This is a genomic window from Massilia sp. Soil_C_3, from assembly GCF_057657035.1.
In genome coordinates this window covers 342,979-398,410 of the sequence record NZ_JBDGJG010000004.1, presented here as the reverse complement: position 1 = coordinate 398,410, position 55,432 = coordinate 342,979, and the positions used below count along the sequence as shown (strand labels likewise).

56 protein-coding genes and 3 tRNA genes (2 of these 59 running past the window's edge) are annotated in these 55,432 nt (G+C 64.0%); 30 read left to right on the top strand and 29 right to left on the bottom strand.

Annotation, left to right across the window (positions count from 1 at the left end; genetic code table 11):
* From AC3A6F_RS10000 to AC3A6F_RS09970, 7 genes are all read left to right on the top strand, one after another.
* Positions 1-1,268: the 3' portion of a dipeptidyl-peptidase 3 family protein gene (locus tag AC3A6F_RS10000; RefSeq protein WP_487680232.1), read on the top strand. Its footprint begins 457 nt before the window's first position; the window shows 1,268 of its 1,725 coding nt (coding positions 458-1,725); its start codon lies beyond the left edge, outside the window; the stop codon is at positions 1,266-1,268.
* Positions 1,269-1,373: 105 nt separating this feature from the next.
* Positions 1,374-2,996, top strand: coding sequence for a methyl-accepting chemotaxis protein (locus tag AC3A6F_RS09995; protein ID WP_487680230.1), 1,623 nt, complete (start codon positions 1,374-1,376; stop codon positions 2,994-2,996).
* A 126-nt stretch (positions 2,997-3,122) separates the two neighbouring features.
* Positions 3,123-3,815 carry a hypothetical protein gene (locus AC3A6F_RS09990; protein ID WP_487680229.1) on the top strand — a complete coding sequence of 231 codons (693 nt, stop codon included), beginning with the start codon at positions 3,123-3,125 and terminating at the stop codon, positions 3,813-3,815.
* A 138-nt stretch (positions 3,816-3,953) separates the two neighbouring features.
* Complete coding sequence (locus AC3A6F_RS09985) at positions 3,954-4,358, top strand: cell envelope biogenesis protein TolA (protein WP_320476314.1); 405 nt, start codon at positions 3,954-3,956, stop codon at positions 4,356-4,358.
* Positions 4,359-4,644: 286 nt separating this feature from the next.
* A complete protein-coding gene (locus tag AC3A6F_RS09980) occupies positions 4,645-5,685 on the top strand; it encodes a BON domain-containing protein (RefSeq protein WP_487680227.1) in 1,041 nt (346 codons plus the stop codon).
* Positions 5,686-5,856: 171 nt separating this feature from the next.
* Positions 5,857-6,696: an HDOD domain-containing protein gene (locus tag AC3A6F_RS09975; RefSeq protein ID WP_147937065.1), complete on the top strand. Its 840-nt coding sequence runs from the start codon at positions 5,857-5,859 to the stop codon at positions 6,694-6,696.
* Positions 6,697-6,795: 99 nt separating this feature from the next.
* On the top strand, positions 6,796-7,725 hold the full coding sequence (locus tag AC3A6F_RS09970; RefSeq protein ID WP_487680225.1) for a choice-of-anchor A family protein: 930 nt from the start codon (positions 6,796-6,798) through the stop codon (positions 7,723-7,725).
* A gap of 56 nt (positions 7,726-7,781) precedes the next feature.
* Here the strand turns inward: AC3A6F_RS09970 and AC3A6F_RS09965 are convergent, their stop codons facing one another.
* From AC3A6F_RS09965 to AC3A6F_RS09930, 8 genes are all read right to left on the bottom strand, one after another.
* Positions 7,782-8,960: an MFS transporter gene (locus AC3A6F_RS09965; protein WP_487680223.1), complete on the bottom strand. Its 1,179-nt coding sequence runs from the start codon at positions 8,958-8,960 to the stop codon at positions 7,782-7,784.
* A 134-nt stretch (positions 8,961-9,094) separates the two neighbouring features.
* On the bottom strand, positions 9,095-9,700 hold the full coding sequence (locus AC3A6F_RS09960; RefSeq protein ID WP_487680221.1) for an IMPACT family protein: 606 nt from the start codon (positions 9,698-9,700) through the stop codon (positions 9,095-9,097).
* 61 nt (positions 9,701-9,761) lie between these two features.
* A tRNA-Lys gene (locus AC3A6F_RS09955) sits at positions 9,762-9,837 on the bottom strand.
* 54 nt (positions 9,838-9,891) lie between these two features.
* Positions 9,892-10,533: a hypothetical protein gene (locus AC3A6F_RS09950; RefSeq protein ID WP_487680219.1), complete on the bottom strand. Its 642-nt coding sequence runs from the start codon at positions 10,531-10,533 to the stop codon at positions 9,892-9,894.
* A gap of 319 nt (positions 10,534-10,852) precedes the next feature.
* Positions 10,853-10,928, bottom strand: a tRNA-Lys gene (locus tag AC3A6F_RS09945).
* 73 nt (positions 10,929-11,001) lie between these two features.
* Positions 11,002-12,798, bottom strand: a complete 1,797-nt coding sequence (gene tfpB, locus AC3A6F_RS09940; protein WP_487680218.1) for a type IV pilus assembly ATPase TfpB — start codon at positions 12,796-12,798, stop codon at positions 11,002-11,004.
* 19 nt (positions 12,799-12,817) lie between these two features.
* The gene (locus AC3A6F_RS09935) at positions 12,818-13,600 is read right to left on the bottom strand and encodes a spermine/spermidine synthase domain-containing protein (protein ID WP_487680217.1); all 783 of its coding nucleotides are present in this window, start codon (positions 13,598-13,600) and stop codon (positions 12,818-12,820) included.
* A gap of 126 nt (positions 13,601-13,726) precedes the next feature.
* On the bottom strand, positions 13,727-14,272 hold the full coding sequence (locus AC3A6F_RS09930; protein ID WP_487680216.1) for a glycine zipper 2TM domain-containing protein: 546 nt from the start codon (positions 14,270-14,272) through the stop codon (positions 13,727-13,729).
* 263 nt (positions 14,273-14,535) lie between these two features.
* Here AC3A6F_RS09930 and AC3A6F_RS09925 point away from each other — a divergent pair, with 263 nt between their 5' ends.
* The 5 genes from AC3A6F_RS09925 (at position 14,536) to AC3A6F_RS09905 (ending at position 19,785) form a co-directional block, all read left to right on the top strand.
* Complete coding sequence (locus AC3A6F_RS09925; RefSeq protein ID WP_487680449.1) at positions 14,536-15,063, top strand: barstar family protein; 528 nt, start codon at positions 14,536-14,538, stop codon at positions 15,061-15,063.
* Between the two features lie 63 nt (positions 15,064-15,126).
* Positions 15,127-15,768, top strand: a complete 642-nt coding sequence (gene purN / locus AC3A6F_RS09920) for a phosphoribosylglycinamide formyltransferase (protein WP_487680214.1) — start codon at positions 15,127-15,129, stop codon at positions 15,766-15,768.
* 12 nt (positions 15,769-15,780) lie between these two features.
* Positions 15,781-17,115, top strand: coding sequence for an RsmB/NOP family class I SAM-dependent RNA methyltransferase (locus AC3A6F_RS09915; protein ID WP_487680212.1), 1,335 nt, complete (start codon positions 15,781-15,783; stop codon positions 17,113-17,115).
* Positions 17,116-17,124: 9 nt separating this feature from the next.
* Positions 17,125-18,480, top strand: a complete 1,356-nt coding sequence (locus AC3A6F_RS09910) for a mechanosensitive ion channel family protein (protein WP_487680210.1) — start codon at positions 17,125-17,127, stop codon at positions 18,478-18,480.
* Positions 18,481-18,573: 93 nt separating this feature from the next.
* Positions 18,574-19,785, top strand: a complete 1,212-nt coding sequence (locus AC3A6F_RS09905) for a DesA family fatty acid desaturase (RefSeq protein ID WP_487680209.1) — start codon at positions 18,574-18,576, stop codon at positions 19,783-19,785.
* Positions 19,786-19,855: 70 nt separating this feature from the next.
* Here the strand turns inward: AC3A6F_RS09905 and AC3A6F_RS09900 are convergent, their stop codons facing one another.
* The 5 genes from AC3A6F_RS09900 to AC3A6F_RS09880 all read right to left on the bottom strand — a co-directional run bounded on the left by AC3A6F_RS09900 (position 19,856) and on the right by AC3A6F_RS09880 (position 24,251).
* Positions 19,856-21,430 carry a DUF418 domain-containing protein gene (locus AC3A6F_RS09900; protein ID WP_487680207.1) on the bottom strand — a complete coding sequence of 525 codons (1,575 nt, stop codon included), beginning with the start codon at positions 21,428-21,430 and terminating at the stop codon, positions 19,856-19,858.
* 85 nt (positions 21,431-21,515) lie between these two features.
* Positions 21,516-21,683, bottom strand: coding sequence for a 50S ribosomal protein L33 (gene rpmG, locus AC3A6F_RS09895; RefSeq protein WP_005665735.1), 168 nt, complete (start codon positions 21,681-21,683; stop codon positions 21,516-21,518).
* Positions 21,684-21,696: 13 nt separating this feature from the next.
* Positions 21,697-21,933 (bottom strand): 50S ribosomal protein L28, encoded by a 237-nt coding sequence (rpmB, locus tag AC3A6F_RS09890; RefSeq protein WP_123069134.1) that lies wholly within the window; start codon positions 21,931-21,933, stop codon positions 21,697-21,699.
* 220 nt (positions 21,934-22,153) lie between these two features.
* On the bottom strand, positions 22,154-22,825 hold the full coding sequence (radC, locus tag AC3A6F_RS09885; RefSeq protein ID WP_123069133.1) for a RadC family protein: 672 nt from the start codon (positions 22,823-22,825) through the stop codon (positions 22,154-22,156).
* 166 nt (positions 22,826-22,991) lie between these two features.
* On the bottom strand, positions 22,992-24,251 hold the full coding sequence (locus AC3A6F_RS09880) for a styrene monooxygenase/indole monooxygenase family protein (RefSeq protein WP_487680202.1): 1,260 nt from the start codon (positions 24,249-24,251) through the stop codon (positions 22,992-22,994).
* A 192-nt stretch (positions 24,252-24,443) separates the two neighbouring features.
* Here AC3A6F_RS09880 and AC3A6F_RS09875 point away from each other — a divergent pair, with 192 nt between their 5' ends.
* The 6 genes from AC3A6F_RS09875 (at position 24,444) to AC3A6F_RS09850 (ending at position 29,739) form a co-directional block, all read left to right on the top strand.
* Positions 24,444-24,896, top strand: a complete 453-nt coding sequence (locus AC3A6F_RS09875) for an FKBP-type peptidyl-prolyl cis-trans isomerase (protein ID WP_109348070.1) — start codon at positions 24,444-24,446, stop codon at positions 24,894-24,896.
* A gap of 17 nt (positions 24,897-24,913) precedes the next feature.
* A complete protein-coding gene (ispH, locus tag AC3A6F_RS09870; protein ID WP_487680200.1) occupies positions 24,914-25,873 on the top strand; it encodes a 4-hydroxy-3-methylbut-2-enyl diphosphate reductase in 960 nt (319 codons plus the stop codon).
* Positions 25,874-26,075: 202 nt separating this feature from the next.
* On the top strand, positions 26,076-27,005 hold the full coding sequence (locus AC3A6F_RS09865) for a branched-chain amino acid ABC transporter permease (RefSeq protein WP_487680198.1): 930 nt from the start codon (positions 26,076-26,078) through the stop codon (positions 27,003-27,005).
* Positions 27,006-27,020: 15 nt separating this feature from the next.
* Positions 27,021-28,232 (top strand): ABC transporter permease subunit, encoded by a 1,212-nt coding sequence (locus AC3A6F_RS09860; RefSeq protein ID WP_487680196.1) that lies wholly within the window; start codon positions 27,021-27,023, stop codon positions 28,230-28,232.
* Between the two features lie 14 nt (positions 28,233-28,246).
* Positions 28,247-29,017, top strand: coding sequence for an ABC transporter ATP-binding protein (locus AC3A6F_RS09855; protein WP_487680194.1), 771 nt, complete (start codon positions 28,247-28,249; stop codon positions 29,015-29,017).
* Positions 29,017-29,739 (top strand): ABC transporter ATP-binding protein, encoded by a 723-nt coding sequence (locus AC3A6F_RS09850; RefSeq protein ID WP_487680192.1) that lies wholly within the window; start codon positions 29,017-29,019, stop codon positions 29,737-29,739. The genes AC3A6F_RS09855 and AC3A6F_RS09850 overlap by 1 nt, the downstream gene beginning before the upstream one ends.
* Positions 29,740-29,831: 92 nt before the next feature.
* On the opposite strand, the gene AC3A6F_RS09845 is transcribed toward AC3A6F_RS09850, so the two are convergent.
* A complete protein-coding gene (locus AC3A6F_RS09845; RefSeq protein ID WP_487680190.1) occupies positions 29,832-30,416 on the bottom strand; it encodes a phasin family protein in 585 nt (194 codons plus the stop codon).
* 324 nt (positions 30,417-30,740) lie between these two features.
* Here AC3A6F_RS09845 and AC3A6F_RS09840 point away from each other — a divergent pair, with 324 nt between their 5' ends.
* From AC3A6F_RS09840 to pbpG, 3 genes are all read left to right on the top strand, one after another.
* Complete coding sequence (locus AC3A6F_RS09840) at positions 30,741-31,649, top strand: DMT family transporter (protein WP_487680188.1); 909 nt, start codon at positions 30,741-30,743, stop codon at positions 31,647-31,649.
* The gene (locus tag AC3A6F_RS09835) at positions 31,646-32,344 is read left to right on the top strand and encodes a nitroreductase (RefSeq protein ID WP_487680186.1); all 699 of its coding nucleotides are present in this window, start codon (positions 31,646-31,648) and stop codon (positions 32,342-32,344) included. Before AC3A6F_RS09840 ends, AC3A6F_RS09835 begins: the two co-directional genes overlap by 4 nt.
* Positions 32,345-32,511: 167 nt before the next feature.
* Positions 32,512-33,672, top strand: a complete 1,161-nt coding sequence (gene pbpG, locus AC3A6F_RS09830) for a D-alanyl-D-alanine endopeptidase (protein WP_487680184.1) — start codon at positions 32,512-32,514, stop codon at positions 33,670-33,672.
* Positions 33,673-33,836: 164 nt separating this feature from the next.
* On the opposite strand, the gene AC3A6F_RS09825 is transcribed toward pbpG, so the two are convergent.
* Complete coding sequence (locus AC3A6F_RS09825; protein ID WP_123069122.1) at positions 33,837-34,622, bottom strand: IclR family transcriptional regulator; 786 nt, start codon at positions 34,620-34,622, stop codon at positions 33,837-33,839.
* Between the two features lie 151 nt (positions 34,623-34,773).
* Between AC3A6F_RS09825 and AC3A6F_RS09820 the strand changes: the two genes are divergently transcribed.
* From AC3A6F_RS09820 to AC3A6F_RS09795, 6 genes are all read left to right on the top strand, one after another.
* On the top strand, positions 34,774-35,160 hold the full coding sequence (locus AC3A6F_RS09820) for a diacylglycerol kinase (protein ID WP_487680182.1): 387 nt from the start codon (positions 34,774-34,776) through the stop codon (positions 35,158-35,160).
* Between the two features lie 90 nt (positions 35,161-35,250).
* Complete coding sequence (locus AC3A6F_RS09815; protein ID WP_147936369.1) at positions 35,251-35,889, top strand: peroxiredoxin; 639 nt, start codon at positions 35,251-35,253, stop codon at positions 35,887-35,889.
* A 243-nt stretch (positions 35,890-36,132) separates the two neighbouring features.
* Positions 36,133-37,002 (top strand): sulfate ABC transporter permease subunit CysT, encoded by an 870-nt coding sequence (cysT, locus tag AC3A6F_RS09810; protein ID WP_487680180.1) that lies wholly within the window; start codon positions 36,133-36,135, stop codon positions 37,000-37,002.
* The gene (gene cysW, locus AC3A6F_RS09805; protein WP_487680178.1) at positions 36,999-37,901 is read left to right on the top strand and encodes a sulfate ABC transporter permease subunit CysW; all 903 of its coding nucleotides are present in this window, start codon (positions 36,999-37,001) and stop codon (positions 37,899-37,901) included. Before cysT ends, cysW begins: the two co-directional genes overlap by 4 nt.
* 19 nt (positions 37,902-37,920) lie before the next feature.
* Positions 37,921-38,994 carry a sulfate/molybdate ABC transporter ATP-binding protein gene (locus tag AC3A6F_RS09800; RefSeq protein WP_123069117.1) on the top strand — a complete coding sequence of 358 codons (1,074 nt, stop codon included), beginning with the start codon at positions 37,921-37,923 and terminating at the stop codon, positions 38,992-38,994.
* Positions 38,991-39,920, top strand: coding sequence for a CysB family HTH-type transcriptional regulator (locus AC3A6F_RS09795; RefSeq protein WP_147936372.1), 930 nt, complete (start codon positions 38,991-38,993; stop codon positions 39,918-39,920). The genes AC3A6F_RS09800 and AC3A6F_RS09795 overlap by 4 nt, the downstream gene beginning before the upstream one ends.
* Positions 39,921-39,947: 27 nt before the next feature.
* Here AC3A6F_RS09795 and AC3A6F_RS09790 read toward each other — a convergent pair whose 3' ends face one another.
* The 5 genes from AC3A6F_RS09790 to AC3A6F_RS09770 form a co-directional block, all read right to left on the bottom strand.
* Positions 39,948-40,994 (bottom strand): aldo/keto reductase, encoded by a 1,047-nt coding sequence (locus AC3A6F_RS09790; RefSeq protein ID WP_487680176.1) that lies wholly within the window; start codon positions 40,992-40,994, stop codon positions 39,948-39,950.
* Positions 40,995-40,996: 2 nt separating this feature from the next.
* Positions 40,997-42,055 (bottom strand): quinone-dependent dihydroorotate dehydrogenase, encoded by a 1,059-nt coding sequence (locus tag AC3A6F_RS09785; protein WP_487680174.1) that lies wholly within the window; start codon positions 42,053-42,055, stop codon positions 40,997-40,999.
* 124 nt (positions 42,056-42,179) lie between these two features.
* Positions 42,180-42,908: an arginyltransferase gene (locus AC3A6F_RS09780; protein WP_137172953.1), complete on the bottom strand. Its 729-nt coding sequence runs from the start codon at positions 42,906-42,908 to the stop codon at positions 42,180-42,182.
* Positions 42,909-42,971: 63 nt separating this feature from the next.
* On the bottom strand, positions 42,972-43,790 hold the full coding sequence (gene aat, locus AC3A6F_RS09775) for a leucyl/phenylalanyl-tRNA--protein transferase (protein ID WP_487680172.1): 819 nt from the start codon (positions 43,788-43,790) through the stop codon (positions 42,972-42,974).
* 1 nt (position 43,791) lies between these two features.
* Complete coding sequence (locus AC3A6F_RS09770; protein WP_487680170.1) at positions 43,792-44,373, bottom strand: NUDIX hydrolase; 582 nt, start codon at positions 44,371-44,373, stop codon at positions 43,792-43,794.
* A gap of 184 nt (positions 44,374-44,557) precedes the next feature.
* Here AC3A6F_RS09770 and AC3A6F_RS09765 point away from each other — a divergent pair.
* The 3 genes from AC3A6F_RS09765 (at position 44,558) to AC3A6F_RS09755 (ending at position 46,598) form a co-directional block, all read left to right on the top strand.
* Positions 44,558-44,634: transfer RNA gene (locus tag AC3A6F_RS09765), tRNA-Met, on the top strand.
* Positions 44,635-44,728: 94 nt separating this feature from the next.
* On the top strand, positions 44,729-46,018 hold the full coding sequence (locus AC3A6F_RS09760; protein ID WP_487680168.1) for a hypothetical protein: 1,290 nt from the start codon (positions 44,729-44,731) through the stop codon (positions 46,016-46,018).
* Positions 46,019-46,184: 166 nt separating this feature from the next.
* Positions 46,185-46,598 (top strand): T6SS immunity protein Tdi1 domain-containing protein, encoded by a 414-nt coding sequence (locus AC3A6F_RS09755; RefSeq protein WP_273036507.1) that lies wholly within the window; start codon positions 46,185-46,187, stop codon positions 46,596-46,598.
* Between the two features lie 33 nt (positions 46,599-46,631).
* On the opposite strand, the gene AC3A6F_RS09750 is transcribed toward AC3A6F_RS09755, so the two are convergent.
* The 9 genes from AC3A6F_RS09750 to ileS all read right to left on the bottom strand — a co-directional run.
* Positions 46,632-47,690 (bottom strand): glycosyltransferase family 2 protein, encoded by a 1,059-nt coding sequence (locus AC3A6F_RS09750; RefSeq protein WP_487680166.1) that lies wholly within the window; start codon positions 47,688-47,690, stop codon positions 46,632-46,634.
* A gap of 68 nt (positions 47,691-47,758) precedes the next feature.
* Entirely contained in the window at positions 47,759-48,661 is a 903-nt protein-coding gene (locus AC3A6F_RS09745) for a DNA-3-methyladenine glycosylase family protein (RefSeq protein ID WP_487680164.1), read from the bottom strand.
* The gene (locus AC3A6F_RS09740) at positions 48,658-49,566 is read right to left on the bottom strand and encodes a DMT family transporter (protein WP_487680162.1); all 909 of its coding nucleotides are present in this window, start codon (positions 49,564-49,566) and stop codon (positions 48,658-48,660) included. The genes AC3A6F_RS09745 and AC3A6F_RS09740 overlap by 4 nt, the downstream gene beginning before the upstream one ends.
* Positions 49,567-49,662: 96 nt before the next feature.
* Positions 49,663-50,658, bottom strand: a complete 996-nt coding sequence (locus AC3A6F_RS09735; protein ID WP_487680161.1) for an XdhC family protein — start codon at positions 50,656-50,658, stop codon at positions 49,663-49,665.
* A 112-nt stretch (positions 50,659-50,770) separates the two neighbouring features.
* Positions 50,771-51,865 (bottom strand): M48 family metalloprotease, encoded by a 1,095-nt coding sequence (locus AC3A6F_RS09730; RefSeq protein WP_487680160.1) that lies wholly within the window; start codon positions 51,863-51,865, stop codon positions 50,771-50,773.
* A 12-nt stretch (positions 51,866-51,877) separates the two neighbouring features.
* A complete protein-coding gene (gene dut, locus AC3A6F_RS09725) occupies positions 51,878-52,327 on the bottom strand; it encodes a dUTP diphosphatase (RefSeq protein ID WP_487680159.1) in 450 nt (149 codons plus the stop codon).
* A 19-nt stretch (positions 52,328-52,346) separates the two neighbouring features.
* Positions 52,347-53,567, bottom strand: coding sequence for a bifunctional phosphopantothenoylcysteine decarboxylase/phosphopantothenate--cysteine ligase CoaBC (gene coaBC, locus AC3A6F_RS09720; RefSeq protein ID WP_487680157.1), 1,221 nt, complete (start codon positions 53,565-53,567; stop codon positions 52,347-52,349).
* A 12-nt stretch (positions 53,568-53,579) separates the two neighbouring features.
* A complete protein-coding gene (gene lspA, locus AC3A6F_RS09715; protein WP_487680155.1) occupies positions 53,580-54,110 on the bottom strand; it encodes a signal peptidase II in 531 nt (176 codons plus the stop codon).
* Between the two features lie 81 nt (positions 54,111-54,191).
* Positions 54,192-55,432, bottom strand: partial view of an isoleucine--tRNA ligase gene (gene ileS, locus AC3A6F_RS09710; RefSeq protein WP_487680153.1) — the 3' end only. Its footprint extends 1,645 nt past the window's final position; only the last 1,241 of its 2,886 coding nucleotides appear in the window; its start codon lies beyond the right edge, outside the window — the gene reads right to left on this strand; it ends in the stop codon at positions 54,192-54,194.

Genomic DNA, 55,432 nt, shown 5'->3' with positions numbered 1-55,432 from the left:
TGGAGGGTTGGATGAACGGCCTGGCGCCGGAGCAGAAGAAAGAGGCGCAGTGGTTCTTCACCGTGATCCGCGCGAAGCCGGACGACAAGCTGCACACCGTGAAGTATTCGGACGAATACCGCCCCGAACTGGACAAGCTGGCCAAGCTGCTGCGCGACGCGGCGGCAGCCACCGACAACGCCTCGCTCAAGAAATTCCTGGGCCTGCGCGCCGACGCGTTTCTTTCCAACGACTACCTGGCCTCGGACTTCGCCTGGATGGACCTCGACGCGCCTGTCGACGTGACCATCGGGCCATACGAAACCTATAACGACGAGCTGTTCGGCTACAAGGCCGCCTTCGAGGCCTATGTGAGCATCCGCGATCCGAAGGAAACGGCCAAGCTGGACTTCTTCGGCAAGCACCTGCAGGAACTCGAGGACAACCTGCCGCTCGACAAGCAGTACCGCAATCCGAAGGTCGGCGCCATCGCGCCGATGGTGGTGGTCAATGAGGTGTATGGCGCCGGCGACGGCAATATGGGCGTGCAGACCGCGGCCTACAACCTGCCGAACGACGAGCGCGTGATCCGCGAACGCGGCTCCAAGCGCGTGATGCTCAAGAACGTACAGCAGGCCAAGTTCGCGTCCACGCTCACGCCGATCAGCAAGCAGGTGCTCAAGCCGGCGGACCAGAAGGACCTCGACTTCGATTCCTTCTTCACCCACATCCTGGCGCACGAGATCATGCACGGCCTGGGACCGCATCACACGAAGAAGGACGGCAAGGACTCGACCCCGCGCCAGGACCTGAAGGAAACCTATTCGACCATCGAGGAAGCGAAGGCCGACATCACCGGCCTGTGGGCGCTGCAGTACATGATGGACAAGGGCCTGCTGAAGGACACGCTGGGGCAGGGCGCGGCGGCCGAGCGCAAGCTGTACAACACCTTCCTGGCCTCGAGCTTCCGCACCCTGCACTTCGGCCTGAGTTCGTCGCATGCGCGCGGCATGGCGATCCAGGTCAACTACCTGCTCGACAAGGGCGGCTTTGTCGCCCACGACGACGGCACCTTCTCGGTCGACTTCAGGAAGATCAAAGGGGCCGTGATCGACCTGGACCGCGAATTCCTGACCATCGAAGCCACCGGAGACTATGCGCGCGCCAAGGCGATGATGGACAAGTACGTCGTGATCCGCCCCGAGGTGCGCAAGGCGCTCGACAAGCTGAAGGCGGTGCCGAACGACATCCGTCCGGCCTTCGTGACGGCGGACAGCTTGCTCAAATAAGCGTGCCGTAAGCAAATCGCGCAGCAACGTGCTATAGTCAAATCGTTTCCAATAGGAAATACCTATGGTATTTACTTCAACTAAAACGACATACACGGTGCTACCATGAAAACCAAGAACCTGACCATCGGCGCCCGGCTGGCATTCGGCTACGGCGCCGTTTTCTTACTGATGATCGCCCTGGTCGCGCTGGCGGTGAACCGCGTGGGCCGGATCGAGAGCGTCCTCAACCATATCAACGAGGTCAACAGCGTCAAGCAGCGCCACGCCATCAATTTCCGTGGCAGCGTACACGATCGCGCGATCGCCCTGCGCGACGTGGCGTTGGCGTCCGACGCGGCCGGCGCCAGCGCGCCGATCGCCTTGATCCGTACGCTGGACGACAACTATGCGCGCTCGGCCGGCCCGCTCGATGCGCTCTTCAATGAACGCAAGGACATCCTGCCGGAAGAGAAGGAAGCGCTGGCCGCGATCAAGGCCCAGGAAAGCGTGACCAAGCCGCTGATCGCGCGCGTGATCGCGTTGCACGCGGCTGGCCAAGGCCTGGAGGCGAACACGCTGCTGGCGCAAGAGGCGGCGCCGGCCTTCACCGCCTGGCTGGCCAGCATCAACCGCCTGATCGACCTCGAGGAAAAGCTGAGCAACGACGCCGCCACCGAGGCGCGCCGCATGGCCAACGGTTTCTTCGGCTGGATGGCGCTGCTGTGTGCTGGCGCGATCGCGGCCGGTTCGCTGGCGGCCTGGTACATCAGCCGCGGCCTGCTGCGCCAGCTTGGCGGCCAGCCGGACTATGCGGCCTCGATCGCCAGCGCCATCGCCAGCGGCGACCTGGGCGTGGAGATCGTCACCCGTCCCGGCGACCGCGGCAGCCTGCTGTTCGCGATGCAGGGCATGCGCGACAGCCTGGTGCGCATCGTGGCCCAGGTGCGCACCGGCACGCTGGCGATCGGCACCGTATCGACCGAGATCGCGGACGGCAACCGCGACCTGGCCGGCCGCACCGAACGCCAGAACGGCACCCTGCAGGCCACTGCCGCCTCGGTCGAGCAATTGACCGGCACCGTGCGCCAGAATGCCGACAACGCGCGCCAGGCGAACATGCTGGCCGAATCCGCCTCCGAAGTGGCGCAGCGCGGTGGCAAGGTGGTGGCCGAGGTGGTGGGCACGATGGCGGCCATCAATGAATCGTCGAAGAAGATCGTGGACATCATCGGTGTGATCGATGGCATCGCCTTCCAGACCAATATCCTGGCGCTCAATGCGGCGGTGGAAGCGGCCCGCGCCGGCGAGCAGGGCCGGGGCTTTGCCGTGGTGGCGACCGAGGTGCGCAACCTGGCGCAGCGTTCGGCGGCGGCGGCCAAGGAGATCAAGGTCCTGATCGGCAGCTCGGTCGAGCGGGTCGACGCCGGCGCCCGTCTGGTGGACCAGGCCGGCGCGACGATGGGCGAGATCGTCACCGGGGTCAAGCGCGTGACCGACATCATGGCCGAGATCAGCCATGCGTCCGCAGAACAGAATGCCGGCATCGAGCAGGTCAATGGTGCGATCGGCCAGATCGACGACGCCACGCGCCAGAACGCCGAACTGGTGCAGCAGGCCAGCCAGGCCGCGGCCTCGCTGGAAGAAGAGGCGGAACGCCTGGCCCAGCTGGTCAGCATTTTCCGTCTCGACGGTGCAGCCGCGCCGGCCTTGCAGGCGGGACGGATGCGGCCGGCGCTGACCGCCTGATCGCAACAAGGGCCGCTCGTCGCGGCCCTTGTTTTTTTGAACATGCAGAAATATTTTCCTGAAAGTGGCGCTTGATTCGGGGATAGAATTTCCGATAGGAATTTCGCTCATCCCCGGAGTAGCACCATGTTCAAGCATCTCCTGTCTGCGGCCGCCATCCTCGCCGCATCCGCTGCGCTTCCCTCGCACGCATCGCAGCTCACGGCTCAAGAAATGCGCTGGCTGCGCGCCGCCGCCCCCGTGCTGGAGTACTCGAAATCGATCGCCCTGCCGGTCGACATCATCGTCCAGCCGAAGGCGCCGGCCGGCGCAGTGCCGCTGGCGATGGGCTTCGACAAGGGCCGCTGCAAGCTGGTGCTGTCGATGCGCGGTAATCCCGAGGCCGAGAAGGTACTGGCCGACGTCCCCGCCGACAAGCAGGCGCTGCTGATCGAGGCCATGGCCGCGCACGAACTGGCCCATTGCTGGCGCTATGCCCAGGGCGGGTGGCATCTGCTGCCGGCGGGTTTCGTCGAAACCGGCGACCAGACCTCGCACGATCCCGAACTGCTGGCCGCGGCGAAGGCGATGCGCGACACCCGGCGCGAGGAAGGCTTCGCCGACCTGGTGGCGCTGGCCTGGATCCAGCGTACCCGGCCGGGAGAATATGCGCGGGTGCACGACTGGCTGCGCGGCGTGCGCGCCACCGTCGCGGTGCCGGGCAGCGGCCACGATACGCGCGCCTGGGTCAAGCTGGCCGGCAACGGCCGCCAGTTCGACAGCCGCCTGTCGCCATTCGAGGCCGCCGATGCGCTGTGGCGTGAAGGCTTGCTGCATTGACGATTGAGGTAGATCGACGTTTTTCGCTATCGTCCTTATAAGCTTAATTGGTTTTTTAATAAGCGTTCGGTGCCGCACAGAGTGCTCTGCGGTGTCGGCGTTTAATGGACTCACCAATAACCAATAGAGGGACTCAACATGAAATCGTTCATCGCTACCTTGATCGCCACCGCCGCCGTCGCCGCCATCGGCATCGCTCCCGCCGCTGCCCAGACCAATAAGGACGCCTATAAAACGGCGATGGACAAGGTCAAGGCCGACTACCGTGTCGCCAAGGACAAATGCGACGCCATGAGCGGTCACGCCGAAGACATCTGCGAAGACGAAGCCAAGCTGATGCGCGCGAAAGCCGAACTGGATGCGACCACCAAGTTCGACAATACCGGCAACAATGTGCGCAAGGCACGCGACAATGTGATCGACGCCGAATATGAACTGGCCGACGAAAAATGCGACTCGCTGAAAGGCGATGCCGAGGACAAGTGCGAAGCGCAGGCCAAGTCGACCCGCGATGCAGCACGTGATGCCAACAAGGCCAAGTAATCGCTGATCAGTTTGCTGCCGCACCTCACTGCGGTGGCGACTGAGCTAGCTTTGGCACGTCGTTCCCGCGCAGGCGGGAACCTAAGTTGCGAGCGTTTCGATAGCGCTGGACATCTTAGGTTCCCGCCTGCGCGGGAACGACGTTTTGGGGCCGGCAAAAGAATATCTGCGCTCTAATGGACGCCGGTCCAGATTGTCCAATCAAGGTACGTTGTCGCACAGATGTTGAAGGGTGCAGGGCGTTTAATGGATGCCATCCTAACAACGCATGCAAGGGAATCCGACCATGAAAACCCTCATCGCTACCCTGATCGCAACCGCCGTATCCGCCGTCGCCATTGCTCCCGCCAGCGCCGCCCCCGTCGACAAGGACGCCCACCGCGCCGCGATGGACAAGGCCGGTGCTGACTACCGCACTGCCAAGACCAAATGCGACGCCATGAAGGGCAATGCCGAGGAAGTGTGCGAAGACGAGGCCAAGCTGGCCCAGGCACGCGCCGAGCTCGATGCCTATACCAAGTACGACACCACCGGCGGCAACCTGCGCGATGCGCGCGCCAAGGTGATCCGCGCCGAGCACGAGCTGGCCGATACCCAGTGCGACGCCACTGCGGCCGGCGACAAGGACCGCTGCAAGGCCACGGCCGGTTCGATCCGCGATGCCGCGCTGGCCCGCCTGGACGACCGCAATATCGACCGCGCCGTCGGCCACAGCAGCAGTGGCGAGCTGGTGAGCAGCATCGACTCGAAAGATCCAGCGACGGCGGCCGCCGTCCAGAAATGCGAACAGATGACTGGGGATGCGCGCAGCGCCTGCGTGGTCGACCAGCGCGGTAACGTCACCACCGCCACCAACGTGGCCGCCACCACCGGCGCGGCCGTTTCCGCCAACACCCGCGAAGCGGCGCGCAACGCGGCCGATAAAACCCGCGAGGTGGCATCGAACGTGGCCGAGAAGACCGGCATGGCCGGCGCCGGCGAACGCACCCGCGAAGCGGTCGCCACCGTGAAGGAAAAGACCGCAGCCGCATTCGACCGCACCAAGGAAATGGCGTCGAACGCGGCCCACAAGGCGGAAAACGCCACCGAGCGCGCCGGCGAGAAGACCACCCGCGTGGTCTCGGACGGCAACATCACCGCCAAGGTCAAGGCCGGCCTGGTGGCCGATCCCGCCCTGAAGGGCATGGAAATCAGCGTCGACACCGAAGGCGGCGTCGTGATGCTGAGCGGCTTCGTCGAATCGAAGGCCGAAGCCGACAAGGCCATGCAAGTGGCCAAGGGCGTCGACGGCGTGACCAACGTCAAGAGCGCAATCAAGGTCAAGTAATCCCAGGCTGATCGCGTTGAAACAGCCCGCGCGCCGTCCCGCACGCGGGCTGTTTTGCATCCGGCTCACGCTTATGCGGTGTGGATGATGCGCCACAGTTTGGCCAGCCGGTGGATATGGGGGTAGACATGGCGTCCGGTCCGGCATCCGGCGGGGGCTATAATTACCGACGTGAATAAACTTGAAGCATTCGGATACATCGCGGCGCAGGCCGTTCGCGGTGAAATCACTTTCCCCACCAGCGTCAATGCCGTGCTGCGCCTGCAGCTCGCCCTCGATGACCCGGATTGTCATATCGACGAGGCGATCCGCCTGGTGCTGGCCGAACCGCAACTAGCTGCGCGTACGGTCGCCATCGCCAATACGCCCGCCTTCGGCGGCAGCAGCGCGATGCCGGTGACCAATGTCCGCGCCGCTGTGGCGCGCATCGGGTACCGGCGCCTGCAGGCCCTGGTGGCCAGTCTGGTGGTGCGGCAATTTGGTAACCGCATCAACGATCCGGGCCTGCGCGCCAAGGCCGAGCAATTGTGGGCGCACACCACCCACGTCGCCTCGATTGCCCATTCGCTGGCGCGCCGCGTTACCGGCGTCAATCCCGATACCGCCCTGTTCGCCGGCATCGTGCACGAGGTCGGCGCCTTTTACCTGCTGGCGCGGGCCGACGAGTTTCCCGGCCTGCTGGACGACGATCCGGAAAACTGGGGCGCCCTGTGTGAAGACGTGGTCAGCGCCGAGGTGATGAAGAAGCTGTCGATACCGCCGGCGGTGTCGGAGGCGATCGCCGACATGCGTGGCGGCTGGCTGAACATGCCGCCTGGCACCTTGCTCGACACTTTGCTGCTTGCGAACCAGTATGCGCCGGTGGCGTCGCCCCTCGACAGCCGCCGCGCCAATCTGCCGGAGCACGGCGAGAGCGCACTCGATTTCGTCTTCGACGAATTCACGCTGCAAGACATCCTGGATGAAGCGGCCGAGACCGCGAAGGCGATGGGCGACGTCGCCCTGGTGTGATCATTCGATAGATTTACGGAACTGCGTATCTTTCCTGCAACCAAATGGTGGTGCTGGAGTGATACTCTTGATCATTATTAATTTCCGTGTGGAATTTTTATGGTCAGGTTTGGCGTATTTCTCGGTGTAGCACTGGCCAGCATGGGCGCCCAGGCAGGCGTCATCGATCTGGGCGCCGTTATGGGTGGTGCAAACGTCTATACCGCCGGCGACTTCAAGGCGATCTCGAGCGACGCCGAAGGGGCGATCGTCTCTGGTGGTAACGTCACGATCCAGAATTACGCAGTCAATAAAAAAGACAGGGCGGCTTACGCCGGTTATTCGATCGTTGCAGGCGGCAATATCTCGCTGACGAGCGGCAGCATCCACAACGGCCCGGTGTATGCGGGCGGTGCGGTGACCACGCAAAGCGCTGCCACCCCGCCACGTTCGACGGTCAATCCAGTCGATTTTTCCTCCGCGACGGAGCAATTCAAGGATATCGCCGCCGGACTGAGCCTGGTCGGGGCAACAGGGAGGGTCGAGCGCGAATACAGTGCCAATAAGCTCATCGGCAGCGGCAATGGCGGCGTGGACATATTCAATGTCTCGGCCGACTTTCTAAATGGCGGGAACAACTGGGTGCTCAGCGGCTTGACCGCGAACCAGACGCTGATCTTCAATATCAGCGGCAAGCACGGCGGTTTCACTGGCGGCATGCAGCCGCTGAGCGGCTACAACGTCCTGTTTAATTTCTTCGAGGCCGAGACGGTCGACGTGAAGGGCATCCTCGGCAGCGTGCTGGCGCCGTATGCGACGGTCGTTCCCGGCAATGGCGTCATCAAGGGCCAGGTCATCGCCGGCGCCTGGAATTCAAGCGTCCAGGTGGATGCCGAGAATTACTGGAAAGCGGTCGACGTTCCGGGCTTCGAACTGGTCAAGAATGATCCGCCGGTCGAGTCGCCGGTGGAGGTGCCCGAGCCGGGCACGCTGACGCTGATGATGGCGGGGCTGCTTGGCGCAATTGCACTGCGGCGCCGACGCGCCTGAAAAAGTTTTCATGAAAGACAAACGGCGGCCGCGAGCCGCCGTTTGTCATTCTCCGGTCAGGTGCAGCCGGCCGCCAGCATGCGCGTCTGCATGCGGTGGCGCGCCAGCATGAACGCCGTCAATCCGACGCCGCACAGCGCCAGGGCCGCCGCCACCCACTGCGGCGCCGTATAGGCATAGCCCAGCGTCAGCGGCACGCCGCCGAGGAAGGCGCCCAGCGCATTGCCGATATTGAAACCGGACTGGCCCAGCGAGGAGCCGAGCATCTCGGCTTCGCGCGATTGTTCCATCAGCAGCAGCTGGATCGGCGGGCCGATCGCCAGCGCATTGGCGCCGGTCAGGAAGGCCAGCACGACCATCGCCAGCTTCGACTCCGCAAGGAAACCATTGCACAGCAGCAGGACGGTCATCGACATCATGAGGATCAGCAGGGCGGGCAGCGGGTGCACGCGGTCCGCCAGGCGGCCGCCGAACTGCACGCCGACCGTCATGCCGACGCCGACCGCCGTCATGATCAGGGGAATCGTGGTCGAATCGAAGCGCGTGACGTCGGTGAGCAATGGCGCGATATAGCTGAACCAGGCGAAGAAGCCGCCGGTGCCGATCGAGACGATGCCCAGCGCCAGCCACAGGTCGAGGTGGCGGAAGATGCGCAGGTCTTGCATGATGCCGGTGCGCTTGCCCGGCTCGATATGCGGCACCCACTGGCGCAGGCTCCACATGGTGAGCAGGCCGATCACGGCCACGATCAGGAACACCAGGCGCCAGTCGATGACGTGGCCGATCCAGGTGCCGAGCGGGACGCCCAGCACATTGGCCAGGGTCAGGCCGGTAAACATCGTGGCGACGGCGGCGGCGGTGCGGCCCTCGTCGGCCAGGCGGCTGGCGACGACGGCGCCGACGCCGAAGAAAGCGCCATGCGGCAGGCCGGCCAGGAAGCGCGACACCATCATGATCTCGAAGTTTGGCGCGAAGGCCGACATCGCATTGAAGATGGCGAACATCAGCATGAACCAGACCAGCACGCTGCGCGGCGGGCGGCCGGCCACCAGGCTGACCAGGGTCGGTGCGCCGACCACGACGCCCAGTGCATAGGCGGTGATCAGGTAGCCGGCTTGCGGGATGGTGATGTGCAGGCCGCCGGCGATGTCCGGCAGGATGCCCATCATGACGAATTCGGTCATGCCGATGCCGAAGCCGCCAAGGGCGAGTGGAAGTAGGCTTTTCTTGATCACGGGGATTGTTGTTCGGGGTGGAAAGAGGAAAGCCGGCCGAAGCGTATGCGCGGCCGGGTCTGGCACTATACCGGGAGCAGGCGGACGCGTCCGCTTTCGTGTCGTGATGACGGGTATAGGGAGCCGGAATGGCTTCAGTCGTCGTCGGTGTCGGCGTCGGACGGCCAGCCGATGCGGCCATGGCCGGCTTCGTCGAGGCGGGCGCGCAGCGCATCGGCGGCGCTGGCCGGCAGGCTGAAGGTGAAGCGCACGTCGTCGCCATGCTCGACCGCATCGAGGCCGGCGCCGGCGGCATCGAGTTCGCGCCGCAGCATGCCTTCCATCGCATAGGGGGCGGTGCAGCGCAGCTGGCGCAGCTTGATGATCGGGACCTTGGTCGCCGTCAGCAGGGCTTGGGCAACGCTGTCGGTATAGGCGCGCACCAGTCCGCCCGCGCCGAGCTTGACGCCGCCGAAGTAGCGCACCACGGTGGCCAGCACGCCTTCCAGGTCCTGGTGGCGCAAGACGTCGAGCATGGGACGGCCCGCGGTGCCGCTGGGCTCCCCGTCATCGACCGCGGCGGATTGGCCGCCGGCCAGCAGGGCCCAGCACACATGGGCCGCACCCGGATGCTGGGCACGCAGCTCGGCTACGATCTTGACGGCCCCGGCGCGGTCCGGCATCGGCTGCACGCAGGCGATGAAGCGGCTTTTCTTGATGACCAGTTCGTGCTGAACGGCGCTGGTGATCGTCTGGGGCATGGCGTTCGGAAAGTGAAAACAACAACGCCAACCCGAAGGCTGGCGTTGTTGTCTGAATCTTTGGTAGGCCGTGCGTGGCTCGAACACGCGACCAACGGATTAAAAGTCCGCTGCTCTACCAACTGAGCTAACGACCCGAAGAAGACGAGATTATAGCGGCACTTGACCGATTTACCAAGTGCTTTGAATCATCATTTCGATTCTCGCGGAGAATTCGGCTTCGGCGCCCGCGTCGACGCGTCCTTCGACGTCTCGATGTCGCCGTGATAATCCTGGCCGGTGTCGGCCGCGTGGCGCTTGCCGTCTTCCTTGACGTCCGTGCCTTCGATCTCCTTGTCTTCGGCCTGCACATCGTGCATGGCGTGCGGTTCGAGTTCCTCGGCGCTGGTGTTCATCCGGACGAACAGTCCCCAGGTGGCGAGCAGGGCGGCGGCGGCCAAGCCGATCGCCGCCGCGTGCGGCAGATATTGCGGACTGCCGTGGACGTACTGGAACACGCCGATCAGGCATTCGACCGACAGCGACACCACGACCACGATCAGGAAGCGCGACAGGAAGCGGCGCACGCGGGTTGGCGAGCTGATGTTGGCTTCGCGCTGGATTTCTTCTTCCAGCACGGTTTGCCCCAGTCCCAGGGCGGCGACCGAGATGGTCAGCATGCCGATGCATTCGAGGATCAGGTCGAAGCGGTCGCGTGCCGAGGTGTCGGCGGCAGGGTTCAGGGCGCCCCAGATTTCGACGCCGGCCAGGACGATCAGGCCGATGCCGCAGGAGAAGAACATGGCAACAATCAGGATGTAGCCGAGTTCGAAGAATTTGGAGATGGCTTTCACGATGGGACAGTATTCAAAGAGTTGCAAATACTTTAACAGTAAATGCACGCGGGTGATGTTCGCATGAAGCTGTCACGTGCTCGCTCCCGAGCTGGTTCGACCGGCCGATGCGGCGCGCCCTTGTAGGGAGCCGCTGGGAGCGGCGATGGTGGCGCGGCCACTGTCCTGCTATTCCATGCCGTGGCCGGGGGAGGGGCGTTCCTGCTGCGGCAAACCCATGCCAGGTTCGGCCAGGACAGGCCACCTTCCAGGAAGGCCAGGGAGGGACCGGAATGCAAAAAGCCCACGGACCGAAATTCGTGGGCTTCCTGGTAATTCGTGGTAGGCCGTGCGTGGCTCGAACACGCGACCAACGGATTAAAAGTCCGCTGCTCTACCAACTGAGCTAACGACCCGAAGAGGCAGCATTATAGCGGGCGATCGCGGTTTGCGCTAGGGTGGCCCAACATTTTCGGCACAAGCCCCCGCTCACGCCAGCGCCGACGTCACCTTCAGCACCTCATCCGCCGTCGTCACGCCTTCGACCACTTTCATCGCCCCCGCAATGCGCAGCGGCTTCATTCCATCCTTCACGCTCTGCTCGCGCAAGGTCCGCATCTCGCCCGACTCACGAATCAAACGCCCGAACCCTTCGCTCACGGTCAGCAGTTCATAAATCCCAGTCCGCCCCCGATACCCGGTCTGCCGGCACTCCGGACACCCCACAGCCCGATACACGGTCGCAGGCTTCGCGATCTTCCACGCCCCGCCAATGCCGTCCCACACCTCATCGCTCAATTCCCCGCCCGGCGCCTTGCACACAGGGCAGAGCGTACGCACCAGCCGCTGCGCCATCACGCCGATCAGGGTCGCCTCCAGCAGATAATCCGGCACGCCCAATTCCAGCAGGCGCACCACCGCCGACGGCGCATCGTTGGTATGCAGTGTCGAAAACACCAGGTGTCCTGTCAGCGCCGCCTGGATCGCCATCTCGGCCGTTTCCAGGTCGCGGATCTCGCCCACCATGATGATGTCCGGATCCTGCCGCATCAGCGAACGCACGCCGTCGGCAAACGACAGGTCGATCCCCGGCTGCACCTGCATCTGGTTGAATGCAGGTTCGACCATCTCGATCGGATCCTCGACCGTGCACACATTTACTTCGCTGGTCGCCAGCGCCTTGAGCGTCGTGTACAGCGTCGTGGTCTTGCCCGATCCCGTCGGACCGGTCACGAGAATGATGCCGTGCGGACGACGAGTCAGTCCATCCCAGCGCTGCGCATCGTCAGGCGGGAATCCCAGTTCCGGCAGGGTCTTGACCACCACTTCCGGATCGAAGATACGCATCACCAGTTTTTCGCCGAACGCGGTCGGCATCGTCGACAGCCGCAATTCGACTTCCTGGCCGCCCGCGGTGCGCGTCTTGATGCGGCCGTCCTGCGGCCGGCGTTTTTCGATCACGTCCATCCGCCCCAACAGCTTGATGCGCGCGGTCATCGCGATCATCACCGCCGCCGGCACCTGATAGACCTGGTGCAGCACGCCATCGATACGAAAACGCACGGTCGCGAATTCGCGCTTGGGTTCGAGGTGGATATCCGAGGCGCGCTGTTCGAAGGCATAGCCCCACAGCCAGTCGACGATATTGACGATGTGCTGGTCGTTGGCGTCGAACTGCTTGTTCGATTTTCCCAGTTCGACCAGCTGCTCGAAGTTGTTGCGCATCGCGACGTCCTGCCCGCTGCTGCGGCTCGCGTCGCGGATCGACTTGGCCAGCGCGAAGAACTGCGAAATGTATTGAGCGATGTCGAGCGGATTGGCCAATACGAGCTCGATGCGGCGGCGCGAGACCTTGGCGATCTCGGGTTCCCATTCGGTCAGCGCCGGATCGGCCGTTGCCACCACCAAGGTGGTGGCCGTCATTTCCACCGGCAGGATATTGAAGCGCGCCGCATAGCTGGCCGACATCACGTCCGCCACTTTCGTAAAATCGATCTTGAGCGGGTCGATGCGAATGAAAGGCAGGCCGACCTTGGCTGCGCACCATTCGGTCAGCACATCCAGCGTCAGCAGGCGGTGCGGCGGCAGGTGCGACAGCAGTTTGCACTGCGCCACCGCCGTCAGCGGATGCATGATGCCCGGCGCATTTTTCAGTATCCCCTGGGCCTGGGCGAAATCGGCTTTGACTTTATCCTTGGTGACGATCCCGTCGGCCAGCAGCCACGAGAAAATCGATTGCAGGTCGAGCTTGCGCAGGCTGGCGGGTTTTTGCGGGATGGCGTTCACGGTGGCCCTGGCTGAATGGTCAATCGGTGGCGAACAATCCCTTGACCCAGGATTTCGCAGGCAGCTTGGTCTGCGCCACGATCTGCGCGGCGCGCGTCGCGAGCGCGTCCTTGTCGAGCGTGGGGCGGGTCTTGAAGCACAGCGCCACCACATTCCCGTCGTGCACCTCGGGCAGGCAGATCACGTGGCCGAAGGCAAACTTCATCGCCTTGACGTTCTTGGCGAAGCTCGGGTGGTCGCCGAACAGGTTGACGGTCATGATGCCATCCTGCGTCAGGCAGGCGGCGCAGGCCTGGTAGAACTCGGGCGTGTCGAGCACGGGGCCGCGCGCGGTGGCGTCGTACAGGTCGCACTGCAGTACGTCATAGGCTTCGTGGTTGGCTGGATCCTCGACGAAGTCGAGCGCATCCATCTCCAGCACGCGCAGGCGCTCGTCCTCGGGCGGCAGCTTGAACATCGAGTTGCAGATCGCGATCACGGATTCGTTGAGTTCGACGGCGGTGACGCTCGCCTCGGGGAACTGGCGATAGCAGAACTTGGTCAGGGTGGCCGTTCCCAGGCCGAGCTGGGCAATGGCCTGCGGCGTCTCGATGAACAGCATCCACGCCATCATCTGCTGCGCGTATTCCAGTTCGGGCCAGTCGGGCTTGCGGATGCGCATGGCGCCTTGCACCCATTCCGTGCCGAAGTGGAGATAACGGACACCGTCCTGTTCGGACAGCGTGACGGGTGCGAATTTCGGTTTGCGCGCGGGACGGCGGGAGGATTCGACTTGTTCGATGGATTTGCGTTTGATGAGCATAGAGAAGCCTGGTGGAATCGCCCTATTATCGGGGGCGGGTTCCCCCAGCACAAGCTCGGGATAGGTTCTAGATGCAACAACGCGGCCTCATGGGCCGCGTTGCTCGATATCCAACGATATGGACGATCAGTACTGGCTGTATGCCTGGCCCTGGCCGTTGTAGCTGTCCAGCGGCTCGACCGAGACGCGCAGGCGCACGCGGTTGCCCGGGTCGCGGCTCATCAGCGACGTGTAGTTCTGGCCACGGTATTCATAGGTCACGTTGTAGCCGGCGGTGCGCGATTCGATCGCTTCCACGGTGCGGCATTGCTGCACAGCTTGCTCTTGCACACTGCTGCCTTGCGGACGGCCATTGTTCTGGACACGGTCGCCCACCATGGCGCCGGCGATCGCGCCCGCTGCCGATGCGGCCACTTTGCCGTTGCCGCCGCCGACCTGGCTGCCCAGCAGCGCGCCGGCGATACCGCCGATAATCGTGCCGCCGGCGCCGCGTTCCTGCTGCACCGGCACTTGCACGTATTCGGTACGGCATTCCTGGCGCGGGGTACGGACCTGCTCGAGACGCGGCTCGACCCGCACCACGCGGCCGAAGTCTTCGAAGTCGGCGGCCTGGGCCAGCGGCAGGATGGCGATGCCGAGTGCCGAGATGATCAGTTTGGCTTGCAAGTTCATGGTAGTACCTCGTTGAGTGGTGCGACTTGGTTCGTCGATTCGTTACAGACTTGATGGTACGCCTATCGCAAAAAACCATCGAATCCGCGTGGCAACAAAATGTAACAGCCAATAAAGCGCGCAACAACTCGCGCCAGAATGAAACCGGCCCCCAATACGGCGTTTTCGTGTCACATACGTACCTACCGATTCTTACAAATAGGCATCTGAAACTCACATTTGGGTTGCTTCCAATACCACAAAACGTTACCCTTACACAAATCATGGACTTATTGGCGTATAGCAACGACAGCGAGGTAAGAAGTAGCAGCGCTACCCAGCGCCGCGAGGGGTGGCGCCATGGCGCGTTATTGACAGGTCGATTTGAGGAAAAAATGAGTTTGTTGATGAGAGTGGCGCCAAATCTTGTTCAAGCGATTCGCGCGTTTAACGTTGGCGATTTGCAACAGGAGGCCGGGCGCCTCGGTCATCACTTCTTATATGCCCACTGCGCCAATACGCTCACCAAGCAGCAGGTCTGCGCCCGCATCGGCGAGAATTTTTATTTCCCCAAACCGTGCAGCAAGAATTTCGATGCGCTGCGCACCTGCCTGACCGAGACCATCTACGCAGCCGGCCCGCAGCCGGGCTTCATCGTGGTGCTCGAGCAGTTGCCGAGCGCTCAGAAGTTCGACAAGGAAGCGCGCGAAAACCTGCTCGATGTGTTCCGCGACGCGGCCGAATTCTGGGCCGAGAAAAAGGTGCCGTTCCGCGTGTTCTACTCGTTCGCGACGGTCCCGCCGACCGCCTGAGTCCAGGGGAAACCCTCCCTGAGGGCTGCGGTTGGCAGACGGCGTTACGGTACAATGCCGGCTATGAAAAACATCGTGATCCTCATTTCCGGCCGCGGAAGCAATATGGAAGCGGTCGTGCGCGCGGCCCAGGCTGAAGGCTGGCCTGCCCGTATTGCAGCGGTGATCAGCAACAAGCCCGATGCGGGTGGCCTGGCGTTTGCCCAGTCGCGCGGCATCCCGACCGCCGTGGTGTCGAACAAGGATTTCGCCACCCGCGCCGAATTCGACGCCAAGTTGCAGGAAGTCATCGACACCTTCCAGCCCGACCTGGTCGTGCTGGCCGGCTTCATGCGTATCCTGACCGCGCCCTTCGTTGAGCACTACGCGGGCCGGATGTTGAACATCCACCCGTCGCTGCTGCCCCTGTTCCCGGGGCTGCACACGCACCAGCAGGCGCTCGACGCCGGCATGACCGAACACGGCGCGACCGTGCATTTCGTCACCGCCGAACTCGATCATGGCCCGTCGGTGCTGCAGGCCAGGATTCCCGTCCTGCCGGGCGACACGCCGGACCTGCTGGCTGCCCGCCTGCTGGCCGAGGAACACAAGATCTACCCACGCGCCGTACGCCTGTTCATCGAAGACCGTCTGGTCATCGAAGACGGTGCGGTGCGCATCGTCGAGTCCATGGATCGCTCCCGGGCCGACGCCATCAGTATTTAATCAAGGATTTACATGAGATTGCCTCCAGCGATCGTCGCCAAGACCGAAGAAGTCTTGCGCGAGATTCTCCGTTTTACTTCGCCGGCCGACGTCACCCTGTCGCGCTTCTTCAAGGACAACCCGCGTTTCGGCGGCCGCGAGCGCGGCGTCATCGCCGAAGCCGTGTATGCCGTGCTGCGCAATAAATCGTTCTTCACCGACTTCGCCGGCCATGGCAACACGCCGTCGATGCGCAAGCTGGCCCTGCTGGGCCTGGCCGAGACCGTTGGCATCGACAGCATCGGCGGCCTGACCGAAGATGAGACCGATTTCCTTACCCGCATCAAGGAAGTCGACCGCAACCTGCTGCCGGGCCCGATCCGCGCCAACCTGCCGCAATGGCTGTACGACAAGCTGGTGGTCCAGTTCGGCGAGCAGGAGGCGCTGGAACTGGCGGCGGTGCTGAACACCCCGGCGCCGCTGGACCTGCGCGTCAATTCCATCAAGGCCGATCGCGACGACGTGATCGCCCAACTGGCGCAAGCGCCGATCGTGGCCGAGCCGATGCCGTTCGCGCCGCTGGGTCTGCGCGTGATGAAAAAGCCGGCGCTGCAGAACCTGCCGCTGTTCAAGGAAGGCGCGATCGAAGTGCAGGACGAGGGCAGCCAGGTGCTGGCCCAGATCGTCGGCGCGCGCCGTGGCGAAATGGTGGTCGACTTCTGCGCCGGCGCCGGCGGCAAGACGCTGGCCCTGGGTGCGCTGATGCGCAATACCGGCCGCCTGTATGCGTTCGACGTGTCCGAGAAGCGCCTGGCCAAGCTGAAACCGCGCATGGCGCGCAGCGGCCTGTCGAACGTGCATCCGGTGGTGATCGCGCACGAGCGCGATGCGAAAGTCAAACGCCTGGCCGGCAAGATCGACCGCGTGCTGGTCGACGCGCCGTGCTCGGGCCTGGGCACCCTGCGCCGCAACCCGGACGTCAAGTGGCGCCAGCAGCTGGGCGCCGTGGCGGAGATGCAAGAGAAGCAAGCCTCGATCCTGGACGCCGCCGCGCGCCTGGTCAAGGGCGGCGGCCGCCTGGTGTACGCCACCTGCAGCCTGCTGAACGAAGAGAACGACTTCATCGTCGAAGGCTTCCTGGCCAATCACGCCGACTTCGAACTCGTGCCGATGAGCCAGGTGCTGGCCGAGCAAAAGATCCCGCTCGAGATGGACAACTACCTGAAACTGCTGCCGCACAAGCATCAAACGGACGGCTTCTTCGCCGCCGTCCTGCAGCGCAAGGCGCTGGCCAAGCCGGCCAAGGCCGTCGTCGCCGATGACGCGGAAGCCGTGGACGACGCCGCCGCTGACGGTAAGGCCGAGTAAGGAGTCCCGATGCCGCTGTCAGACCTGCTGAGCGTCCTGCTGGACGACGCCCGCCGTCCCGCCATCGCCTGGCAGATCGTCGCCCTTGCCCTGTGCGTGGCGGTGGGCTGGGGCCTGGCGCGGCTGATCCACCGTTCGCTGCTGAAAGACCGGGCCCAGACGGGCGGCCTGATCAGTGTCGGCCTGGGCAGTTTCAGCCGCGTGCTGTGGCCGCTCCTGACCGTCGGTCTGCTGGCGCTGGCCAAGACCGTGCTGGAGCAATACCAGGGCGTGTCGCTGCTGCGCGTGGCGCTGCCGCTGTTCATCTCGCTGGCGGTGATCCGCACCTTCTTCTACCTGCTGCGGCGCGCCTTCGCGCGGCGCGGCCAGGTGGGGGCGGCATTGCAGACCTTCGAGAAGGTGTTCGCCTTCGGGGTCTGGATCGTCGTCGCCATGCACCTGACCGGCATCCTGCCGGATGTGATCAGGGTGCTCGAGAATACCGTCCTGCCGGTTGGCAAGAACAAGATTTCGATCGCCGACCTGCTGCAGGGCGCGATCTCGATCGTCGTGCTCATGATGCTGGCGCTGTGGGCCGGCGCCGCGCTCGAAGAACGCCTGATGGGTTTCGAGCGCATGCACAGCTCGCTCAGGGTGGCGATGGCGCGCGTGGGTCGCGCGGCCCTGATCCTGGTCGCGGTGCTGTTCAGCCTGTCGCTAGCCGGGCTCGACCTGACCGTGCTGTCGGTGTTCGGCGGCGCGCTGGGCGTCGGCCTCGGTCTGGGCATGCAGCGCATTGCCAGTAATTACGTGTCCGGTTTCATCATCCTGTTCGAGCGCAGCCTGTCGATCGGCGATCCGATCACGCTGGATAAATACTCCGGCAAGGTAGCGCGCATCAATACACGCTACACGGTGTTGCGCGGTTCCGACGGTACCCAGACCCTGCTGCCGAACGAGATGCTGATCACGGGCGTGGTGCTGAACCAGTCGGTCACCAACCGCAACATGCGCGCGGTCACCAAGCTGGTCGTGTCCTACGACAGCGACCTGTCCGTGGTCATGCCGCTGCTCGAAGAACAGCCGAAGGGCGTGGAGCGCGTGCTCGAGGCGCCGGCGCCGAACGTGCTGCTCAATGCCTTCGTGGCCGACGGCTACGAACTCGAGGTCGGCTTCTGGCTGGGCGACCCCGAGAACGGGCAGGGCGGGCCGATCTCCGACGTGAACCGCAAGATCTACGCACTTGTGCAGTCCGGCGCGATCAAACTTGGACATCCGTCGATGGACACGCGCTTGCTCGACGCCCATATCACCAGGGTGGCGGGGCGGACTCCACACGAAGAAGGCCAGGGCCACATCGGGGCTGGCGCAAATTTGGGCAAGTAAAACTGCCGTGCGGTAGTAGAACCACGTAAAATGCCCGGGTTATAGGTGTGCATTCACAGTGGTTGCACATCGGATAAGCCCTTTGGAGACTGAATGAATTTCTTTGACGACGCCTTGCACGCTGTGCTGTCGTTCCTGTCCACCGGCCTGCTCGATTTCTCGGCCTGGGAAATCGTGATCTACACGCTGGTGGTCACGCATATCACGATCGCCGCCGTGACGATCTACCTGCATCGTCACCAGGCGCACCGTGCGCTTGACCTGCATCCGATCCCGAGCCACTTCTTCCGCTTCTGGCTGTGGCTGACCACCGGTCAGGTCACCAAGGAATGGGCGTCGATCCACCGCAAGCACCACGCCAAGTGCGACACCGAAGAAGACCCGCACAGCCCGCAGACGCGCGGCATCCGTAAGGTGCTGTTCGAAGGCGCCGAGCTGTACCGTGCCGAAAGCAAGGTCAAGGAAACCATGGACAAGTACGGCCATGGCACGCCGGACGACTGGATCGAGCGCCATGTGTACACCGGCCGCAGCATGCTGGGTGTCGCGTCGCTGCTGGTGATCAACGTTGCCCTGTTTGGCGTGCTCGGCCTGACCGTGTGGGCGATCCAGATGATGTGGATCCCGATCACGGCCGCCGGCATCATCAATGGCCTGGGCCACTGGTGGGGTTATCGCAACTACGATTGCAACGATGCCGCGACCAATATCTTCCCGTGGGGCATCCTGATCGGTGGCGAAGAGCTGCACAATAACCACCACACCTATGCCACCTCGGCCAAGCTGTCGAGCAAGTGGTATGAGATCGACCTGGGCTGGGGCTATATCCGCATGCTCGAGATGGTCGGCCTGGCCAAGGTGAAGAAGGTGGCGCCGAAGCCGAAGCTGGACAAGGACAAGGCGCAAGCCGACTTCGACACCCTGCAGTCGGTGATCGCCAACCGCTACGACGTGATGGCCAAGTATGCCAAGTCGGTGCGCCACGCCTTCCATGAAGAATTCGAGCATCTTAAACACAAGGCGCAACTGGAATCGCGTTTCCTGAAAAGCTCGCGCAAGCTGATGCAGCGCGAGCCGGCCAAGCTGGAATCGTCGCAACAGCAGCAACTGGTCGAGTTGTTCCAGCACAGCAAGGCGTTGGAGACCATGCACACCATGCGCGTGGAGCTGGGCGCCATCTGGGAGCGCTCGCATTCGACCCGTGACCAGCTGCTGCACCAGCTGCAGGATTGGTGCAACCGCGCCGAAGCATCGAAGATCAAGGCACTGCAGGACTTTTCGATCCGCCTGCGCACCTATGCCTGATCCTGGCGGTCGGTAAATGGTAAAGACAACGGCTTCTTCGGAAGCCGTTGTTGTTTGTGCCGTTTGTGCCTTAAGCGCCACGCCGCATCGGCGGCCAGGTCAGATATGTCAGCGCCCGCCATGCCCATTCGAGCGGCCCGTACTGGAAGCGCGCCAGCCACCAGTGGCTGAACACGATTTGCAGCGCACACAGCAGTAGCGCGATGCAGACCTGCTCCGTCCTGCCGATACCCCACAGCCCCAGTCCGTGGGCATGGAACAGCAGGGAAAACACGAGCGACTGCATCAGGTAATTGCTCAGCGCCATACGTCCAAACGGCGCCAGGATGCGCACCCGGGCCAGCATGCCCTTGCTGTATAGCGCCAGCAGCACTGCCGCGACGTAGCCGAGCGAGGCGGGCAGGCTGCCGAGGGTCATCAAGGCGTTCGCCAGGTCATAGCCCCCGTCGTCGACGCCGGGCGGGCGGCCGGTGCTGATCAGACTGCTGAGCAGGCCAAGCCCAACCCCGAAGCCGATCCCGCCCACGGCCAGGCGCCTGAACAAGGGCAGGTGGCGGCCGGCGTTGGCGATCACGCCGGAGCGCACGAACCAGACCCCGACCAGGAACACGCTCACGCCCACCACCACGAAGCCGGTTTCGTCGCGCATCCGTGCCTCCAGGTGGCCGAGGCGCATCGCGACTGCGTCCGCATAGCTGCCGTTGGTGAGTACCTCCTTCTCTTCGATGCTGCGCGCCGTGCGCTCGCGGTATTGCAAGAGGGTGGCGGACGCGGCGTCGGTCTCTTCGCCGGTGGCGCTGACGCCCGATGTTGGCGCCAGCTGGGGCGCGAAGTGGCGGATGCCGCCGTCGAGCGCGGTCAGGCCATAGGTGAGCATGAAGATCGCGACGCCGGCCCGCAGCGGCCGCGCTCGTTCGGGCTGGTCGACACCCCAGGCCAACAGGCCGAGCAGCACGAGGACGGCGCCAATCGCCAGCAACGCCCCCATATCGCCCTCGCCGCGGACGACGTTGAGCACGGCCGCGAGCAGCATCAGGCTGCCCGGGACGATCGCCACCAGCGGAAACAGCGCGCGTTGTTCGCTGCGCAGGTACACGCCCACCAGGCCGGCGAACACGAGCGGCGTGACCAGCCAGCCGGCGAAGCCCAAGCCCGGCAGCTGGGCCAGCAGGGAGCACGCGGCCATGGCGCCGATCATCGGGCGTCCGCTGGCGAACAGCATCAGCATCAAGGCCAGTGCGCCGATCGCATAGCTGATCAGGATGTCGCCGCTCCATAGCAGCAGGTAGTGCAGCAGGCCGAACAGGCCGAGGACGGCGATCCGGCGGCCATAGGCGGGCAGGAAAGGGCGCTCGGCTGTGCGCGCGCGTTCCAGCATCAGGGCGAAACCCATGCCGAACAGCAGCGAGAAAATGGTCCAGAACTTGCCGCTGACAAAATACGCGGCGATAAAGGCCACCAGCCAGTCCAGGCCGTGCAATCCGGCCGGGATGCCGTTGCCGGTTTCGGCGACGGGGCGGTTGAAAAATTCGACGTTGGCGATGCAGATGCCGATCAGTGCGAAGCCGCGCAATACATCGAGGGCATCGAGACGGTCTTGGGTGGGGATGGGAACGAAGGTGGAAGAGGAAGGCGGACTGGTCATCCCCCGATGGTAGCGCGGATTGGCGGGACAACAAAAAAGCCGCCGGGCTTGCGCGCCGGCGGCTTCGTCAAGAAGACAAGATCGATTACTTGATCTTGGTTTCCTTGTAGATCACGTGCTTACGTGCTTTCGGGTCGAATTTGGTGATTTCCATCTTCGCCGGCATCGTGCGCTTGTTCTTGGTGGTGGTGTAGAAGTGACCGGTACCTGCGGTCGATTCCAGCTTGATTTTGTCGCGGCCAGTTTTTGCCATGATAGCTCCCTAATTAAACTTTTTCGCCGCGGGCGCGCATGTCGGCCAGCACGACGTCGATGCCGAGCTTGTCGATCACGCGCAGGCCGGCGTTCGACAGACGCAGCGAAACCCAACGGTTTTCGGATTCGACGTAGATGCGACGGTTCTGCAGGTTAGGCAGGAAACGACGCTTCGTTTTGTTGTTAGCGTGGGAGACGTTGTTACCAACCATCACACCCTTGCCGGTTACTTGGCAAACACGTGCCATAGTGCACTCCTTAAATATGTTCCAGACTTGGAAAAATGAGAGTATAGCGTGAAAAGCAAAGCGGAATCAATCACTTACGAAAAACAAAGGTGTCTTTTTCTAATGGAAAAATTTAACAATTCCTGATGAGTGTCGTAACTCGCTGTTTACGCTGTGTAATTTCAAGCAAACATCACAGCGTGCGTAAGGACGTGGGCGAGGCTTTGCTGAGGTTTATCGGTCACAACTGCCCACTCTCGGCGAAGGAATGCACCTGGTTGCCCGCCACCACGAAGTGGTCCAGCACCCGGATGTCGACCAGCGACAGCGCCTGCACCAGCGCGCTGGTGAGCCGCAGGTCGGCTTCGCTCGGCTCGGCCACGCCGGAAGGGTGGTTGTGGGCCAGGATCACGCCGGCCGCATTGCGCCGCAGCGCCGCCTTGACCACTTCGCGCGGATAGACGCTCGTATGCGTGAGCGTGCCCCTGAACATTTCCTCGCAATTGATCAGTCGATTCTTCACGTCCAGGAACAGCACCATGAACGATTCATGGGTCTGCAGCGCGAACTGGCTGCGCAGGTAGTGGCGCACCGCCTCGGGCGAGCACAGCGCCTCGCGCCGGAACTGCTCGGCCACCGCGCGCCGCGCCAGCTCGAGCGCGGCCTGCAGTTGCGCGTACTTGGCCGGGCCCAGGCCGTGCAGCCGGCCAAATTCTCCCGACTCGGCATGCAGCAGCCGGTGCAGCGAGCCGAAGTGCGCCAGCGTGTCGCCGGCCAGGGTCACCGCGCTTTTTCCCGCCACGCCTACGCGCAGGAAGATGGCCAGCAATTCGGTATCCGACAGCGCATGCGCTCCATCGCGCAGCAGGCGCTCGCGCGGACGGTCCTGCTCGGGCCAGTCGCAAATCCCCATATGACTCCTCGCCAAGGTGAGCGGCCGCCAGGGCATGGCCGCCTGCGTCACGATAGCGGTTTGCCGGGCCGGGCATGCCGGGCACGACAAAGACCTGCTTGACGCCGCTCTGGATGCCGACGCGGCGTCTGCGATAGCGGCGCTTGCAACTGCAGTTCGCCCGCGGTCAGCCGCCAGCCGGTTCCGGCGTAAAACCTTTCCCCTTGAGGTAGGCCATGGTCGCTTCCGCATCGCTGAACCAGGCATAGATTTTTTCCATCTCGCCCGCATTGTCGAACACGTCGCTGGCGATCTCGGGGATGACACTGGCGGCGTACAGCGCCAACTGCTGGTGTGGCTGCAGTTGCGTCACGAAATCCCGGGTCAGGTGGAAGGCATGGCGGGCCGTCTTCCAGTAGTCGAGGAATACCGCATCGATCCACTTTGCATCGAAGACCGCGTCGGGCGCCGCCAGGATGGCCTGGGCGGCGTGGTGGGCGATGCGCGACGCCGCGTTCAAGCCTTGCGCGGTCATCGGGTCATAGCTCACCAGGGCATCGCCCAGTGCCATCGCCACCTTGCCGGATGGGAGCCGGCCCACAGCATGCCTCACGGTGGGCGTGATCGCCCCCTGCATGGTTTCGTGCTCGACCAGCTCGGCCGCGGCGATCATCGCGTACACCTGCGGGCAGGCATCCTTGAGGTAGCGCCGCACCTGCTCGAACTGCGCGCGTACGCTTCCGCCGTGGCCCAGCAAGTCCAGCGGGCCGCCCGGTACGCCTTCGAACAGCAGCACCCAGGTCTTGGTGAGGTCGCGATCGAGGAAGTTATAGAACAGGCACTCGCCGATGCCAACGATACTGTTCAAGCCGTTCACATGGATGGCCGGGTCGATGTCGGGATCCATCACGCAGTTTTTCGCGAAGAACAGGGTCAGGTGGCGATAGGGCCGGTCGAGCTCGGAGCGTTCGGGATCGCGCGGGAACAGTTCCTGGAAGGTATTGTTCCCGGTGGTCACGAACACGGCATCGTGCGTGGCGGCCGCCTGTTCCAGCAAGGCCAGGTCGGCCGGACCGACCACGACGGAGCCTCCACGGCGCGGAAATTCCATCAGCCAGGTCGCATACTTCAGGCGCAGGTCGATCGCCTGCGCCGGCGACGACAGCATGGCGCCCGCCTGCAAGACTTTTTCGCCGTCGGGCGAGAACAGCTTCATTACCGTCGCGTCGATACGGGCGCCGTCGTAAGTGAACCAGAAATCCAGTGCCAGCTCCTGCTCGATGACGGTGCGCGGATGAAATTGGATGGCGATCGCGCCGGTCGGGCCGTTCAGCACCTCTTGCGAGCTGCGGTCGGTGTAGAGCGTCACCTCGCAGCCGTGCGACAGCAATTCGAAGCCGAGCTGCAAGCCGGCCTGGCCGGCGCCCACGATGGCAATTTTTTTCATGATGCTCCCTGAATCGGTTGGTCGAAAGTGAGAGCTACGCCCTGTGCATGGGATCAGATGCAGGAGGGGTGGTCGCGCGGCCTGCCTTCCCGTTTGACGTGTCGCCAAAAAAACAGGCAGCAAAGGCGCAAGCGGCGCGCCTGGCTTACAATAGCGCTTTGCCCCATCAGCTCTGCTTGCCACGCTAAGAACATGTCCAACGCTGCTCCCGTCGTCAACGAATCCTCTTACCTGACCCTGCATTACCGCCTGGCCGTCGCCGGCGGTTCGGATGTGGTCACGACCTTCAATGGCACGCCCGCCACCTTGCTGCTGGGCCAGGGCCAGCTGGCGCCATTCCTCGAGGCGCGCCTGATCGGCCTGCCGGAAGGCACGCACCAGACCTTCGAGCTCAGCGCTGCGGAAGCATTCGGCGAGCGCAATCCCGAGCTGATCCAGTCGGTGTCGAAAGCCACGCTCGAAGAAAACTCGGTGCCGGGCACCGAGTACAACGTGGGCGAGGTGGTCGAGTTCAACGCGCCGAAAGGCGGCCGTTTTGCCGGCGTGCTGCTGGAATCGCGCGCCGACTCGGCCCTGTTCGATTTCAACCACCCGATGGCCGGCCGCGCCCTGCAATTCGAAGTGAAACTGATTTCGGTTCTGTAAGGACGACAGGAATAATGATGGAAAACGAAATTCTGCTGGCCCAGCCGCGCGGCTTCTGCGCCGGCGTGGACCGCGCGATCGAAATCGTCGAGCGCGCCCTGAAACAATTTGGCGCGCCGATCTACGTGCGCCACGAAATCGTCCACAACGCTTATGTGGTCGAAGACCTGCGCACCAAGGGCGCGATCTTCATCGAGGAACTCGAAGACGTCCCGCCAGGTAACACGCTGGTGTTCTCGGCCCACGGCGTCTCGAAGGCCGTGCGCGCCGACGCCGAGGCGCGCGGGCTCACCATCTTCGACGCCACCTGCCCGCTGGTGACCAAGGTCCATGTGGAAGTGGCGAAGATGCGCAAGCAAGGCGCCGAGATCATCATGATCGGCCACGACGGCCACCCCGAGGTCGAAGGCACCATGGGCCAGGCCGAAGAAGGCATGCACCTGGTCGAGACGGTCGACGATGTGCAGAAGCTGCAAGTGCGTAACCCGGAACTGCTGGCCTATGTGTCGCAGACGACCCTGTCGGTGGACGACACCCTGGACATCATCGCAGCGCTCAAGGCGCGCTTCCCGAGCATCATCGAGCCGAAGAAGGGCGACATCTGCTACGCCACCACCAACCGCCAGGAAGCCGTGAAGTTCATGGCGCCGCAGGTCGAGGTCGTGGTCGTCGTGGGTAGCCCGAACAGCTCGAACTCGAACCGCCTGCGCGAAGTGGCCGAAAAAATGGGCACGCCGGCCTATATGGTCGACAACGCCGGCAAGATCGACCCCAGCTGGATCGCGGGCAAGAAGCGGATCGGCGTGACCGCCGGCGCCTCGGCGCCCGAGGTGCTGGTGCAGGCTGTGATCGACCGCTTGAAAGAACTGGGCGCGGCCAGCGTGCGTGCGCTCGAAGGCGTCGAAGAACACGTGACCTTCCCGCTGCCGAAAGGCCTGGACGGCGCAAGGACCGAGCCGGCAGCGCCTTCCGCCTGAACTTTATTTTTCGTTTTCTCAGAAAACAAAATTTGCTACAGCAGCGATTAACCGTAATTAGTTTTCCAAAAGCCAAGTTATGATGGCGAGCTCGGAAAATTAGTCGTGGTGAACCAGACCATGAGCGGCACTTCGGGAGTCATCCCGCGGTGCCGTTTTTGCTGGACGCTGAACGGGACAGGTTCTTAATACAGGCGGAACGATGGAAACCTTTATTCAACAGCTACTGAACGGCCTGGTGCTGGGCAGTATGTATGCGCTGGTCGCGCTCGGCTACACGATGGTGTACGGCGTGCTCAACCTGATCAACTTCGCCCACGGCGACGTGCTGATGATCGGCGCCATGATCGGCCTGACGATCCTGCAACTGCTCGAGGCGTACATTCCCGGCCTGCCGGGCTATGTCCAGCTGGCGGCCGCCATCCTCGGCGCCATTCCCCTCACCATGCTGGTCAGCATCCTGATCGAGCGCGTCGCCTACCGCCGCCTGCGCAACGCGCCGCGGCTGGCGCCCCTGATCACGGCGATCGGCGTCTCGATCCTGCTGCAGACCTTCGCCATGATGATCTGGGGCCGCAGCCCGATCCCGTTCCCGCAACTGCTGTCGTCCGAACCGATCATGATCGGCGGCGCCATGATCTCGCAGACGCAAGTGCTGCTGCTGGTGCTGGCGGCCGTCGCCATGGGCGCCCTGGTGCTGCTGGTCGAGCGCACCAGGATGGGCCGCGCGATGCGCGCCGTGGCCGAAAACCCGCGCGTGGCCGGCCTGATGGGCGTGGACGCGAACCGCGTGATCGTCGCCACCTTCGCCATCGGCGCCGCGCTGGCGGCCGTCGCCGGCGTGATGTGGGGCGCCAACTATGCGTCGATTACCTTCACCATGGGCGTGCTGCCGGGCCTGAAGGCCTTCTGCGCCGCGGTGCTGGGCGGGATCGGCAACATCTATGGCGCCATGCTCGGCGGCCTGCTGCTGGGGATCATCGAGGCGCTGGGCGCCGGCTATATCGGCGACCTCACCGGCGGCTTCCTCGGCAGCCACTACCAGGACATCTTCGCCTTCGTGGTGCTGATCCTGGTCCTGACCCTGCGGCCGTCCGGCATCATGGGCGAGCGCGTGGCCGACCGCGCCTGATACACGGAGCACACCATGGCACTCCTTACTTTTGATACCCAGCACAAGCCGCGCCAGGCCTATATCAGCATGGCGGCGGTGCTGATCCTGATGCTGATCTTCCCCTTCGTCGCCTCGCAGTTCGGCAACTCGTGGGTGCGCATCATCGACATCGCGCTGCTGTACATCATGCTGGCGCTGGGCCTGAACATCGTGGTCGGCTTCGCGGGCCTGCTCGACCTGGGCTACATCGCCTTCTTCGCGGTCGGCGCCTACCTGGTCGGCCTGTTCTCGTCGCCGCAGTTCGCGGCGCTGCTCGAGTCACTGATCTATTATTCGCCGGCGCTCGGCGAGGCATTGGTGGCCTTCTTCGGTCCCGAGATCGCCACCAACGGCATCCACCTGTCGCTGTGGGCCATCGTGCCGCTGGCGGCGCTGTTCGCCGCCCTGTGCGGCGCGCTCTTGGGCGCTCCGACCCTCAAGCTGCGCGGCGACTACCTGGCCATCGTGACGCTGGGCTTCGGCGAGATCATCCGCATCTTCATGAACAACCTGAACGACCCGATCAACTTCACCAACGGGCCGCAGGGGATCAATATGATCGACCCGATCCGCGTGTTCGGGGTGTCGCTGGCGGGCGAGCCGGGCACCAATGCCAACGTCATGATCGGCGACTACGCGATGCCCTCGGTGAACGCCTATTACTTCCTGTTCCTGGCGATGGTGATCGCGACGATCTTCATCACCAGCCGCCTGCAGCATTCGCGCCTGGGCCGGGCCTGGGTGGCGATCCGCGAAGACGAGATCGCCGCCAAGGCGATGGGCATCAATACCCGCAACGTCAAGCTGCTGGCCTTCGCCATGGGTGCATCCTTTGGCGGCGTGGCCGGCGCGATGTTCGGCGCCTTCCAGGGCTTCGTGTCGCCCGAATCGTTCTCGCTGACCGAGTCGATCGCGGTGCTGGCGATGGTGGTCCTGGGAGGCATCGGCCACATCCCGGGCGTGGTGCTGGGCGGCGTGCTGCTGGCGGCCTTGCCCGAGGTGCTGCGCCACGTGGTCGATCCGCTGCAGCAGGCCGTGTTCGGCAAGGTGATCATCGAGGCCGAGGTGCTGCGCCAGCTGCTGTACGGCCTGGCCCTGGTGCTGATCATGCTGATCCGCCCGGCCGGCCTGTGGCCGTCGCCGAACAAGGAAGAGCGTCCCAACGCCGCTTTGGCGCGCGAGGAAGAAGAAGGTTTGAGCGCGTGATGAGTGAACAGACCATGAGCGAACAAATCCTCCTCGATATCCAGGGCGTGAACAAGCGCTTCGGCGGCCTGCAGGCGCTGACCGACGTCGGCATCCGGATCATGCAGGGCCAGATCTATGGCCTGATCGGCCCCAACGGCGCCGGCAAGACCACGTTCTTCAACGTGATCACGGGCCTGTACCAACCGGACAGCGGCAGCTTCGCGCTGGCCGGCAAGCCGTATTCGCCGTCGGCGCCGCATGACGTGGCCAAGGCCGGCATCGCCCGCACCTTCCAGAACATCCGCCTGTTCGGCGAGATGAGCGCACTCGAGAACGTGATGGTCGGGCGCCATGTGCGCACGAAGCATGGCGTGCTGGGCGCGATCCTGCGCCACAAGGCGGCGCGCGAAGAGGAAGCCGCGATCCGCCTGCGCGCCCAGGAACTGCTCGATTTCGTGGGCATCGGCCAGTTCGCCAACCGCACCGCCAAATTCCTGTCGTACGGCGACCAGCGCCGCCTGGAAATCGCGCGCGCGCTCGCCACCGATCCGCAACTCTTGGCGCTGGACGAACCGGCGGCCGGCATGAACGCCACCGAAAAGCTGGCGCTGCGCGAGCTGCTGGTGAAAATCAAGGCCGAGGGCCGGACCGTGCTGCTGATCGAGCACGACGTCAAGCTGATGATGGGCCTGTGCGACCGCATCACAGTGCTCGAATACGGCAAGCAGATTGCCGAAGGCCTGCCGGGCGAGATCCAGAAAAACCAGGCCGTGATCGATGCCTATCTTGGAGGTGCCCACTGATGGCTGACATCGTTCTGAAAATCGCCGGCCTGAAGGTCGCCTACGGCGGCATCAAGGCGGTCAAGGGCGTCGACCTCGAGGTGGCGAAAGGCGAGCTGGTGACGCTGATCGGCGCCAACGGCGCCGGCAAGACCACGACCCTGAAGGCCATCACCGGCACGCTCCCGCCGTGCAAGGTCGAGGGGACGATCGAGTATCTCGGCCAGCCGCTGCGCGGCACGCAGTCGTTCCGGATGGTGCGCCAGAAGCTGGCCATGGTGCCGGAAGGGCGGGGCGTGTTCACCCGCATGTCGATCCACGAAAACCTGCTGATGGGCGCGTATACCCGTGACGACAAGGCCGCGATCGATGCCGACATCGAGAAGTGGTACACCGTCTTCCCGCGCCTGAAAGAGCGCTCCAGCCAGCTGGCCGGCACCCTGTCGGGCGGCGAGCAGCAGATGCTGGCCATGGCGCGCGCATTGATGTGCCATCCGACCCTGCTGCTGCTGGACGAACCGTCGATGGGCCTGGCCCCGATCATGGTCGAGAAGATCTTCGAGGTGATCCGCGACGTGTCGCAGCAAGGCATCACGATCCTGCTGGTGGAGCAGAACGCGAAACTGGCGCTGCAGGCCGCGCATCGCGGCTACGTGATGGATTCGGGCGCGATCACCATGACCGGCAATGCGCGCGATATGTTGAACGATCCGCGGGTGCAGGCGGCGTATCTCGGCGAATGATGCCGCCGATCGTGTGATTGGCACGCAAACAACAAAAAAGGCCGACAGACGCGATTGCGTCTGTCGGCCTTTCTTATTTGACCAGCCGCAGCTTAGGCCGCAGCGGCAGCCGTGGCAGCGCTGGCAGCATTGCCAGCTTTAGCAGCATTCGCAGAAAATTGCGACACGGCGGCGTTCACATTGCTTTCCAGCGCTTCGACCGCCTGCTTGGAGGTCTTGCTGAATTGCTCGTAGCCGGCGTTGGCGTTGCTGATCGCGGTCTTGACGGCGGCGACGAAGCTTTCCGAACCGGCTGGGGCGTTCTTGCTCACTTCGTCGACCAGCGAGATGACTTTGCGGTTGGCTTCGACGATCTGGCTTTCGGCAGCTTTCGAGAATTCGGCGCCGGTGCCGGTGGCGATCGAGGCCAGCTGGCGGCTGTACGACAGGGCTTTCTCGGCGTTCGGCTGGGCTTGCGAGGCGGTCAGCGAGAAGAATTCTTGTGGGTCCTTGGCGCTGAGCAGCTGGCGAGCAGCGGCCGACGAATCTTCGAGGGTCGAGCGCGCGGTGCTGATGTTCAGTTCAACCAGCTTCTCCACGCCTTCGAAGGTCTTCGAAGTCAGTGCCGAAAACAGGGCGAATTGGGATTCCAGGCTGGCCTTGGTGGCGTTCGAAAATTGTTCAGGGATTGCAAACATGTGGCTCTCCAAATATGTCGTTTCAAGAATGGACTATTGCTCTGTGAGACAGGTTCTTCATTAAAACGCGACGAAACTCTTTTTGTGCACCGCAACAGGGCAGATTTTCTGTCAGTTCGCTTCAAGCGTCAAGCGTTTTTGATGCGATGCACCATCCAAGATACATAATTTTCTTGAATGCATTTAATGCAAGAAAAGTCAATTGATCTAGCGCAAATCGAGTGCATCTTTCAGCCGCTTAAAACCTCATGGTAGAGAGCATGCTAGACTCGACGCTTGCGATTTATTCAACGCCGTGCACTATCACGGCGCATTGCCTGGACCATGTCGACCCACGCACCTTCCATCCCCGGCAGCTCCTGGCTGTCGCCCGTGCCCCTGTTCTTCGTCTTCCTCTGGAGCACGGGTTTCATCGTCGCCAAGCTCGGCCTGCCGTACGCGCCGCCGCTCACCTTCCTCATCGTGCGCTGCCTGGGCGTGCTGGCGGTGCTGCTGCCCCTGATGCTGCTCTGGCGCGCGCCCTGGCCGCGCGGGCAGGTCCTGCACCTCGCTCTCTCCGGCCTGTTGCTGCAGGCGGGCTACCTGGGCGGCGTGTGGGCCGCCATCAAGCTCGGCATGCCGGCAGGGCTGACTGCCCTGATCGTCGGCATGCAGCCGATCCTCACCGCGGCCGCCGCGCCGCTGATCGGCGAGCGGGTTCGGCCGATCCAGTGGCTGGGCCTGCTGCTCGGCCTGTCCGGCGTGGCCCTGGTGGTCTACGCCAAGCTGGGCCTCGTTGGCCTGTCGCCCGCCGCCCTCGGCCTGTGCGTGTTCGCGCTGCTCTGCATCACCGCCGGCACCATGTACCAGCGCCGCTTCTGCCCGCGCTTCGACCTGCGCAGCGGCACCGCGATCCAGTTCGGGGCCACGGTGATGGTGCTGGCGCCGATCGCGGTGTGGCTGGAAGACCTCGATCCGGCGTTCTCGACGGTGACCTGGAGCGCCGACTTCATCGTTGCCTGGCTGTGGTCGGTATTCGCGCTGTCGATCGGCGCCATCTTCCTGCTATTCAAACTCATCGGGCGCAGCCAGGCGACCGAGGTGACGAGCCTGATGTACCTGACCCCGCCGACCACGGCCATCATGGCCTGGCTGCTGTTCGGCGAAGCCTTCAACGCGCTCGGCCTGGCGGGGATGGCGGTGGCCGTCACCGGCGTCGCCTTCGTCGTGCGCAAACCACAGGAGACCACATGACCATCGAGAATCCCGGCCAGGCAGCGGTCGATGCCGCCATCACCTCGCGCCGTTCGATCCGCGCCTTCCTCGACAAGCCGGTCGCGCGCGACGACATCGCCCGCATCCTGGACGTGGCGGCGCGCGCGCCGTCCGGCACCAACACCCAGCCGTGGAAAGTCCACGTGCTGACCGGCGAAGCACGCGCGCGCCTGTCGGGCGCGATCCTGGCGGCGTATGCCGACCCCGGGCAAACCGCCGAGCACCACGAGGAATATCCCTACTATCCGCGCGAATGGGTGTCGCCGTATATCGACCGGCGCCGCAAGGTCGGCTGGGATCTATATAGCCTCTTGGGCCTGACGCGCGAAAACAAGTCCGGCATGGCGGCCCAGCATGGGCGCAACTTCGCCTTCTTCGATGCGCCGGTCGGGATGATCTTCACCATCGACCGCATCATGGAGCAGGGCTCCTGGCTCGATTACGGGATGTTCCTGCAGAACATCATGGTGGCGGCGCGGGCGAGGGGACTGGATACCTGCCCGCAAGCCGCTTTTACGCAGTATCATCGGATCATCGCGGCCGAACTCGGGCTGCCGGCGAGCGAGATGGTCGTGTGCGGCATGGCGCTGGGCTGGGCCGATCCGGCGCGGATCGAGAACACCCTCGAAACCGAGCGCGAACCCAGTCACGTATTCGCCCGCTTCATGGACTAAAGTAACAAGTAATGATATCTCGTTGATATTAAACGAAAGTTTCGCGAGGAAGAGTCTGTTGGTTTTTGCGGATTATTGCCGCACAGAATGTTCTTTTCTCTTGCGATCGAGCGTCGTTCCGCTACACTTCCATCTGTATCTCATCAGTTTGGTCCAGGGGCGTCTCGATGTTTAAACTTGCTTTGGCTGCAGTTGTCGCCACGTTGTTCGCTATTGCACCCATGCAGGCATCCGGTGCGGGGGCGGGCGCAGGTGCGGGCGCGACCGAACAAGCGCAGAAGTCCAAGCCTGCCAAGGCTGCCAAGAAAAAGCCCAAGCGCAAAGCCAAGGCCAAGACCACCAGGAAGCGCAAGGAAGTCGCCACCGCCGGCGACAATGGCCAGCGCATGGTGCGCCGGGTCCGGACCGTCAACGGCAAGCGCGTCGTCACCTATCACCCGGCACGTACCGCGGCGGCAGGCGCCGTCGCAGTGGCGGCGGCTGCGACGGCGGGGGACAAGGCGGGCTTGCACAAGACCGACGATCCCTTGTCCCTGCGCTCCAGCGTCGCCTATGTGGTCGACCAGAACAGCGCCGAAGTGTTGTTCGAGAAGAACGCCAACGTCGCGCTGCCGATCGCCTCGATCACCAAGCTCATGACCGGCATGGTCGTGATGGAGGCCAAGCAAGACCTCGACGAAGTGCTGCGCGTTACCGACGCCGACGTCGACCGCCTGAAGTACAGCAGCTCGCGGCTGTCGGTCGGCTCGCGCATGACGCGGCGCGAACTGCTGCACATCACCCTCATGAGTTCCGAGAATCGGGCCGCCTCGGCGCTGGGCCGCAACTACCCGGGCGGCATCGAGGCCTTTGTCGGCGCGATGAACGCCAAGGCGCGCCAACTCGGCATGATGGATACCCATTACGTCGATTCCAGCGGCCTGTCGAGCCGCAACGTCTCGAGCGCGCGCGACCTCGTCAAGCTGGTGATGGCGGCCCACGAAGACCCGCTGCTGCGCGAATTCTCGACCACGCCGAAATCGACCGTGCAGGCCAGCGGCCGCACCATGCATTACGCGAACACCAACTACCTGGTGTCGCTGCCCGACTGGAATATCGGCCTGCAAAAGACCGGTTTCATCAACGAAGCGGGGCGCTGCCTGGTGATGCAGGCCATGATCCATGGCCGCAATGTGGTGATGGTGTTCCTGGATTCGAAGGGCAAGATGTCGCGCACGGCCGACGCCGGCCGTATCCGCCGCTGGATCGAGTCGCTGCCGGACCGCATGGATGTCGACGCCGTGCGCGCACCGACCATCACGGCCAGCGCGCCGACGCTGCCGCACTGATCGCTGCCGCAGCCGCTGATCCGTCGTTCCCGCGAAGGCGGGAACCTAGGTCGTTCGCTCAGTCGAGATAAATAACTTTGTGTCGACGTGGGCAAGCTTGGGTTCCCGCCTTCGCGGGAACGACGTGGCGGTTGCGGTAGCGGTGGTAGTGGCGCGGGAGTGAGTTACACGTTCGGCACCGCCCGATACCCCAGCGTCGACGAAATCCGCGACGCCGTCTGCACCAGGTCTTCGAGCCAGTCTTCCTGCAAACGGTCGGCCGGCGCCGAGATCGACAATCCCGCCACCAGCTTGCCGCTGTCGTCATGGATGCCGGCCGCCATGCAGCGCACGCCCAGTTCCAGTTCCTCGTTGTCGCGCGCATAGCCGCGCGCCCGCACCAGGCTCAGTTCGCGTTCCAGCCGCGCCAGTTCGGTGATCGAATTGCGCGTGTGACCTGACAGCCCCGTGCGGGTGGCATAGGCGCGGATCGCCTTGACGTCGTCCACCGATAAAAACAGCTTGCCGGTCGAGGTCAGGTGCAGCGGGCCGCGTCCGCCGATGGCGCGCACCACCTGCATGCCCGAGCGTTCCGAGAAGGCGCGGTCGATGTAGACGATCTCGTCGCCCTGGCGCACCGACAGGTTGACCGTCTGCTGGGTCTTGCGGTGCAGGGCGCGCATGGCGTCGAGCGCCGCTTCGCGTACCGACAGCCGGCTCTTGACCACATTGCCCAGTTCTAAGAGTCGCATGCCCAGACGGTAGGTGCCCGGCTCGACCCGGTCGACGAAGCGCGTGACGACCATGTCGTTGAGGATCCGGTGCGCGGTCGAGGGATGCAGGCCCGATACCCGCGACAATTCCTTGAGACTCACAGGGTCGGTGTAGCTCGCCAACGCGTCGAGCAGCGCCATCATGCGTTCGATGACCTGGATCGACGTCTTGGCTGGAGTAGGGGTTTCCATTTTCATGATGTGGTTGGTGCAGTGCAGTATCGTTCACTTTATACCATGATGTGAAAAGACCATGCAAACCGGCGGGTTGCGTCGCGGGCCAACTTGCCACATGCTTGTGCGCGGACGGGGCATAATGTCGTTCCTGCATGTTTGAATGCCAAGAACGATGGAAAACCCGATCAGCGAATTCAAGACCTTACGCGGCCTGGAGCGCATTGGCGCCGCCTGCCGCAATACCTGGGACGGCCTGCGCTGGGCCTGGCGCAGCGAAGCGGCGTTCCGGCAAGAGGCCGTGTTGATCGTCATCGCCAGCGTGGTGGCGTTGCTGCTGCCGGTGTCCGGCTTCCAGAAGCTGGCCCTGATCGGCGTGCTGGTCGTGGTGCTGGTGGTCGAGCTGATCAATTCGGCGATCGAGGCGGTGGTCGACCGCGTCTCGCTGGAGCGCCATCCGCTGTCCAAGGCGGCCAAGGACCTGGGCAGCGCGGCGGTGGCCCTGACCCTGTTGCTGGCGGGGGCCACCTGGGCCGTGGTGCTGTACAACCGCTTTGTTTGAAGCCATCCGCGTGGATGGCGCGTTTATTGAGAGCCGTCCCTGCCCACACCTGCGGGCGGCGCTATGTATGACTCAACCATGGAGAAGACTATGACCTTACGCCTCGGCGACACCGCTCCCGATTTCGAACAGGATTCCAGCATCGGCAAGATCCGCTTCCACGAGTGGGCGGGCGATTCCTGGGTGGTGCTGTTCTCGCACCCGGCCGACTTCACGCCAGTGTGCACGACCGAACTGGGCCTGACCGCCAAGCTCAAGCCGGAGTTCGACAAGCGCAACGTCAAGGCGATCGCGCTGTCGGTCGACCCGGCCGACAAGCACATCGACTGGATCAAGGATATCGAAGAAACGCAGAAAACCGTGGTCGGCTTCCCGATCGTGGCCGATGCCGACCGTTCGGTCTCGACCCTGTACGACATGATCCATCCCGAGCAGTCGGCCACCGCCACCGTGCGCTCGCTGTTCGTGATCGACCCGAACAAGAAGATCCGCCTGACCATCACCTACCCGATGAGCACCGGCCGCAACTTCGACGAAGTGCTGCGCGTGATCGACGCCCTGCAACTGACCGACGGCTATACCGTCGCCACGCCGGGCAACTGGAAGGACGGCGACAACGTCATCATCCCGCTGACCGTCACCGATCCCGACGTCATCAAGCAGAAGTATCCGAAAGGCTTCGAGGCCCCGCGTCCTTATCTGCGCCTGACGCCGCAGCCGAACAAGTAATCCGCAGGTCACATCAAAACGGCGAGCCCGGCAATGCCAGGCTCGCCGTTTTTATTTGGTATTTCGCGACGACGGGCAAAAAAATAAGGCGTTTATACGAATTTTTCCGCATAAGAACATGCGCTTTTGCCTCGCTGCCACATAGCAATTCGCATCTAAACAAATAAGTATTCTTTCGTTTGCTTTATGAACATAGCGTGAGAATATGCGATTCCGATAGAAGAATTTGTAATAAGGAATCGCATGACTTCGCTTGCATTGCCGGGCAACGCGGCAGCAACCAAGCCCAGGCGGCCGGGCCGGGTCATTCCCGGTTTTGGCATTTCGCTGGGCTTTACGCTGTTCTACCTGGCGCTGATCGTCCTCATCCCGCTGTCTGCGGTGTTCCTGAATACCTTCAGCATGAGCTGGGCGGATTTCTGGGCGACCGTCACGTCCGAGCGCGTGATGGCGTCCTATCGCCTGAGCTTCGGCGCGTCCCTGATCGCGGCCGTCATCAACGTCATCTTCGGCGGCATCGTGGCCTGGGTGCTGGTGCGCTACCAGTTTCCCGGCAAGCGCCTGGTCGACGCCCTGGTCGACCTGCCGTTCGCGCTGCCCACCGCGGTGGCCGGCATCACGCTCACCGCGCTGTACGCCCATAACGGCTGGATCGGCCAGTACCTGGCCACGTTGGGCATCAAGGTCGCGTTCTCGCCGCTGGGCGTGGTGGTGGCGCTGACCTTCATCGGCCTGCCATTCGTCGTGCGCACGGTGCAGCCGGTGCTGGAAGAAGCCGAGCGCGAACTCGAAGAAGCCGCCGCCAGCCTGGGCGCCGCGCCGCTGCAGACCTTCATCCGCGTGGTGCTGCCGACGATTACCCCGGCGCTGCTGACCGGTTTCGCGCTGGCCTTCGCGCGCGCCACCGGCGAATACGGTTCCGTCATCTTCATTGCCGGCAACCTGCCGATGGTGTCCGAGATCACGCCGCTGCTCATCATTTCCAAGCTGGAGCAATACGACTACGCCGGCGCGACTGCGATCGCGGTGGTGATGCTGGTGTTCTCCTTCATCCTGCTGCTGGCGATTAACCTGCTTCAGGCGTGGACGCGCAAACGGGCGGGCAAGTCATGAGCGCGGTCCTCGACAACGTGGCGCCGGCCAAGCGCCCGGCGACCGGCAAGCGCCTCGACACCAGCGTGCTCGAGCCGGGCTGGGTGCGCATCACCCTGATCGCCGTCGCGCTCGTTTTCCTGACGCTGTTCCTGTTCATCCCGCTCGCCGCGGTGTTCACCGAGGCGCTCAAGAAGGGCTGGGAGGTCTATGTCGAATCGGTGATCGACGCCGATGCGCTGTCGGCCATCAAGCTGACCCTGATCGCGGCCGCGATTTCGGTGCCGCTGAACCTGGTGTTCGGCGTGGCGGCGGCGTGGGCCATCGCCAAGTTCGAATTCAGGGGCAAGAGCATCCTCTTGACCCTGATCGACCTGCCGTTCTCGATCTCGCCGGTGATCGCGGGCCTGATGTACGTGCTGGTGTTCGGCGCCTCGGGCTGGTTCGGCCCATGGCTGGCGGAACACGACATCAAGATCCTGTTCGCGGTGCCGGGCATCGTGCTGGCCACCGTGTTCATCACCTTCCCGTTCGTGGCGCGCGAGCTGATTCCGCTGATGCAGCAGCAGGGCACCGAGGAAGAAGAAGCGGCGCTGGTGCTGGGCGCCTCGGGCTGGTCGACCTTCTGGCGCGTGACGATGCCGAACATCAAATGGGGCCTGCTGTATGGCGTGATCCTGTGTAATGCCCGTGCGATGGGCGAATTCGGCGCGGTGTCGGTGGTTTCGGGCCACATCCGCGGCGAGACCAACACGATGCCGCTGCACGTCGAGATCCTCTACAACGAATACAACTTCACGGCCGCCTTCGCCGTCGCATCGCTGCTGGCGCTGCTCGCACTGGTGACTTTGGCCATCAAGTCCTTTATCGAATGGCGCCTCCACGAAGCCCGCAAGGCTTCGACGAACGCCCCTCACTGAAACAACGCCGGAGCCACGCATGACGATCGAAGTACAACATATCCGCAAGCAGTTCGGCCAGTTCACGGCGCTCGACGACGTTTCGCTGCAGTTCCCCGACGGCGAGCTGACCGCCTTGCTGGGGCCTTCGGGCTGCGGCAAGACCACGCTGCTGCGCATCATCGCCGGCCTCGAATACCCGGATTCCGGTTCCGTGCTGCTCGACGGCCAGGACTCCTCGCACCGCCACGTGCGCGAGCGCCAGGTCGGCTTCGTGTTCCAGCACTATGCGCTGTTCAAGCACATGACCGTGTTCGAGAACGTCGCCTTCGGCCTGCGCGTCAAGCCGCGCAAGGACCGCCCGAGCGAATCGCAGATCCGCGAGAAAGTCAAAAAGCTGCTCGAACTGGTGCAGCTCGACTGGATCGCCGACCGCTATCCGCCGCAGTTGTCGGGCGGCCAGCGCCAGCGCATCGCGCTGGCCCGCGCGCTCGCGGTCGAGCCACGCGTGCTGCTGCTGGATGAACCGTTCGGTGCACTCGACGCCAAGGTGCGCAAGGAATTGCGCCGCTGGCTGCGTCGCCTGCACGACGACCTGCACGTGACCTCGATCTTCGTCACCCACGACCAGGAAGAAGCGCTGGAAGTGGCCGACCAGGTGGTCCTGATGAACAAGGGCCGCGTCGAGCAGCTGGGCAGCCCGGACCAGGTATACAACAACCCGGCCTCGCCCTTCGTCTACGGCTTCCTGGGCAACGTCAACCTGTTCCACGGCCGCGTCACCGACGGCGTGCTGGCCAGCGGCGACGTGAGTTTCCAGGCGCCGCAGCATGCCGGCGTGCGCGACGGCGCGGGCATCGGCTATGTGCGGCCGCACGATCTCGACGTCGAGCGCTACACGCCCGGCGCCGCGGGCGTGGTGGCCAAGCTGCGCCGCGCGCATGCGATCGGCCCGCTGGCCCAGCTCGACCTGGAGCGCGCCGACAACCAGCAGATCATCGAGGCGGTGATGCCGAACGAGCGCTTCGCCAGCCTGGGCCTCAAGGAAGGCGAGACGCTGGTCGTGCGTCCACGCCGCATCGAAGTGTTCGTCGACGAAGGAAACGCAATATGAACTTCCAGCAGCTGCGCTCGGTCCGCGAAGCGGCCCGCCGCGATTTCAACCTGACCGAAGTCGCCAACGCCCTGTTCACCTCTCAGCCGGGCGTGTCGCGCCAGATCCGCGAGCTCGAAGAAGAACTGGGCGTGGTCATCTTCGAGCGCAACGGCAAGCGCCTGACGGGCCTGACGCCGCCCGGCAAGGGCATCCTGCGCATCGTCGAAAAGCTGCTGGTCGAAGCCGAGAACCTGCAGCAGGCCAGTCGCGAATACGCGGCGCAAGACAGCGGCACGCTCACGGTCGCGGTGACCCACACCCAGGCGCGCTATGCGCTGCCGCAGGTGGTGCAGTCGTTCCGCGCCGCCTTCCCCAATGTGCGCATCGCCCTGCAGCAGAGCTCACCGGAACACATCGCCGAATGGGTGGCGTCGGGCAAGGCCGACGTCGGGATCGCGACCGAAGGCCTGTCGGCCTTCCCCGACCTGGTGTCCTTCCCGTGCTACCGCTGGAGCCACCTGATCGTGGCGCCCGAGGGGCACCCGATCTTCGCAAGCAAGACGCCGCTGCGCCTGGAAGACCTGGCCGAGCATCCCTTGATCACCTACGACGTCGGCTTCACCGGCCGCAGCCACATCGACGCGGCCTTCGTCGAAGCCGGGCTGGCGCCCGACATCGTGCTCACCGCGATGGATTCGGATGTGATCAAGCAGTACGTGTCGCTGGGCCTGGGCGTGGGCATCGTGGCTTCGATGGCGTTCGATCATGGCCGCGACAAGGGCTTGCGCGCGATCGAGGCCTCGCACCTGTTCGCGCAGAACGTGACGCGCCTGGCGGTGCGCCGTGGTTCCTACTTGCGGGCGTATGCCTTCCACTTCATCGAACGTTTCGCCCAGGGTTATACGCGGGCGGATATCGAGAAGGCGATCGCGACGGCGGACTAGAACGCGTGGACGGGAAACCCGTCCACCCTACTGTCCGGGGTTGGTGATGCGCGAATGGATTTCGTCGATCCGTTTGAGCACCTCGTCGCTCAACTGAATCTGCGCCGCGTCGATGTTCTCTTCCAGCTGCGCCAGCGTGGTCGCCCCGACGATGGTCGAGCCCATGGACCAGCGCGAATAGCACCAGGCCAGCGCCATCTGAGCCGGCGTCAAGCCATGCTCGCGCGCCAGCGCCGCATACTCGCGGGTCGCGTCGAACACGCTCGGACGCAGGTAACGCGGACTCCAGGTCGGCGGATAGATCGTCAGGCGGCCACGCGCCTGCGGGTCGTCGACGTACTTGGCGCTCAGCTGGCCGAAGGCGAGCGGGCTGTAGGCCAGCAGGCTGACGTCTTCGCGGTAGCAGACTTCGTCCAGCAAGGTGGTCTCGAAGGCGCGCGCGGTGAGGTTGTATAAATTCTGGATGGTGGCGATGCGCGGCAGGCCGTGGATCTCGGCCTGCTTGACGAACTCGCACACGCCCCATGGGCTTTCGTTCGACACGCCGATGTGGCGGATCTTGCCCTCCCTGACCAGGTCGGCCAGGGCGCGCAGCGTCTCTTCGATTGCCACGCCGTTGCGTTCCTTGCGCGGATCGAACTGGTTCGCGCCGAAGATCGGCACGTTGCGGCTCGGCCAGTGCAGCTGGTAGAGGTCGATGTAGTCGGTCTGCAGGCGCCGCAGGCTGGCGTCGACGGCCGCGCGCAGGTTGGCGGCGTCATGGTTGTGTTTCGATCCGCGGATCCAGGCCTGGCTGCCGTTCGGGCCGGCGATCTTGGTCGCCAGCACCAGCTTGTCGCGGCCGCCGCGCGCCTTGAGCCAGGAGCCGATGAAGCGCTCGGTCGACCCCTGGGTTGCCGCGTTCGGCGGCACCGGATACAGCTCGGCGGTATCGATGAAGTCGATGCCGCGCTCGAGGGCGTAGTCCAGCTGGGCGTGCGCTTCCTGCTCGGTGTTCTGCTCGCCGAAGGTCATCGTGCCGAGGCAGACGGTGCTCACTTCGAGGTCGGTGCGGCCCAGCTTCTTGCGCTGCATGCTCATTTCTTTTTCTTCGCGCCGGTGTTGCGCAGCGCGTCGGCGCATTCGCGCACCAGGCCCGGGCCGGCGTAGATCAGGCCACTATACAGCTGCACCAGCTTGGCGCCGGCCGCGATCTTGGCCTTGGCGTCCGGGCCGCGCATGATGCCGCCCACGCCGATGATCGGGATGTCGTCGCGCAGCTCGGTCTTGAGCGCGCGGATCACGATGTTCGACTGCTCGAACACCGGCGCGCCAGACAGGCCGCCGGCCTGCTGCGCGTGCTTCATGCCTTCGACGTCGCGCCGGTTGAGCGTGGTGTTGGTGGCGATCACGCCGTCGATCTTGTGGCGCAGCAGGGCGCCGGCGATGTCGCGGATCTGGTCGCCGTCGACGTCGGGCGCGATCTTGAGCGTGATCGGCACGTAGTGGCCGTGCTGGTCGGCCAGCTTGGTCTGTTCGGCCTTCAGCTGCGCCAGCAGGTCGTCCAGTTCCGAGGCGCCCTGCAACTGGCGCAGGTTCTTGGTGTTGGGCGACGAGATGTTGACCGTCACGTAGCTCGCATACGGGTACACCTTGCGCAGGCAGTGCAGGTAATCCTCGGCCGCGCGTTCGATCGGCGTGTCGGCGTTCTTGCCGATGTTCAGGCCCAGCACGCCCTGGCGCTCCTGGTAGAAGCGCGAAGCCTGGACGTTGGCCACGAAAGCGTCGACGCCGCCGTTGTTGAAGCCCATGCGGTTGATGATGCCGCGCGCGCGCGGCAGGCGGAATATGCGCGGCTTGGGATTGCCGACCTGGCCGCGCGGGGTCACGGTGCCGATCTCGATCGAGCCGAAGCCGAGCGCGGCGAGGCCGTCGATATAGGCGCCATCCTTGTCCAGGCCGGCGGCCAGGCCGACCGGGTTGGGGAAGGTGATGCCCATGACGGTGCGCGGGTCGGGCAGGGGTTTCCTGAACGCGCCCGTCAGGCCGAGCGCGCCTGCCCGCCGCAGCATGGGCAGGGTCAGGTTGTGGGCCGTCTCCGGGTCGAGCGAGAACAGTGCAGGGCGAACGAGGGTGTACAGAAATTTATCGGGCATGGGGTACTCAGTTAAGTTTTCCCCATCATTTTAACTTGACGCGCTGCGGCAAACGTATTCGTGTGTCAACGACTTTGTTAGCACTTGTATCACACGCGGTGTGGCCGGCCGGAATGCCGCTTCCCTAACGCTGCAGCACGCCCCATTCGCCGTCGATGCGGGCTTCGAGCGGCCGGAAGTTGATCTTGTAGGCCATCTTGGGACTCTGTTCGATCCAGTACCCGAGATAGACATAGGACAGTCCCAGCTCGTGGGCCTGGTTCACCTGCCACAGGATGTTGTAGGTGCCGTAGGAGGCGTTCTCGACGTCGGGATCGAAGAAGGTATATACCGACGACAGGCCATCGGACAGCACGTCGATGATCGACACCATGCGCAGGGTGCCGTCGGGCTCGCGGAATTCGACCAGGCGCGTGTTGACGCGGCTTTGCAGCAGGAACTGGGCATATTGGTCGCGGCTGTCCTGGTCCATGCCGCCGCCCACGTGGCGCGTGGTCTGGTAGCGCAGGTAGAGCGCATAGTGCTCGTCGGAGAAGGCCAGGTTGGCCACCATCGCGACCAGGTCGCCATGGCGCTTCCAGGCGCGGCGCTGGGTGCGGTTGGGCGTGAAGTCCTCGCACTTGACGCGCACCGGGATGCAGGCCTGGCAGCCGTCGCAGTAGGGACGGTAGGTGAAGATGCCGCTGCGCCGGAAGCCGTTCTTGACCAGCTCGGAATACACGTCGGCGTTGATGAGGTGCGACGGTGTGGCGACCTGCGAACGTGCCTGGCGCGCGTCGAGATAGCTGCAGGGATAGGGCGCCGTCGTATAGAACTGCAGCGTCGCGAATGGCAGGTCGTGTAGGTGCGTCATGCAAAAAACTCTCGAGACGACGTGTGATGAACCTATTCTAGCGAAAACCTGCGCGCAATACCGTTAGCCATCCAACGGTATCGCGGGCGAATTGCCGGATCTGTCGGGCGCTGCGGCTGACACTGCGGACGCTGCGGAGGCCGTGGACGGTGCGCCGCCCCGCGCGGCGAGCGGCGGGACGACCGTCCAGTCGCCGATGGTCGGCTCGGCGATGGCGGCGCGCAGGTGCTCCAGAAAGCGGCTGCGCGGGATCGGCGCCGCGCCGAGCGAGGCCAGGTGGCCGGTCTCCTGCTGGCAGTCGACCATCCGCACGCCTTGCTGGTGCAGGAAGGCCACCAGATAGGCCAGCGCGACCTTGGAAGCGTCGGACACGCGTGCGAACATCGATTCGCCATAGAACATGCGGCCTATGCAGACGCCATAGGCGCCGCCGACCAGTTCGCCGTCGAGCCAGACCTCGGACGAGTGGGCATAGCCCAGCGCGTGCAGGCCGCTGTAGCCGTCGATGATCTCGCCCGAAATCCAGGTGCCGGGGCCGTCGCGTCGCGGCGCGGCGCAGGCGCGCATCACGTCGCTGAAGGCGGAGTCGAAGCGCACGTCCCAACGGCCCCCCTCGAGGCGGCTGCGCTCGACCTTGCGCAGCGTCTTGGCCAGGCTCTCGCTGACCTTAAAGTCGTTTGTGTACAGCACCATGCGCGGGTCGGTGCTCCACCACAGGATGGGCTGGCCTTCGGAAAACCAGGGAAAGATGCCGTTGCGGTAAGCCTGCAGCAGGCGCGGCGGTGACAGGTCGGCGCCGGCTGCGAGCAGGCCCGGCGCTTCGACCGTCAATGCCTTGGATACGTCGGGAAACGGCGTATCGGTCTCGAGCCAGGGAATCATCTCAGTCCGGTTCGCGTGGGGCGATCATCGGGCGATGGATGTCGCGGCTGTGAAAGCCAAAGCTACCGCCCTCGCGCACTTTGATCCGGTCGGCGAAGAACAGTTCAAGTGTGCTGCGGATGGTGGGGAAGGCGAGGTCGTCCCACGGGATCTCGTCTTCGGTAAACAGCCGCACGTCCAGGCTTTCGATGCCGGCCGCGAAGTCGAGGTCGAGCAGGCGCGCCTGGTAGAACAGGTGGACCTGGTGCACGTGGGCCACGTTGAGCAGGGTGAACAAGGGCCCGAGCTCGACGTTGGCGCCGGCTTCTTCCTCGGTCTCGCGCACCGCCGCCTGTTCGGTGGTCTCCTCGTTTTCCATGAAGCCGGCCGGCAGGGTCCAGTAGCCGTAGCGCGGCTCGATCGCGCGCTTGCACAGCAAGACCTGGAGCTGGCCGTCGCGCTCCCAGACCGGGATGGAACCGACGACAAGCTTCGGGTTCTGGTAATGGATCGTGTGGCAATGGGTGCAGACGTAGCGCGGCCGGTTGTCGCCTTCAGGGATGGTGAGCAGGACAGGGTGGGCGCACTCGGAGCAGAATTTCATGGTCGTGTGACGAATTGGTATTGCCATTACTTTACACCGAATGTGGGTCCGGCAGGGCAGGGCTGCAGGCGTCGGTGAACGCTCTTTCAAGCCTGGCCATGAGATATATCGTGTTGCAATCGCACATGGCCGCCGTATTGCATTTGCCTAATGAGGTGAAGGGGCGTATAATTCATTACACAGACGCGGGGTGGAGCAGTCTGGCAGCTCGTCGGGCTCATAACCCGAAGGTCACAGGTTCAAATCCTGTCCCCGCAACCAGACAAATGTCAAAGGCCTATCGCATTGCGATAGGCCTTTGTGCTTTGTGGGTCGGTTTTTTCGGCTGACAACCGTTCAATTTCCATTGTGCAACATGTCCAGATTAAAATCTGGCATAGTCGATTCTGTTCCCACACTGGTCGTTTGCGCAATGATGACAAAATATCTTTATCCGATCCTGTTCCCATGCTTGGTGGGCGTGCTGTGCGCATGTGAGCCGAAGACTCCACCGGCGGAGAAGAAAATCAGTCCAGCTAGCGTAATCGATCGGCATGCCACAGCGTTCGTGCAACAGAATAAAGCGTCCATCCACGGTCATTCTGCCCCGATGCAAACGCAGGATTCACCGCTCTCGTACGTCACCCAGTTTTTCACGAACGTTCCATCGATGTTAACGACGCCAGGAACATCGTCTTATTCAAAAAACCTGGCGATCACCGAAACATGGCAACGGATGTATTGCACAGGCGAGCTTCAGGCGCAAATGCTGGAAACAGGCATTGCCATCGCATCGGCACAGCTGATCGATTCTTCCACGGGCGAAGAGCATTCGCTCGCCATGTGTCTCGCTGCCGGATCGACATCGGCGGCGGCGACGAAAGAAGAGCCCATCTTTTCGCTTGCAGCGCTCAATACAGGGAAGGTGGACACTGACTTCCAGGGTGTGGATCCCGCCATCCTGGTGCGGGCGCTGGAACGTGCTAAGGAGATCGAGAAGGGCGAGTTTGAGTCCACGGCAGACTATACTCGAAGAAAAAACAGCCTGCTCTCGAACAAACTAACGGGAGAGTACGGTATCGGCGATGCTTTCCCGTTCGTCGTGGAGGTAGGCAAGTATGCGTCGTGCTTGAATGGAATAATGTACGCATACGACGCCGACCGGTCACGGGCAACCCTTCATTTATCCGCTTGGCCGAAGGAGCTGGGCGAGCACGGCTATAGTTATTCGGCCCATAGCGATGCTCCCAAATACGATACGTTCAAGCTTCGACGCGATGATGAAAAAGATACGAGCTATGTAGGCGTGAATGCCTTCGGTGTGACGACACCGGTGAGCGTGACCCGCGGCGTCGTATTTGAGTTTGCTACAAAAAATATTCCTTTTATTAAAGGGCGTCGAACGCTTTCTTGTGAAGAGAAAAAAGCAGCGTTCGCATGGCATGTGGATGCCACAACGGCAGAGAAGGAACTGCCAGCGCTAAAGGCTATACTGATCGTGAAGCTCAAGCCGCCATACGTCCTGTATAGCAATTATCGCAAAGAACCGACCAGGGACAATCCAGTCGACATCGATATCCAGACAAAGGCGGTTTTTGGCGATATCGTAAAAATTGTTGTTTATTCAGGGATTACGGGAAATATCATTTCTCAATTCCCGGAATAATGTCCCGGTAAGCGTGTCGGGTCGCTTTTTCCGACATTGCGCTTCTTTACCAGCCTCGACGCAGGTCAAACCCGCTCGCCTCTGCTGCAATGCACACGAGCCCGCCCTGTCCAACCTTGCGAACCGCCGTGCGCATGCGCCATGGCGACATTCAGGGACGAGGACCATGATCGATGTAGACGACATCAACGAGGCCTGGGGCTGGGTCGGCATGAGCGCCGTCGAAGTACTCGGCGCCAATGCTTTCGGCAACCTCATCATCCGCGACGAGGACGACCATTTCTGGTGCCTGCGTCCGCAAGAACTGGTGTGCGAGCCGCTGGCCCGCAGCCGCGCTGCGCTCGATGCGCTTGCCTACAATCAGGACTTTCTCAACGACTGGTATATGCCCGAGGCGGTGCGCCTGGCCGAGGCCGCGCTGGGGCCGCTGACCGAAGGCCGCAAATACTGCCTCAAGATTCCCAGCGCGCTGGGCGGGCACTATGGCTGCGACAATCTGGCCACGGTGCCGCTGGCCGAACTGATCCGGTTCTCGGGAGAGGGGGCGCAGCAGTTCGATGGTTTGCCGCGCTGGTGCTGAGCGCCATGCCGGCTTCTTTCGGCCGGCAATCGTCTAGCGGCTGCCGCCTTCCCTGCGCCTCGCTGCCTGCGAGCGAAGGCGGCCGGCGACAATATGCCATGCCGCCGATGGCACGAACAGCGGAAGGACGGGGTCCATCGCCAGATGCTTTCTCAGCAATGGTGCGTTGATGGTCTTGCGGTTCGCCAACCGGTGCAGGATGTCCTTCAACATGGTCTGACGCAGTTCGGACAGCCGCGCACGGTTTCGTTTCAGCTGTACTTCATCGAGCTGGAACAAACGAGGCAGCGCCAGTTCCAGCTTGGTTTCATAATGCAGCCGGTCCAGCGATTTCTCGGTGCCCCAGCCCGAGCCGGCGTGAATGTTCACGCCACGGCCGCAGGTGACTTCCGCCGTGGTGCCGAAGGCATAGGCATCTGTCAGGGTACTCAGCTGCAGCCAGAACAGGAAGTCTTCACCGGCATTGACGAATTCCTCGCGAAAGCGCAGCGCGGCAAACTTCTTGAAGCGGTACACCACGGTCGGGGTTCCAATGACGTTCGCCCTCAGGATCTGCTCCATCATATTGCCGCGGTAGCGTGCCACCGGGCCGCAGTCGGGGAGGGCCGGGTGTTCGTCTTTCCTGAAGCCACTGGTTTGCTCAAACACCGTTTTTGTTTGTCCAATGCGGAAATAATCGGAAAAATAAAAGTCGTTGCCATGCTCCAGGGCCGCATGTGCGCGCAAAAGATGCGCCGGGTGCCAGGCATCGTCCGAGTCGAGAAAGGCCACGTAGTGGCAATGCGGCGACACATTGTCCAATCCCTTGTTGCGGGCGGATGCAGGTCCGCCATTGGGCTGCTCGACGACACGGACCTTGAGCTGCGGAAATTTTCTCAGCACTGCCGCCACCTCGTCCCGCGCCGGTATCGGCGAACTGTCGTCGACCACGATTACTTCGTCGGGCAAAAGTTCCTGGTTGGCGACTGAGGCGAGGGCTTGCTGCAGGAGACCTTCCTGACGCTGGAAGTAGGGAATCACGACCGCGATCGCCGCGTCGGAAACATGCGTTGCAGCTTCGCCCGGGCCGCTGTTTGGATGGAAAGACGTCATACTCATGTTGCTGAATATATCACACGCACACGGCGATACCCCGTCCGATTTTCCTGTCGAAAACGGTGTCAACCGCGATCGTGTTCTGGCTTTGCAGCCAGGCTCGCCCACAGATAGGCGGCCGCCATGGTGCGGTGCGGTGCATAGCGCGCCAGCAGGCGCTGGGCTTCGAGCAGCGTCGGCCGCTGGGCGCTGCCGGTCAGATTGTGCAGGGCGTTGCGCACGGCCACGTCGCCTTCGAGCGAACAATCCGTGTAGCCGTAGCCGCGCAGCAGCACATAATTGACGGTCCAGGGGCCGATGCCCTTGATCGCCAGCAGTTCCTGGCTCACTTGGACGGCATCGCGTTCCCGCTCGAGCGACAGGCTGCCGTCCACCACCATGCGCGCCACGCGTAGCACGGTCTCGGCCTTCGCGCCCGAGAACTTGCGGCTGGTCAGGTCTCCCACGGCGAGGCGGGCGACGTCTTGCGCTTCCGGATAGCACCACAAGCCACTTGAATGCGGACGGCCGGCCAACTGGATCAGCGTGCGGCGCAGGGCGATCGCGAACGTCAGGTTGATCTGCTGGCCGATGATGGCCCAGGTGAGCGCTTCGAACACGGTGGCCGATTGCACGATGCGCAGGCCGGGCTGGCGCGCCAGTATCGGGCCGAGCACGGGATCGTCGTGGGCGAAGGCGGCGAAGGCGGCCGGGTCGATGCGCAGGCCCAGCACGTTCAGCAGCGCATTCTGGGCCAGCGCATCTTGCGCAGGCGTCAGAGGCGCGTCGAAGGCGATGCGGCAGCGGGCCACTTTGTCGTCGAATCGGATGTCGAGCAGGGTCGGCACACCGTCCAGCAGCACGCCCTTGCGCAGCCCTTTCGGCGACACCTCTTCGGCCATGCCCTCGGCGTCGCGGCCATGGAAGGCGATGACGTCGGCGAGGCGGTAGCCAGGCGGCAGGGCGATGTCCTGCGTCGTCACGCTCATTTGCCGCCCGCCGGTGAGGCTGCGCGTTTGAGGCGGGGCCTGAAACCTGTCACCAGCGCGGTCCCGAGCAGCACGATGGCCGAGCCGGCGATCGTGTGCCAGCCGATGGCTTCGTGCAGGAACAGCGCGCCCCACAGGATGCCGAATACCGGGTTGAGGAAGGTGACGGTGAGCGCCGAGGTGGTGCCGACTTCCTCGATCAGCTTGAAATAGATAATGTAGGCGATGCCGCTGCAAACCACGCCCAGCGCCAGCACGGCGGCCATGATGCCCATCGTCGGCTCGCCCGGCGCCGGGAAGAAGAACACCAGCGGCAGCACCAGGATCGCGGCCGCCCACATCGAGCCGTGGGCATTGGCGAACGGCGCGACCGCCGGCGCCGACTTGGCGTACTGACTGGCGATGCTGTAGCTGAACGCCGCGACCAGGGCCGCGCCGACGGCGATGCCGGCGCCGGGCCGTTCAGCCACGTGGTCGAAGCCGACCAGCAGCGCCACGCCGCCGGTGCCGAGCAGCAGGCCGAGCGCGCTGCGCCCGGAAACCTTCTGGCGCGCCCATGCGGCGCCGACCAGCGCGCCCCACATCGGCGCGGTGGCGTTCAGCACCGACAGCACCGAGGCCGACAGGGTGCGCGCGGCGAAGGCGAACAGCAGGAAAGGCAGGGCCGAATTGAACAGGCCGAGGATCAGGTAGTGCTTCCAGTGGCGGCGCGCGTCGAGCGGGGCGCCCTTGCCCCGCAGGTGGAGGAACCAGGCCACCAGCGCCAGGAACACGGCGGCGAAGCCGACCCGGTATTCGATCAGCAGCGCCGGCCCGAGCACGGGCGCGGCGATGCGCATGAAGAGGAAGGAGCCGCCCCAGATGGCGGCCAGCGCCACCAGGCGCAGCATGTTCGCGGTGTTCATTGATAAAAAGATGGCCCGTCTGATAACGGGCCATTGTGGCAGGGTCGGCATTTTCCTGCCAGCCGCTCCTTGCTTTTGAATTGAAGCTGTCGATCGTCAGGCGGCGCTGGCCAGTGTCAGCGCGGCGGCGTGCGGCACCAGCATCTGCTGCGGCACCGCGTTCTTCACGGCCGTCATCTCGGCCATGATCGAGATCGCGATCTCGGCCGGCGTCTTGCTGCCGATATAGATGCCGATCGGGCCGTGCAGGCGCGCCAGTTCGGCCTCGGTGAGGTCGAACAGTTTGAGGCGCTCGCGCCGCTTGGCGTTGTTGGCGCGCGAGCCGATGGCGCCGACGTAGAAGGCGTCGGACCTGAGCGCTTCCATCAGCGCCAGGTCGTCCAGCTTGGGATCGTGGGTCAGCGCCACCACGGCACTGCGCGCATCGAGCTTCGCCTCGATCACCAGGTCGTCGGGCATGGCGTGCACCAGGCTCACGCCGGGAATGGAAAAGCCGCTGCGGTATTCCTCGCGCGGGTCGCACACGGTGACGCGGTAATCCATGCCGGCCGCGATCGTGGCCAGAAAGCGCGACAGCGGGCCGGCGCCGATGATGTACAGGCGCCAGCGCGGGCCGTGCAGGGTGTGCAGCACGCCATCCTCGATGCGCTGGATGGCGCTGGCCTGCGCTTTGCCGAGCGTGACCGCGCCGCTGGCCAGGTGCACGCGGCGCTCGACCAGCTCGCCGCCATCCAGGCGCGCCAGCAGTTCGGGAATGCGGCTCTCGGTCGACAGCGGTTCGATCGCCAGTTCGATGGTGCCGCCGCAGGGCAGGCCGAAGCGGTGCGCCTCGTCGGCGCTGATGCCGTAGCTGATGATCTCGGGGAGGGCGATCTCGATGCCGTTGTCGCGCACGCGGGCGATCAGGTCGTCCTCGATGCAGCCGCCGGAAACCGAGCCGACCACCTGGCCGTCCTCGCAGATGGCGAGCGTGGCGCCGACCGGACGCGGGCTCGAGCCCCAGGTCTTGATCACCGTGACCAGTTGGCAGCGCTGGCCGCCCGCAAGCCAGGCGGCGCAGGTTTTCAGTACGTCGAGGTCGATGCTGTCCATGGTGTGGTCGCCGCCATATGCGGGATAGATACAAGATGGACAATCATACAAAAAAAGCGCGGAGGGCGCTGGAGCGGACGTGCGCGGCCCGGGGCCGCGCACGTGGGAATTGCTACGGCACCAGCGGCTTCTTGCCGCTCTTCTTGGCCTTCACCTCGGCCACCGTCTTGTCGATCGCCGCGATCCGCTGCGTGGTCGACGGGTGGTTGGCCGTGTAGCCGTTGAGGATGCGGGCCGGGTAGGTTGCCGCCAGGCGCTTCCAGAAGGCGGACGCCCCTTCGACGCGGTAGCCGGCGCGCGCCACCAGGTAGACGGCCAGGCGGTCGGCCGCCACGTCGTCGGCCACCGGCATGGCCTTGATGCCGCCGCTGCCGATCAGCATCGAGGTGTCGGGCGTGATCGCGGTGAGGTTGTCGATGATGCTGCCGATGGTGGCCGCATTGCGCTGCGTGGCCGCGTGGCCAAGCATATTGTGCGCCATCGTGCGCGCCACGACATAGGCCAGTTCGTCGTCGTTCTGGGCGAAGCCCAGCATGCCGCGGGTGACCATCACGCGCGAGCCGTCGGCGTAGGCGTTGATATTGTCGGCGTTGCCCAGTTCGATCGCGAAGGCGCAGGCGCGGGTGACCGGTATGGTCAGGTCGCGCTGGTTGCCGTTGCGCTCGATCGTCAGCGGCAGGCTGGCCTGCTTCGACATGATCGGGCCGAACACGGCGCCGGCCTGGGACAGGGCGTTCGGCCCCTCGGGCAGCGCCGTGCCGCCGGCCGCCAGCAGACGGTCGCCCTGGCGCAGGCCGGCGCGCGCCGCGCCGCTGCCATTCAAGACGTTGGTGACCTGCAAGCGCTCGCCCATGCCCAGCACCACCCAGGCCGCCTCGTTGTACTGGCCCGGATAGGTGTAGCGGTTCTTGGCCGTGAATCCCAGCAGGTTGCGGGCATGCTTGGTGCACAATTCGGCGTTGTCGATCAGGAGGGGGGCCGCGATCCGGTACAGGCGGTCGTGCTGGGTCGCCATGCGGGTGAGCATGTCGGCCGCCGCCGCCATCTGCGGCGTGACCTCGGGCTTGCCCGGCGCCTGGCTCGGGATCACGCCCGGCGTGGTCGACGATTGCATCTGGCCTGGCGTGCTGCAGGCGGCCAGCAAGGCCGCGGTGCCCGCGATCAGGGCCGCGGACTTGAAGCGTTGAAGACGGTGCATTGGGATCATGGTCCTCCTCTGTTATTGTTTGCCGGTGCTGCCGAATCCTCCGGCGCCGCGGTCGCTCGATGCGAACTCAGTTACCACATTGAAGCCGACCTGCAGCACCGGCACGACGATCAGCTGCGCCAGCCGGTCCATTGGCTGCAGCACGAAGGTGGTGGCGCCGCGGTTCCAGGTGGAGACCATCAGCTGGCCCTGGTAATCGGAGTCGATCAAGCCTACCAGATTGCCCAGAACGATGCCGCTCTTATGGCCGAGCCCACTGCGCGGCAGGATCATGGCGGCGTAGCCCGGATCGCCGATGTGGATGGCCAGACCCGTCGGCACCAGTACCGTCTGGCCAGGCTCGATGGTGAGCGGCGCATCGATGCAGGCGCGCAGGTCGAGGCCCGCGCTGCCCGGGGTGCCGTAGGCCGGCAGCAGGTCTTGCATGCGCGGGTCGAGGATCTTGAGGTCGATATTCTTCATCTGATACTTGTTATGTGTTTTAGGTAAGCAGGGAGCGCTGTTCGAGTCGCTTGGCGATTTCGGACACCAGCTGGCGCGCCAGCGTGAGCTTGTCGGCGCGCTCGAGCACCGTGTGGCCGCTCTCGTCGAACAGGATCACGGTATTGTCATCCTGCCCGAAAGTCTGGTGGCCGATATTGCCCACCAACAGAGGGATGCCCTTCTTTTCGCGCTTGGCGGCGCCGTACTGTTCCAGCTGCTCGGATTCGGCCGCGAAGCCCACGCAGTAAGGCCAGCCCGAGAGCGTGACGGTGGCCGCCACCGACGCCAGGATGTCGGCGTTCTGCGCGAATTCCAGTTGCGGCGGCGCGCCATCAAGCGTCTTCTTGATCTTCTGGTCGCTGGCATTGGCCACGCGCCAGTCGGCCACCGCCGCCACGCCGATGAACACGTGCTGGCCTTCCACGCCCGCCATCACGGCATCGTGCATCTGCTGCGCGGTGAGCACGTCGATGCGGCGCACGCCATGCGGCGTGGGCAGAGAAACGGGGCCCGAGACCAGGGTCACTTCGGCGCCGGCTTCGCGCGCCGCGCGCGCCAACGCATACCCCATCTTGCCCGACGACAGATTGGTGATGCCGCGCACCGGATCGATCGGCTCGAACGTCGGGCCGGCGGTGATCAGCACGCGCCGTCCGGCCAGCACCTTGTGCTGGAACGAGGCGATCAGTTCTTCGACCAGTTCCTCGGCTTCGAGCATGCGGCCCAGGCCCGTCTCGCCGCAGGCCTGCGAACCGCAGCCGGGGCCGAACAGCTTGACGCCGTCCTCACGCAGCTGGGCGACGTTGCGCTGGGTGGCCGGGTTTTCCCACATCTCGACGTTCATCGCCGGCGCCACGTGCAGCGGCACATGGCGCGGCCGCGCCACGCAGAGCAGCGACAGCAGGTCGTCGGCCGCGCCGTGCGCAAGCTTGCGCATGAAGTCGGCCGAGCAGGGCGCGATCAGGATCGCGTCGGCGTTGCGGGTCAGGTCGATGTGGGCCATATTGTTGGCCATGCGCGCATCCCACTGGTCCAGGTAGACCGGCTGGCTAGAGAGGGCCTGCATGGTGACCGCGCCGATGAAGTGCGTGGCGGCCTCGGTCATGACCACCTGCACGCTGGCGCCCTGCTTGACCAGGGCGCGACACAGCTCGGCCGCCTTGTAGCAGGCCACGCCGCCGGTCAGGCCGAGGACGATGCGCTTGCCTTTCAGCTCCATGTTCAAGCTCCTTTAAGTCTTGTTTACCCGGCGCAGCTCGTCGAGGACGAACAGCACCGCACCCACCGAGATGCCGATGTCGGCGATATTAAAGGCCGGGAAGTGGCCGATGCCGGTCCAGTAGAAATCGAGGAAGTCGATCACGTGGCCGTGCACCACGCGGTCGATGCCGTTGCCGATCGCGCCGGCCATGATCAGGGCCAGGGCGAAGCAGAACAGGCGCTGGCTCGCGTTCTTCGACATCATGTAGATGCAGAACACCACGGCGCCGATCGCGATGCCCAGGAACAGCCAGCGCTGCCAGCCGCCGGCGTCGCCCAGGAAGCTGAACGCGGCGCCCGGGTTGTACACCTTGATCAGGTTGAAGAAGCTCGTGATCGGCAGCGTTTCGGCATAGGCGAAAGTGCGTTCGACGGTGATCTTGGTGACCTGGTCGAGCAGGACGATGATCAGGGACAGGCCGATCCAGGGGAACAGGCTGGCGCTGGTGCTGCGCGTGACAAGTTTCGGGCCTGCTGCGATGGGTTTCTTTTTGGTTGCCATGGTGTGTGGTGTCGGTACGCGCCATGCCGCCCGGGAGGCGGCATGGCGGAAAAACCCGCGGGTCGATCGACCCGCGGGAGCTTAGGCGTAGCGGCGCTTCTCGCCGGCGCCGAACAGGTTGCTGGTGCAGCGGCCGCACAGCGTCGGATGCGCGTGGTCGTGGCCGACGTCGCGGCGGTAGTGCCAGCAGCGCTCGCACTTCTCGGCCGTCGACGGTTCCACGGTCACGCTTTCGTCGGCTTCGGTCGCCACTTCGCTGACGGTCGCCTGCGAGGTGATGAAGACGAACTTCAGGTCGTCATCCAGGCTGGCCAGCGCGCGGTACTTGTCGCCCGACGCCTTGATCGCCAGCTCGGCCTGCAGCGAGGAGCCGATGGCGCCCGAGGTGCGCACTTCTTCGAGCTGCTTGGTGACGTCCAGGCGCACCTGGCGCAGCAGCGCGTACTTGGCCAGCAAAGCCTCGGCATCGGGCAGTTCCGGGAAGGCCCACAGCGTCTGGGTGAAGATGGTCTCGTCGCTGGCGGCGAAAGCATCGGCGCCGGCGAACTTCTCCCACGCTTCTTCAGCGGTGAACGACAGGATCGGCGCCATCACGCGCAGCAGCGAGTGGGCGATGTGCCACAGCGCGGTCTGCGCCGAGCGGCGCGCCGTAGAGGCCACGCCGGTGGTGTACAGGCGGTCCTTCAGGATGTCGAGGTAGAAGCCGCCCAGGTCTTCCGAGCAGTAGTTCTGCAGGCGCGACACGACCGGGTGGAACTCGTAGCGCTCGAAATGGGCGGCGACGTCGTCCTGCAGCTGGGCCATCGAGGCGATCGCATAGCGGTCGATCTCGAGCAGCTCGCCCATCGGCACCGCGTGCTGCGCCGGGTCGAAGTCCGAGGTGTTCGCCAGCAGGAAGCGCAGCGTGTTGCGGATGCGGCGGTACGACTCGGTCACGCGCTTGAGGATCTCTTCACCGATCGACAATTCGCCCGTGTAGTCGGTCGAGGCCACCCACAGGCGCAGGATGTCGGCGCCGAGGGTGTCCGAGATCTTTTGCGGCGCCATGGTGTTGCCGAGCGACTTGGACATCTTCTTGCCGTTCTCGTCGACGGTGAAGCCGTGGGTCAGCAGCGCCTTGTACGGCGGTTCGCCATTGAGCATCGACGAGGTCAGGAGCGACGAGTGGAACCAGCCGCGGTGCTGGTCCGAGCCTTCCAGGTACAGGTCGGCCGGGAAGCTCGACTGCGCCTTGTGCGAGCCGCGCAGCACGGTCTGGTGGGTGCTGCCCGAATCGAACCAGACGTCCAGCGTGTCCTTGTTCTTTTCAAAGATCGCCGCGT

Coding starts and splice junctions, on each gene's coding strand:
- AC3A6F_RS09995 (WP_487680230.1), top strand. CDS start 1,374: ATGAAAACCAAGAACCTGACCATCGGCGCCCGGCTGGCATTCGGCTAC.
- AC3A6F_RS09990 (WP_487680229.1), top strand. CDS start 3,123: ATGTTCAAGCATCTCCTGTCTGCGGCCGCCATCCTCGCCGCATCCGCT.
- AC3A6F_RS09985 (WP_320476314.1), top strand. CDS start 3,954: ATGAAATCGTTCATCGCTACCTTGATCGCCACCGCCGCCGTCGCCGCC.
- AC3A6F_RS09980 (WP_487680227.1), top strand. CDS start 4,645: ATGAAAACCCTCATCGCTACCCTGATCGCAACCGCCGTATCCGCCGTC.
- AC3A6F_RS09970 (WP_487680225.1), top strand. CDS start 6,796: ATGGTCAGGTTTGGCGTATTTCTCGGTGTAGCACTGGCCAGCATGGGC.
- AC3A6F_RS09960 (WP_487680221.1), bottom strand. CDS start 9,700: ATGCCCCAGACGATCACCAGCGCCGTTCAGCACGAACTGGTCATCAAG.
- AC3A6F_RS09935 (WP_487680217.1), bottom strand. CDS start 13,600: ATGCTCATCAAACGCAAATCCATCGAACAAGTCGAATCCTCCCGCCGT.
- AC3A6F_RS09930 (WP_487680216.1), bottom strand. CDS start 14,272: ATGAACTTGCAAGCCAAACTGATCATCTCGGCACTCGGCATCGCCATC.
- AC3A6F_RS09925 (WP_487680449.1), top strand. CDS start 14,536: ATGGACTTATTGGCGTATAGCAACGACAGCGAGGTAAGAAGTAGCAGC.
- purN (WP_487680214.1), top strand. CDS start 15,127: ATGAAAAACATCGTGATCCTCATTTCCGGCCGCGGAAGCAATATGGAA.
- AC3A6F_RS09915 (WP_487680212.1), top strand. CDS start 15,781: ATGAGATTGCCTCCAGCGATCGTCGCCAAGACCGAAGAAGTCTTGCGC.
- AC3A6F_RS09910 (WP_487680210.1), top strand. CDS start 17,125: ATGCCGCTGTCAGACCTGCTGAGCGTCCTGCTGGACGACGCCCGCCGT.
- AC3A6F_RS09905 (WP_487680209.1), top strand. CDS start 18,574: ATGAATTTCTTTGACGACGCCTTGCACGCTGTGCTGTCGTTCCTGTCC.
- AC3A6F_RS09900 (WP_487680207.1), bottom strand. CDS start 21,430: ATGACCAGTCCGCCTTCCTCTTCCACCTTCGTTCCCATCCCCACCCAA.
- rpmG (WP_005665735.1), bottom strand. CDS start 21,683: ATGGCAAAAACTGGCCGCGACAAAATCAAGCTGGAATCGACCGCAGGT.
- rpmB (WP_123069134.1), bottom strand. CDS start 21,933: ATGGCACGTGTTTGCCAAGTAACCGGCAAGGGTGTGATGGTTGGTAAC.
- radC (WP_123069133.1), bottom strand. CDS start 22,825: ATGGGGATTTGCGACTGGCCCGAGCAGGACCGTCCGCGCGAGCGCCTG.
- AC3A6F_RS09880 (WP_487680202.1), bottom strand. CDS start 24,251: ATGAAAAAAATTGCCATCGTGGGCGCCGGCCAGGCCGGCTTGCAGCTC.
- AC3A6F_RS09875 (WP_109348070.1), top strand. CDS start 24,444: ATGTCCAACGCTGCTCCCGTCGTCAACGAATCCTCTTACCTGACCCTG.
- ispH (WP_487680200.1), top strand. CDS start 24,914: ATGGAAAACGAAATTCTGCTGGCCCAGCCGCGCGGCTTCTGCGCCGGC.
- AC3A6F_RS09865 (WP_487680198.1), top strand. CDS start 26,076: ATGGAAACCTTTATTCAACAGCTACTGAACGGCCTGGTGCTGGGCAGT.
- AC3A6F_RS09860 (WP_487680196.1), top strand. CDS start 27,021: ATGGCACTCCTTACTTTTGATACCCAGCACAAGCCGCGCCAGGCCTAT.
- AC3A6F_RS09855 (WP_487680194.1), top strand. CDS start 28,247: ATGAGCGAACAAATCCTCCTCGATATCCAGGGCGTGAACAAGCGCTTC.
- AC3A6F_RS09850 (WP_487680192.1), top strand. CDS start 29,017: ATGGCTGACATCGTTCTGAAAATCGCCGGCCTGAAGGTCGCCTACGGC.
- AC3A6F_RS09845 (WP_487680190.1), bottom strand. CDS start 30,416: ATGTTTGCAATCCCTGAACAATTTTCGAACGCCACCAAGGCCAGCCTG.
- AC3A6F_RS09840 (WP_487680188.1), top strand. CDS start 30,741: ATGTCGACCCACGCACCTTCCATCCCCGGCAGCTCCTGGCTGTCGCCC.
- AC3A6F_RS09835 (WP_487680186.1), top strand. CDS start 31,646: ATGACCATCGAGAATCCCGGCCAGGCAGCGGTCGATGCCGCCATCACC.
- pbpG (WP_487680184.1), top strand. CDS start 32,512: ATGTTTAAACTTGCTTTGGCTGCAGTTGTCGCCACGTTGTTCGCTATT.
- AC3A6F_RS09825 (WP_123069122.1), bottom strand. CDS start 34,622: ATGAAAATGGAAACCCCTACTCCAGCCAAGACGTCGATCCAGGTCATC.
- AC3A6F_RS09820 (WP_487680182.1), top strand. CDS start 34,774: ATGGAAAACCCGATCAGCGAATTCAAGACCTTACGCGGCCTGGAGCGC.
- AC3A6F_RS09815 (WP_147936369.1), top strand. CDS start 35,251: ATGACCTTACGCCTCGGCGACACCGCTCCCGATTTCGAACAGGATTCC.
- cysT (WP_487680180.1), top strand. CDS start 36,133: ATGACTTCGCTTGCATTGCCGGGCAACGCGGCAGCAACCAAGCCCAGG.
- cysW (WP_487680178.1), top strand. CDS start 36,999: ATGAGCGCGGTCCTCGACAACGTGGCGCCGGCCAAGCGCCCGGCGACC.
- AC3A6F_RS09800 (WP_123069117.1), top strand. CDS start 37,921: ATGACGATCGAAGTACAACATATCCGCAAGCAGTTCGGCCAGTTCACG.
- AC3A6F_RS09795 (WP_147936372.1), top strand. CDS start 38,991: ATGAACTTCCAGCAGCTGCGCTCGGTCCGCGAAGCGGCCCGCCGCGAT.
- AC3A6F_RS09790 (WP_487680176.1), bottom strand. CDS start 40,994: ATGCAGCGCAAGAAGCTGGGCCGCACCGACCTCGAAGTGAGCACCGTC.
- AC3A6F_RS09785 (WP_487680174.1), bottom strand. CDS start 42,055: ATGCCCGATAAATTTCTGTACACCCTCGTTCGCCCTGCACTGTTCTCG.
- AC3A6F_RS09780 (WP_137172953.1), bottom strand. CDS start 42,908: ATGACGCACCTACACGACCTGCCATTCGCGACGCTGCAGTTCTATACG.
- aat (WP_487680172.1), bottom strand. CDS start 43,790: ATGATTCCCTGGCTCGAGACCGATACGCCGTTTCCCGACGTATCCAAG.
- AC3A6F_RS09770 (WP_487680170.1), bottom strand. CDS start 44,373: ATGAAATTCTGCTCCGAGTGCGCCCACCCTGTCCTGCTCACCATCCCT.
- AC3A6F_RS09760 (WP_487680168.1), top strand. CDS start 44,729: ATGTCCAGATTAAAATCTGGCATAGTCGATTCTGTTCCCACACTGGTC.
- AC3A6F_RS09755 (WP_273036507.1), top strand. CDS start 46,185: ATGATCGATGTAGACGACATCAACGAGGCCTGGGGCTGGGTCGGCATG.
- AC3A6F_RS09750 (WP_487680166.1), bottom strand. CDS start 47,690: ATGACGTCTTTCCATCCAAACAGCGGCCCGGGCGAAGCTGCAACGCAT.
- AC3A6F_RS09745 (WP_487680164.1), bottom strand. CDS start 48,661: ATGAGCGTGACGACGCAGGACATCGCCCTGCCGCCTGGCTACCGCCTC.
- AC3A6F_RS09740 (WP_487680162.1), bottom strand. CDS start 49,566: ATGAACACCGCGAACATGCTGCGCCTGGTGGCGCTGGCCGCCATCTGG.
- AC3A6F_RS09735 (WP_487680161.1), bottom strand. CDS start 50,658: ATGGACAGCATCGACCTCGACGTACTGAAAACCTGCGCCGCCTGGCTT.
- AC3A6F_RS09730 (WP_487680160.1), bottom strand. CDS start 51,865: ATGATCCCAATGCACCGTCTTCAACGCTTCAAGTCCGCGGCCCTGATC.
- dut (WP_487680159.1), bottom strand. CDS start 52,327: ATGAAGAATATCGACCTCAAGATCCTCGACCCGCGCATGCAAGACCTG.
- coaBC (WP_487680157.1), bottom strand. CDS start 53,567: ATGGAGCTGAAAGGCAAGCGCATCGTCCTCGGCCTGACCGGCGGCGTG.
- lspA (WP_487680155.1), bottom strand. CDS start 54,110: ATGGCAACCAAAAAGAAACCCATCGCAGCAGGCCCGAAACTTGTCACG.